We start from the raw sequence: 57671 nt of genomic DNA, 5'->3' as shown, positions 1-57671 counted from the left end.
GTATCGCATTGGGGGCAAACATTAGCTTTATTAAACGATTATCAAAGTGCATTTGATATAACTGCCGTAAAGCACAGCAGAGGCCTCTTAATCCCGCATTTACTAAGCAATAATACCCCTGCATTGTCTCAATTAAAAAATATGGATTTATCGGGTTACGCGCCTTTTAAATTGTGTATTTTTCCGGATAAATTATCGCTAAATAATGGGCACATCGCTTTTGTTCGGTGGGACACAAAAAAATTAATCGATTGCCAAGTTGAATCGCTTGCAACGTCGTCTGGCGTTGAGCTAGAAACAGTTACACAAAAGCGTAAACAACAATTTAAGCAATTTATTGACTTAAGATATCCTGCAAGTGAGCAGTTTTTAGCATTTCATTACAGCAAAGCTGATCAAGGCCAATATGCTGTAAATATGCAAAGAGAAGATGCAATGACAGTCAGTATTAGTCATATTAAAGTTGGTAACACTATACGCTTTAATTATTTTGATAAGCAGTCTCAGCTCATTAGCAGCATTAGTTGTTTAAAAGTGGCTGCAGCTTAACTAAATATTTTTATAGCTGTTACATAACTAAAAAAGTCGACGCAATTAATTGCGTCGACTTTTTTGTTGCTCTATTTTCATCTGCAGTATTAATACAGCAGGTGAAAATTATGAGTGATTTATATAATCATCTTTTTTATCACCAAGGTAGAGCTTAAGTAGCTTTTCAGGCGCACTTGGTAGGTGCACACTTAAAAGTAATCCTGGGGTGTGATTAAAGTTACTGTCAATTCCCATACAATGAAATTGAGCGCCTAGCTTATGATATTGCTTTAATAAAATTGGTATGTCTTTTTTGTCTTCTTCTATTCCCATAACCAATGTTGATACATGATCTATGTTTAACGTGTGATCACTAATGAAGTCTTCAAACTCTGGATGAATTTTATTATTAAAAGGCGTATTGGCGCTAACACCTTGTTTATTATTAACCATTGCATGGTCAATAATTGCGACAGAACGAGGGTCGTAAAGCTTACTTAATGAAACAGTGCCATATAAAGTCCTATAACGTGGGTTTTGCGCCATAAACGCACCGATCCCTTTAAATAGCAGTAATAAGCCATGGTAACTGCCTTGATGTTTTTGAACTATAAACGAGCGACCCATTTCCAAGCACGGCTGTTGTTGATTAATAAAAGAGGGTTCAAAATTAAACATTTGCGATAAATAAAGGGCGCTCACGTCGCTATTTTTTTGTAATAAATCAGTTTGTCCAATTCGATAAGCTCCAATGATCTCTTCATTTTTATGATCAAAAATAAATAAATGCATGTAGGTTGCGTCAAACTTATCGGTATCACATGGCTCGCCGCTTCCTTCGTTTAATGTACGAAAGGTTATTTCTCTAAGGCGTGTTATTTCAGCAACACAATTAGGTATTTGATCTTGATAACCGTAATAAACGGAGTAACTTTTAAAGTCTAATAAGTGCTGCTCGCTTGGTAAGCTAGCAAGTTCACTCGTCATTTTTGTTTTATCAACATCCTGCATAATCGCTTTTAGTTGCATTGACTGGGCATCGTCTTGCCAAGGTGTTACAAAGCGTTCATCGTTTAAATAGCAAAGCAGGCGTGCAATATCGTTAATGTCGTCAGTTTTCTCAAATTTATTTAATAACTTGGGTGTAAGTAAATTACCAGCACCTAAATTAATGGACCTTTTTTGAATTTTAAGTAATTCACGTATTAGCATTAATAATCTAAATCGGTAGTAAATACGTCCCAAATTGTAAAACATAGGGCTATTTTGACCACTAATAAACACAGGTAATAAAGGGGCTTGTGTTTTTAAGGCTAGTTGAGCCGCTAAGCGATTCCATTGACCGTCGGTTACACGTTGTTTTTTTGATTGAAAAAACGAAACCCTGCCAGCAGGAAAAACCACAAGTAGGCCATCATTTTTAACATGACTAAAACACTGTTTAATTGCGCTGGTATTAATGGCTGCTTTTGGTTTTAGTGGATTAGCAAAAATAAAATAATCTTTAATTTCTGTAAATATTTTTAAACCAACGTTAGCCATTACTTTAGTATCGCTACGATAATGGGTGAGTAATTTGGCAATTATTACGCCCTCAATCATGCCATAAGGATGGTTACATACTACTATGCAAGGGCCTTGCTTAGGTATTTTGTTAATAACACTTTGTGCGCCAAGTACATTAATACCCAATACATTTAAAAGCTTTTCACTAAACTCCTGCTTATCTAAACCCGATAAATTATTAGAGAGGTATATATCACGCAGTTTATTTATACCTAATAAGCTATCGAGCAGTGGAGCGGCTGCTTTTAATATATGACCCAAAGGCGAGGCTGTGTTTATTGCAGCCACACTTAGGTTTGATACGGGGTGGTTTAGTTTTGTCATATATTAGTACTCTTAAGAATTTAAAGCAGTTGTTATTAAGTGCTGTGTATATTGAGACCGAGGCAAAACAATATTATGTTCAAGAAAGGTTAATAAAGTTCGCTTTTTTATAATGATTAGATAAATTTTATAGCTAAATCACCTGCTTTTTAGTGATAAGCAATTTAGTGTAGTTGAGATGAAAGCGTTTAATTATTAAAAAGTAAAATAATCAGAATTACAATGCAGCTCAAATAGGGCTGTAAATAATGCTTTTAGTTATATATAACTACTTACAACTCAAAAACTAGACTTTTAGGCTTAATTAATGCTATTTAAGGTACATATTCCTTAATAGAAAAATCCCGCCTTTATGCTAATTACTTTGCCCGTATCTGAGCTTACTCCTGGTATGTATGTTGATAGCGTTACTAAGCAACATGAAGGGATCAATAGCATAAAAATTAAGACCAGTGGCTTAGTGCGCGATAGATCTATTATTAAGCGTTTAGTCTCTGAAGGGGTGCTTGAGCTGCTTATAGATTTTGCTAAAGGTGATGCCCCAGTTCCTGCCAAATATAAGCCTCAAAGCAAACCTAAAACATCTAATAGCCAGCAAAAAGCCGAAAAAACACCTATAGCAATCTCAATTGAACAAGAATTTGCTAAAGCGAGTGTCAATTACGATCAGCATGGCCGAAAGCTACAGTCGTTATACGGTGACTTAACATCTGGCCTGAGTGTTAATATAAAAGTGCTTGATGAAATAGCCAGCGAAATAGTCAGCTCAGTTTTTCGTAACGCCAACGCCATGACTATTCTTACTCGTATAAAAGATAAACACAGCTATAACTGGCGGCATATGATCAACTGCGCCATTTTTACCGCTGTATTTACTAAATACTTAGGGTACAAAATGGCTGTTGTGCAAGAGCTTGCCATGGGCGCGTTACTTCATGATTTAGGCCAAGCTAAATTACCGCAGGGTATATTTTCAAAGCCAACTAAGGTTACTAATAATGAGCTCTTAGCGATTAAAAAGCATGTAGCTCAAGGTTTGGGTTTAGTTAAAGGCGAGAAGGGTATAACACCCCTTATGCTTGATATGATAGTGAATCATCATGAGCGCTTAGATGGCTCTGGTTATCCGCGAGGCCTACAGGCAGAGAAGTTAAGTCGTCCAGCGCGTATAATGGCAATTGTAGATGTGTACGATGCAATGACTGCCGATAGAATGCATCAAGATGGTGATGAACCAATCAACGCATTGCGGTACTTATTAGCCAATAAGCAATTGTTTGATGGTGAGTTAGTACAGCGTTTTATAAAGTGTTTAGGGGTTCATCCGGTAGGAACTATTGTAAAATTAACGAATGAACGTTTAGCCTTAGTGCTTGAAGGGAACGTATTAAATCCTATTAAACCTAAAATTAAGCTATTTTATAATGCTAAGCACAATCATCATGTTACACCGAAAGACATCGATTTAAGTGAGCACACCCAAGAGCTTAAAATACTATCAAGTGTTAAGCCCTTAGATTATCAGATTAATTTGTCTCGCCTGCTAAAAGAGCATTTGTTGAACTAGTTTTACTGCATTGCCTTTTTTTAGTTTGTTTTGCAGAAATAAACGCACCCAAAAAGCAATTTCCCATCAGTGTTAACCATAACAAAGTGCCTAGCTCTACGTGCAATGCAAAACAACACAGCGCTAAAGAGATCAACGCATTTAACATTGCCCCTAACCAATAATGGTTTACGGGGTTATCGCATTGTCCTGCTTGGGTACATGCGCAGTAGTTTGCTTTGTAAAAGCAAAACACACTCGCCCCACAAAATATTAGCCCTGTAATAATAAATAAAATGATCACAGTTTTACTTCCATTGCGATTTTATAATGAGTGTAAGTTGCTACTAATTTTAAGTCAATCTAAATGATAATTAATTACATTTAGAGTGTTTACTCTAATACCACACTTCTCATCCGATGAGTTTTAAATAGTTGTTAAAATGTCGTTAAAAAACATGTTTTTTACTGTCTTTTGACGTATTCATAGAGTTTTTTACAAAAAATTAAGGTAGTGTAATCACGTTTTAAATCCTAATAACAACACACATAGTACCCAGACAGTCAGTTTGGTTAAGGACTCAACAATGAAATTTTCTAAAACCCTTATTGCAGCTTCGCTTGCATTTGTTTCAGCTGATAGCTTTGCAGCTGCGTTTCAATTATCAGAGCAAAATGCATCGGGTTTAGGCCGCGCATACGCTGGTGAAGCTTCTATCGCAGACGACGCGTCTGTAGTTGCACGTAACCCTGCACTAATGACTTTATTTAAAGAAAAGCAACTAAGTGTTGCTGCTATTGGCGTAATCCCAGATGTAAGCTTAGAAGGTGAAGGCGCGCCAACTGGTATTGATCAATCTTCATTAGATGACGATAGCATTGCACCAAGTGCAGTGGTACCAGCAGCTTACTTTACTATGCCTTACAACGATAAAGTATCGCTTGGTTTTGGTGCATTTTCTAACTTTGGTTTATCAACAGACTTTGACGATGACTACTCAGCAGGACAGATTGCTGGTAAAACAGAAATCTTCACCGTTAACTTAAATGCAAGCGTTGCTTATAAAGTTACTGAAAAGTTTAGCTATGGTATTGGCTTAAACGTAATTTACGCTGATGCAACTATTGTGCGTCATGCTGGCTCTGGTTTACCATTTGCTTCAAGCACTGAAGTTGTGAACTTGGAAGGTGATGATACAGGTTACGCTTTAAATGTTGGTTTAATGTATCAGCTAGATGATAACAGCCGTTTTGGTTTTAATTATCGTACAGAAACAGATATTACATTCGAAGGTGATTACTCGAATCAAATACCAACAGCTTTTGGTGGATTAAATGGAACTGAATTACCTGGTTCTGTTGAAATAACACTTCCTGCAATAGCTGAATTTTCAGGTTCTCATCAGTTAGATGAAAAACTTGGTCTTCATTACAGTATTTTATGGACAGGTTGGAGTAGCTTTGATTCATTAGAAGCACAAGTTACAGCTCCAACTGGCGATAAATTTAGCGCATTTAATAAAGATGAAAGCTTCTCTGATTCATACCGTTTCGCTGTTGGTTCAGATTACCAATATAACGAAGATTTATTACTTCGTGCTGGTGTAGCATTTGATCAGTCTCCAGTATCACAAGATCACCTGTCGATCTCTATCCCAGATACAGATCGTTTTTGGTTCTCATTCGGTGGTAACTACACAATTGATCAAAGCTCTAACGTTGATCTTGGTGTAAGTATTATCCGTGGTAAAACTCAGAACTTTGAAGAAGATGGATTTGAGTTTGAGTCAGAAGGTAATGCAGTACTTATTGGCGCTCAGTACAACTACAAGTTTTAATGTAGAAGTGTCTTGTGGTTAATCACAGGGCACAAAAAAGCCGCTCACTTTAATTAAAGTGAGCGGCTTTTTTAATGCCTATTAAATAGTGTTAATAGGCATAATAACTAAAATTATAAGCTTTCTATTTTAGTTTTTTGCTCAAGTAGCTTAGTTTTAGCATCGCTAAATTCAGCCAGTTTTGCATTTTCTTTAGCAAGTACCGCTTCAGGTGCGTTGTTTACAAACTTTTCGTTAGCAAGTTTGTTTTGTACTTGTGCTAGGCCTTTTTCTGCTTTTTCGAGTTGCTTATTAATACGCGAAAGCTCGGCTTCCACATCAATTAAGCCCGCCATTGGGATCATTATCTCAAGGTTGCCAACATAAGACGTTGCACATGCTGGTGCATCGTCTTTGTTTTCAAGCATTGTAAACTCTTCAATTTTTGCAAGTGATGCTAAAAATGATTTGTTTTCTTCAATACGGCGCATGTCGTCACTTGATGCATTAGCAAGTAATACGCTAAGCGGTTTACTTGGACTAATATCCATTTCACCACGAATATTACGAATAGATAAAATGAATTGTTTAACCCACTCTAAATCTTCCATTGCTTTAGCATCAACGCTTGCTTCGTTGTATACAGGGAACGGCTGAACCATAATACTGGTGTTCTCTGTTTCAAGGCCTGCAAGTGGTGCAACACGTTGCCAAATAGTTTCAGTGATGTATGGCATCATTGGATGCATTAAACGCAGTAAACTTTCAAGTACCGTTATTAGCGTATGGCGTGTACCACGTTGCTGCGCTTCATTACCTTTAAACAGTACTGGCTTAGTTAGTTCTAAGTACCAATCACAAAATTGGTTCCATGTGAATTCGTAAAGCGTGTTAGCAGCTAAGTCAAAGCGGTAGTTATCTAGGTGTTCTGTGTAGGTTTTAACTGTTGCTTCATATTGACCTAAAATCCAACGGTCAGCTAATGAGAACTCTTTATCTGTTAATACAGTATCTACATTACTTCCTAGCCCAGTAAAACCACAATCTAGCTCTTCTGTGTTCATTAGTACGTAACGGCTCGCGTTCCATAATTTATTACAGAAGTTACGGTAACCTTCAAGGCGGTTCATATCCCAGTTTATATCACGACCGGTTGATGCCATTGCCGCAAGGGTAAAGCGAAGGGCGTCTGTACCGTGTGCTTCAATACCGCCAGCAAATACTTTACGCGTATCTTTTTCGATTTTAGCGGCAAGTTTTGGCTGCATCATGTTGCCAGTACGCTTTTGTACTAGGTCTTCAAGCTCAATGCCGTCAATCATGTCTAGTGGGTCAAGTACGTTACCTTTTGACTTAGACATTTTATCGCCGTTGTCATCACGTATTAAGCCGGTTACATACACGGTTTTAAACGGAACTTGTGGTTTGCCATTTTCGTCTTTTACAAAGTGCAGCGTCATCATAATCATGCGTGCAACCCAGAAGAAAATAATATCAAAACCAGTTACCAACACGTCAGACGGGTGGAAGGTTTTTAAATCATCAGTATTTTCAGGCCAACCTTGTGTAGAGAAAGTCCAAAGCGCTGATGAGAACCACGTATCAAGTACGTCTTCGTCTTGGCTTAGCGTTACGTTATCTGCAATGTTGTTTTCACGGCGTACTTCAGCTTCGTCGCGACCAACAAATACGTTACCTTCATTGTCGTACCAAGCTGGGATACGGTGACCCCACCAAAGCTGGCGTGAAATACACCAATCTTGTACGTCGTTCATCCACGAGAAGTACATGTTTTCATATTGCTTAGGTACAAATTGAATATCGCCGTTTTTAACAGCGTCTTTTGCAGGCTCAGCAAGTGGTGCAACACGTACATACCATTGGTCGGTAAGTAGTGGCTCGATTACAACACCAGAGCGATCGCCGTAAGGAACCGTTAAACCATGGTCTTCAATTTTTTCAAGTAGGCCAAGTTCTTCAAATTCAGCCACAATTGCTTTACGCGCTGCAAAACGATCAAGCCCGCGCAAGCGCTCAGGAATTGGCGCATCAAACTCAAGCTCTTTACCGTCAAAGGTGTATGTTTCACCTTGGGTAAGAATAGCGGCGTCTTTATCGAAAATGTTGATCATCGGCATTTGATGACGCTTGCCCACTTCGTTATCGTTAAAGTCGTGCGCTGGGGTTATTTTTACACAGCCCGTGCCTTTATCTTTATCGGCATGTTCGTCAGCAACAATTTTAATACGACGATTAACGATAGGTAATAAAATCTCTTTACCGATTAAATCTATGTAGCGTTCGTCATCAGGGTTTACTGCAACACCTGAGTCGCCAAGCATGGTTTCTGGACGAGTTGTAGCGACTACTATGTAGTCTTTTCCGTCTTGCGTTGTAACGCCATCAGCCAGTGGGTAACGTAAGTTCCACATGTGGCCTTTTTTGTCTTTGTTTTCAACTTCAAGATCAGAAATAGCCGTATGTAATTTAGGATCCCAGTTTACTAGGCGTTTACCACGGTAAATTAGGTTTTCTTTGTGAAGGCGTACAAACACTTCTTTAACAGCTTCAGATAAACCATCATCCATGGTAAAGCGTTCACGATCCCAATCAACCGATGCGCCAAGGCGACGAAGCTGCTTGGTAATAGTGCCGCCCGATTCTTTTTTCCATTCCCAGATTTTATTAATAAAATCTTCGCGGCCTAAATCGTGGCGTGTTTTGCCTTCTTCGGCATGCAGTTTACGCTCAACTAACATTTGCGTTGCAATACCTGCGTGGTCAGTACCTACTTGCCATAATGTGTTGTTACCTTGCATACGTTTAAAACGCGTTAGGGTATCCATTATTGTATCTTGGAAGGCGTGGCCCATGTGTAAGCTACCAGTGACATTTGGCGGCGGGATCATAATTGAATATGGTACGCCTTTGCCAGATGGCTTAAAGTAGCCTTTTTGTTCCCAGTCTTGATATAGAGACTGTTCAATATCTTGCGGATTGTAGGTTTTATCCATTACACAGAACCTTAAATAAGTACTTAAATTAGTTGGTTAGTTTGCCTGATTGGCTAGCTATTAATATCTTGCGTGGTGAGATTGGCACCGAGTTGGCGTAGCTTTTTAAAACGCTCGCGGGCTGCTTGTTTAGCCGCTGCTTCTACGGGTACAAAATCAAAAACTTGGTTAAACCGACGAATGTAATCCGGTAATTGAGTAGCCAAGTTAATTAAAACTTTACGATTGCCAACAGGTGGCGTAATACCAATTTCTACAGGTGCGCCGCCTTTAGGGCCTTCACCTTGTAAATTATGTGGCACAAAACTATCTGGATCGAATGCCCAAATTATTTCATCAATGGCACAGGCTGCTTCGTTATCGTTAACACAAATAAACACACGCTGCCCATTTCGATACTGATCGGCCGCAATTTGAGCAGCCAAAGCAAAATGATCGTCAGCCTTCGCTTTAGACTCATCTTGTTGCTTTAGAACGAAAAATTTAGCGTTCATGTTCATTGTATCGGGGTTTCCCATGACATTGAATGTATACCAAATTGATATACATAAATTAAGAGGCAGATTTTGCCATATAACGGGGTTTGCTTCAATTAATACACAAATAAATAAGGCGCCAAATGGCGCCTTATAAGTAGCTAAACAGTGTGTTTAATCTTGAGCGGCTTCACTTACGCCAGCTCTATTTAATAAATACTGAGTAAGCATTGGTACAGGACGACCCGTTGCGCCTTTTTTAGCGCCACTGCGCCACGCTGTACCGGCAACATCTAAATGCGCCCAATGATACTTTTTAGTAAATTTAGACAAGAAACATGCCGCAGTAATAGTACCCGCAGAGCGTCCACCTAAGTTTGTAAAGTCAGCAAATGGGCTTTCTAGCTGATCTTGATAGTCATCCCATAACGGTAACTGCCATGCACGGTCGCCACTTTGCTCAGACGCTTTTAATAAATCGTGTGCAAGTGGGTTATGGTTTGATAGTAAACCAGTCGCATGCGCGCCAAGGGCTACAATACAAGCGCCAGTAAGTGTTGCTACGTCAATAACGGTATCTGGATTAAAGCGTTCAACGTACGTTAGTGCGTCGCACAATACTAAACGACCTTCAGCGTCGGTGTTTAACACTTCAACTGTTTGCCCCGACATTGTTGTTAAAATATCACCCGGGCGATACGCGTTTGAGCCAGGCATATTTTCACAGCCAGCTAAAACACCAATAACGTTAATTGGCAATTGCATTTGTGCAAGTGCACGCATTGCGCCAATAACACCTGCAGCGCCGCCCATGTCGTATTTCATTTCGTCCATGCCTTCGCCTGGTTTTAATGAAATACCGCCTGAGTCAAACGTTAAGCCTTTACCAACAAGTACAATAGGGGCTTGGTCGTCAGCGGCGCCTTTGTAGTTAATAATCGACATAATCGATTCGTTATCACTACCTCGGCCAACAGCTAGGTAAGAATTCATACCTAGTTCTGCCATTTGCTTTTCGCCAATAATATCAACAGTGATGTTGTCAAAATTAGTTGCCAACTCTTGTGCTTGCTCGCCTAAGTACACTGGATTACAAATATTTGGTGGCATATTAGCCACGTCTTTACACAGCTTACTACCTGCAGCAATGGCTAAACCATGCTCAATGGCACTTTCGCCAATCGTTAGTTCGCGTCGTGTTGGTACGTTAAACACCATTTTACGAAGCGGACGACGAGGATCTACTTTTTTACTTTTTAATTGGTTAAACGTATATAAGCAATCTTGTGTTGTTTCTACTGCTTGACGAACTTTCCAGTAAGTGTCGCGACCTTTAACGTGTTGCTCTGTTAAAAAGCAGACTGCTTCCATAGAGCCTGTTTCGTTTAAGGTATTAATAGTTTTAGAAATAATTTGTTTATATTGCTTATCATCAAGCTCGCGCTCTTTACCACAACCAACAAGCAATATGCGCTCGCTTAATACATTGGGTACATGATGCAATAATAAAACTTGGCCTGGCTTACCTTCTAAGTCGCCACGGCGAAGTAAATTAGAGATATAGCCATCACTAATTTTATCGAGTTGTTCACCAATGGGGGATAACCTACGTGGCTCGTAAACGCCAACCACAATACATGCGCTGCGCTGTTTTTCTGGGCTACCACTTTTTACGTTAAATTCCATTGTCACTCCTGATTTTGAGTCATTTAAGTTAGTAAGTTGGGGCTAAAAAAGTATTTTCTAGTCTTATCTACGTAACTTATGTAAGGATAATTCTTATTTTAGCTGATTTTGCTAGACTCTTACTGTGTAATTGAACTTTATATGCTTAAGGGCTACTAATGCAACATTATATCGTGCACTTAGGTAGGATAATTAAATTTGATGGCTTATAATAATAGCCTATTTGCCGGTATTAATTGGGTAAAATAGCTATTTAACTATTCAATTCTCACTATCGTAGTGAAATTCCATGTTTAACAGGGGCGAGCATTGCTAATTTTCCGTTATTTGACCGCTGAGGTTTTAAAATCGCAGGTCGCCGTATTTTTAACTTTAATGACAATATTTTTGTCACAAAAGTTAGTTGGTATTTTAGGTGATGCCTCTGAGGGCAGCATTCCTGCTAAATTAGTGCTATCGATGATTGCACTAAAGCTTCCACAACTAGCCTCGCTAATACTTCCGCTGAGTATATTTTTAGGCATTATTTTGGCTTACAGCCGTATATATGCAGATAGCGAAATGACCGTACTTAAAGCCTGTGGCGTAAGTGAATGGTATGTTGTGCGCGTAACGCTTATATCAAGCGTTGGGCTTGCCATATTAGCCGCTGCATTGACTATGTATATAGCGCCGTGGGCAAGCGAGCAAGAGTATCAATTGAAAGAACAAGCCAAAGCCGATGCGGGGTTATCTGCGCTCAGAGCTGGGCGGTTCCAAGAAACCGGTAACGAAAAAGCCGTGGTGTTTATTCATAATATTGAAAAAGGCGGCAAAGAGCTCAATAAGGTATTTGTTGCACAGTTACCCGATAGCGAAAAAGGCAATCTAGCGCGCTTAGTATATGCAGAGCAAGGTGTTGTGGTTGAAGCCGTAAATGGTGAGCAACAGCTAGTACTAACAGACGGTAAACGTTACGAAACAGACGGCACAACGCCTGCACTTAATTTAACAGAATTTGATGGTTACAGCGTACAAATACGAGAGCAAGAAATAGAGCATCAACGCCGTAAATTAGAGGCTGTGCCAACTAACCAATTATTGGCTATAAACACTCCTGAATCTATTGCTCAATGGCAATGGCGACTCGCTATTCCGTTATCAATCCCGCTACTTACCTTACTGGCAGTACCGCTAAGTGTGGTTAATCCTCGCCAAGGTAAATTTGCAAAACTAGTGCCTGCTATTAGCTTGTACTTAGGCTACTTTATTTTACTAAATGCCGCTAAATTTGCAGTTGAAGATGGCAAAATCCCGCCTTCAATCGGCTTGTGGTGGATTCATCTAAGTGCCTTGTTTATAGGTGGGTTATTAATTATAAAAGGGCGACCACTGGGCGCTTGGCTTAAAGCCGTAGTAACTAAGCGGGAGTTAGGCTCATGATGAAAACGCTTGATTGGTATTTAGGCCGCAGTATTTTACAAACTACCGGCTTTGCATTGTTGGTACTTGTTGGTATTAGCACCTTAATTAAATTTATCGACCAGTTAAAGTCGGTAGGGCGCGGCAGTTACGACTTAATGACTGCAATGCTTTACACGCTTTACACAATACCTGGCGATTTAGTGGTGTTTTTTCCGATGGCTGCGCTAATTGGTGGCTTAACGGGTTTGGGGGCACTTGCCTCAAACAGTGAGCTTGTAGTGATGCAAGCCGCTGGTATGTCGCGCTTACAAATAATTGGCTCTGTGATGAAAACGGCCATATTTATGGCTATCTGTATGATGGCATTGGGCGAATGGGGCGCACCTGAAGCACAATTGCACGCTAAAGAAATGCGTAACCAAGCAATACATGGCGGCGATGTGTTTAATACACAAAAAGGTGTATGGGCTAAAGACGGCAATAATTTTATTAATATTGAAGATGTTGATGAAAACGGCAGGCTTAACGGGGTGCATATGTACCACTTTGATAAATCGTTAGAGCTTACCCAAATTACTAAAGCAAGAGATGCACTGAGCCGAAAAGATGGCTGGCTACTTCGTGACGTTAATAAAGTTATTATCACTAGCGAAAAAACCACAACAGAGCAATTACCAGAAGAGTTTTACCCTTCGCAACTCACAGCTGAAAAGTTAGGGGTTGTTTCGGTAAAACCGGAGTCACTTTCATTTACTGGGCTTTGGTCGTATTTAAGTTACTTAGAGCAAAACGAACAAGACACAAGTACCTACGAGCTTGCTCTATGGCGTAAGTTGATGCAGCCAGTATCTGTTGCGGTAATGCTGCTGGTGGCGCTCTCGTTTATATTTGGCCCGCTGCGTACCGTTACTATGGGCGCACGTATTATTATGGGAGTTGTTACAGGGATTGTGTTTCACTTAACTAATGAAATATTTGGCCCTGTCGTTATGGTTTACCAAATACCTGCCATTATAGGGGCGGTATTACCCAGTATTATATTTATAGGCTTTGCGACATATTTGATGAATAAACGGGTATAGATTTACCTATTCAAAGCATGAAAAAGGGTGACCACTGGTCACCCTTTTTGCTTTTTAACTACTGCTTAATTACCGCTTAACTCACGATTTGAAAAGTTGGTATTAATCAAGCTCACTATAAATACGTCTGTTTTCTTCTTTAGTAAGTGCAATAACTTCTGTTTTAGAGATGTAATCTTGCAGTGCTTTTTTGTTTTTAAAATCTACTAACACCACCAAATTACCTAAACCGAGTAAAGCGCTAACGCTGCGGATAATTGATTGCGGCCAGCTAATTAAATTACCCTCAAGAGTTTGTACTTTTAAACGCCATGCACGCATGCCAATGGTTTGCCCGCTTTTAGTCCAAAAGTAGCCAAAAAATACTAAGGTAACAATAATTAAAAGAGCGGTACGAATACCCGAAAGAAGATTTGAATTTTGAATAAAGGCAGATACATCCTCTGCGCCATTTAAACTAATTACATCGAGAGAAATAAGCCCTTGAACGGCAAATAAATACAGCACTACAGTTAACATCGCAAACGCAATAATGGCTAACGTATCGTAAACTAACGACGCAAAACGGCGCCAAAAACCAGCACGTGGAAACTCACCCGACATAAATACACTCTCACTATTAATATGCGAGCTAGTTTAGCAAAAAAGCTTACAAATACTAAGACATGTTAATGTTTAGAGAGGGAATTGATTTTATTGCTTTAAGTTATTACCTACAGGGGAAATGAAAAAGACCCTGCTATTGGTAGCAAGGTCTTTTAATTTATAGCGGATTTAACCTAGCTTGATAGCAAGGTATTTTATGTCGTCACCACTTATTTGCGGTAAAAAATAAATATCGCCGTATTTAAAATACTGCTGCGAGTTAATTATTACGGCCTGTGCTGCCTGAGGCAATGAATCGTAAGTTTGGCCCAAGCTATAATCATTCACATTCCCCACTTTTATTGCCTGATTAAGACGGGTTGGTGGCTCATCAACCACTGTATAACCGTCATTATTTGCGACGTAATACACGTTTTGATATGTGTAGTAGGTGGTATTGTGATGCTTAAAATGCCTGTAATTTCTTGGTAGCGTATTTATACGCAGGCCTCTAGGTGGCGTAACTACATGGTAGCCTCTTTTAGCTTTACGGTAGTAAAGGCCGTCGTTAAACGTAAACGAAATACCATTAAATCTAATCGATGCGCTATTGCGTGGTAAATGGTTCATAAATCGATTTTGTCTGTAAGCGACTGAATTATTATGGCTTGTTAAGTAGTTATATTTGCGCTGGTTGTAGCGGTATTGTTCACGCTTTTCCTGCTTGTACTTAGCAAGTTTACGTTTTTCTTGCTTACGGTCTTCTCGTTTTTCTTTTTTATGCTCAATACGCTGCTTTTTTTCATGGCGGCGTTCATCGCGTTTATATTCAACACGTTTGTCGTGGTCACGTTTAAAGCTTTTATCATTCTCTCGCTCGTTTTGTGCTCCAAGCGCAGAGCCTGATACTGCGCCAATGGCGAGCAGTGCAGGTAGTAAAAAAGTAAGTTTCATAGTATTGCCTCGTTTATGTTTTTACATAACTGGGTTCAATACTAGCGGTTCAAACTGAATGTTAACTGACATACAACAGCAAACGGAGCTATGCTTACAGCTTTTTACATTTTACTGACGGTTCTTGACATAATATCTAGTTTTTGACGATTTTTAAGGGTAATTCTGTTCTTTTTAAGGGGGGTTATTACGAGAGATATTTTAATAATACTGCTATTAAATTATATATTTGGACTTTTTTGTTGTGCTTAGAAAACGTTATTTCCGTGCATTTTTAGATGGGAAAATACCAATAATAGAGTTTAAATGGTGTAAAAAGCTAAGTTTGCGGCGCGTTGTTTATTGCCGCAAACATGACTTTATATTTTAAAGGGCGCATCTATCTTTTAATAAATTTAAGGCTAGGGTGATACGTTATGACATTAACTTTAATAAATGCTGTGTTATTAACGTTTCTTTTAACAACTTTAACTGGAACATACTTGATTACCTTAGTTTGGTTAATTTTTTTCAGTTCTCGTTTTAGCTGAACCTTTTTATATTCTTGCTTTGTATATCTATCATGTGGTGCTGCAAATGCAGAATTAGATAAAGTGCCAATAACTAATAGTGCAGGTAGTATAAATGTAAGTTTCATAATATTGCCTCGTTTGTGGTTAACATGGCTAGTATTGACGTTTGAAACTGAATGCCAACTGCATGTAAGAGCAATGCAGGGAGGCTTTACACCCTTTTACTTATCTTTACTATTCTTGACGCTAATACCAATCCGCAGTAATACTTAATCAATTTGAGAGATTAAATCTAACGTTAACTCTATTAAAAAATGACTGCTATACGACTGCATAAATGCAGAAGGTAGAGCAAAGTAGAGTAAAGTAGAGCAATTGCCGAGAACAACTAATAACAAATTCAGCAGTGTTATCAACACCGTTTTCTTACCTCAAAACAGGTAGCTTAATTAAGCTACTTGGTATAAAACCGTATTGGTTCTATACCATTTCCAGATATTGTTTAGAGTTTAGGTTGGCTACTTTTGATAAAACGGGTAATCGCTATAACCCACTTCGGTGCCGCCATACATAGTCGCTGCATCGGCTTCGTTAAACGTCCAATTATTCGCTATACGCTCTGGTAAATCAGGATTAGCTATAAATGGGCGACCAAATGCAAATAAGTCACCGTAACCTTCACCTAAAATACGAATTGCCTTTTCTACTGTATATTTACCAGCATAAATAATGCGACCAGAGAATTCAGCTCTTACCGCTTTGTAAAACTGTTCTGGTAAATCAGGGGCGTTATCCCAATCAGCTTCCGCAATTGATAGATAAGCAATACCTGCTTTTTCAAGTATTTTTACCGCTTCTACATAAGTGTGGTGAGGGTCTGATTCTACAAGCCCTAAATACACTCTTGTTTCATCTGTACTTGCAAACAAAGGAGCAAAACGTACACCTAAACGATCGGCACCCACTACGCCACTCACAGCATCCACTATCTCTTTTAAAAAGCGCAGGCGATTAGTAAGTGTTCCACCGTATTGATCGTCACGATTATTAGTGTGCTCAGAAATAAACTGATTAACTAAATAGCCGTTAGCACAATGAAGCTCCACACCATCAAAGCCTGCTTCTAAAGCATTGCGTGCAGCTTGAGCATACATACTTACTAGTTCACCAACCTCAGCAGTTCTTAGGGCTCGGGGTTCACTTGGGTTAGCTAGCGCGCCCTCAGTAGGTGCGGTTTCAATAAATACTTTTACATTGTCAGCAACAATATCTGAAGGGCCAACCGGTTTATCTGCATTTGGTTGTAACGACGTGTGCGATACACGGCCTACATGCCAAAGCTGAGCAAAAATAACACCGCCTTTAGCGTGTACGGCTTTTGTTACTTTTTTCCAGCCTTCAATTTGTGCTTGCGAGTGAATACCAGGGGTCCAAGCGTAGCCTTGACCTCGAGGTTCTATTTGCGTGCCTTCGGTAACCATAAAGCCAGCCGACGTGCGCTGCGCATAATATTCAGCCATTAATTCATTAGGGATATTACCTGGCTGAGTGCTGCGAGAGCGTGTTAGTGGTGGCATTACAATACGGTTTTTAAGCGTGAAAGGACCAAGTTCTACAGATGAAAATAACGTGCTGGTATCTGAAATAGGGTGGTTCATTAAAACTCTCTCTTAAAGCAAACTTAGTGGCTTATTACCTCGTATTTAACGAGGTGAAATATTGTGATGGGCTTAATCAGCAATTTGCTGCTTAAGCAATGTTGGTAAGGGTAGAGTTTTAAAGATACAATTTGAAACAACAGTTTTTTGTTTTAGATACAATTATGAATGGTATTAATGGGCTCGATATTAAACAGCTCAGAGTGCTTAACGCATTACTTGATTTAAAAAACCTTTCGCAAGTGGCTCGTAAAATGGGTTTAACTCAACAAGCAATTAGTGAGCAGTTACGAAAACTGCGCGATTTATTTGATGATCGTTTATTTATACGCCAAGGTAATAGTATGGTGCCGACCCCTAAAGCCCTCGCTATGCAGCAGCCTATTATTCATATATTAAAACAACTAGAAACCTTGCTAGAGCCAGAGTTATTTACACCACAAAGCTACAAAGGTGTATTTACTATTAGTGCGACCGATTATGCAACGCAGGCGTTATTGCCTCAGCTTTTTAATATAACCCGCCGCGAAGCACCAGGTTTAAAGTTGATTGTGCGCGACTTTGCATCCGACAACGTTAATCAACTTATAACCGCAGGCGAACTTGATTTACTTATAAGTTTTCCTGAGTTTATTCCTGACAACTTAGCGTATGTCACTTTGCTAGAAGAGCAGCACTTGTGTATTACAGGCTGTAAAAATGAGTTTGAAAATGAGCCCTTAACACTCTCGCAAATTGCAGCGCACCCACAGCTGGTAGTGTCGCCTTCGCGCGCTAATTTACGTGGATCACACGATCAATGGTTTGCAAATAAGGGTTTAAAGCGAAATATTGTTATGTCGGTACCGAGCTTTTCAGCAGTGCCCGACATTTTACATACAACCGATATGTTGGCGTTTTACCCATCAAGATTATTACCAAACAGCAAAGTTAAACAGCTTAAAACGCAGGCGCTACCACCTACATTTAAAGTAATAGCCGCATGGCATCCTCGTACTAATAACAGTCCAATTCATAAATGGTTGATAGAACAACTGCAAAATTTATAAAATCCTTAGAAATGCAACAAGATCTAAACGCTCTTGCTTAGTTAATTTTAATGGCTTTAGCAGTTTCGTCGTTTTAGGAAAATGAGGATCGTTTAATTGGTTTTTCCTAGGTTTAGGTCTTGCTCCACCATGGTTGTACATGTTTACTATACCCAGTAGATCATCAAAAAGTCCATTGTGCATCCAAGGAAATGTTTGTGTTAAACCAAGTAGAGAAGGGGTTCTAAATAACCCTATATCACTTGGATTATTTGTAATATTAAACCGGCCTTTATCTTCAAAACTACGGCCGTAGTAATGAAGGCCAGTGCCATGAAATTGGTTGTCACTTAATAGCGCGCCATTATGGCAAGTCATACATTTTGCTTTGGTTCTAAATAAATGTAATCCGTTTAATTCACTATCTGATAAGCGTCTAACCGCTTTTTTTGGATTACTCTGAACCTCATTAATAAATGATTTAAAACGAGTATTAGGTGCAATGAGTGTTCGCTCAAATGCAACGAGGGCTTCTGCCATTTGTGCCATGGAGAGCGTATTTGAATTAAAAGCACTTTTATTAAATGCCGTATAGCTTTTATCTTTATTGACCCGCATTAAAGCTTTTTGTGGATCTAAGTCCATTTCAATTGGGTTGCTAATGGGCATAAGTGCTTGTTGCTCAGCTGTTTTAGCGCGACCATCCCAAAAAAAACTTTGCCACTGATCTATACCAAAAATTGCAGGGGTATTGCGGGTGCCCACTTGATCATTTATACCGATTGCAGTGGCACGACCATCATGAAAACCCTTATCTCGTTCATGACAACTTGCGCAGCTTACGGTTTTATCGCGTGAAAGCTGTGTATCATGAAAAAGCTTATTGCCAAGTGCAACGTGCTCTGCCCGTGGAGTGGCTATTGGCAATAGCGAAAGAGGCTCAACTATACGCTCATCACTGGTTTGAATGGCAGGCCAATTTACTTGGCTCTTACTATACAAACCACGTAGCTCTGTGTTGCTGTATTGTTGAGCGTGCATACTAAGGGGGAGTAATAATGTTATTAAACCAAGTAGCTTAATCATATTTATAAGTTACTCCAAGCCAAAACATTCGACCAGGTTCAATGCCAGCGGCTCCTTCGTTTACATTGTAAGTACGGGCGTTTAAAAGGTTAGATACATCAGCGCGTATTTCTACGTTGTGTTTTTCACTAATTTTAGGATTATATCGTAAGCTTAAGCCGACCATAGTGCGGGCACGAATAACACGTTGCTCATAAACATCAACCAAAGTAGATGTAATAGGGCAACTAATACAGCTCTTGTCTAGCTCAACGCTTTCACTCGCGCCTGTGCTAACAGCTGTATCAAAGCTACCACTATAGGTAATGTTTAAGCCTGTACTAAGTGAATCAAGCCAGTCAACATTCCAACCCATAGCGCCGGTTACGGGAGTTCCAAAATTGGTGCGAATTTGAGATAACTGGTTAAGTGTAACAAGTTCACCTTCTTCTTTAGCATTAACGTAATAAACTAGCTCATCAAGAGGGGTGTTATTTGCGGTTGCATTGTAGCTGTCGTTTGACACTTTATTTTGCGCATATGAAGCATTTGCCCAGAATGAATGTGCTTTAAATTGTGCACTCCATGCAATCGAGTAACGCTCAGAGCTACCTGTACCGCTGTTTGTTATTTCAATATATTTGAAGCCATCTTCACTTGGCGTATCAGCAGTTGAGCGAGACAATTGTTGATGCTTTTTCCGTTTTACATACTTAAGTGAAAAGTTACCAATTTTTTCAAATGAGTGAGCTATACCAAAAGCTAACTCGTCATCAAAAGGTGTTTGCACATCGTTAAAACGATATTTAAATGCGCCAGTGTAATTAGAGGGTAACCAGCCTTGTAAGTAGCCGTTTTCGATAGGGCGGTATTCGTTATACGAAAAGTTTTGTTGCTCTTTTATTTTATAACCAATAATTCCTGAATCATAATAACGGTTTACGCCTGCGCTTATTATTGTACGTCCATCATTAAACACATCGTAACCAAGCGAAATACGCGGGGCTAAGTTATGATTTTTTAAAAAATCATCATAGTTATAGCGCATTCCTAAGTTAATATTTACATGACCAAGCGTTAAATGATCGGTGATATATAAAGCGCCACGGTTAAGTCCTACATTTATATATTCAGCAGGTGTAACTTTACGACCATTAAAATACTGTGCAGTACTTACAATGTTATCGCTATAAGCTGCAATATGTTCAGGGTTATTAAAATCAATACTCCCTCCCAATTGCTCGGTAAGTTGCTCTATAGAAATAGCAGATTCAAGCGATTGGCAATCAAGCGTGTAACCGCTGCAATTAAGTGGTGCACTGGCGCTTGACCAAATAATAGGAGAGTCGTATGTGTAACTATTTTGAAAACGTTCACGTTTCACTTCTTGGTGTATAAGCTCTATACCAGCTTTAATATTGTGCTCTACACTCAAAAATTTAAACGTATTAAAATCGAGAGTGTTTTTCCAACTCGTGGTCAATTGTGTGTTATCGAGCGCCCCATACCCACCTTGCTTGGAATAACGCGTATTAGATAATCCTTGGTCCGCAAATTCTCCCCATTGCTTTCCTTTTGCCTGCAACCAATTATAAAAGTGATCTTGGGACTCTCGACTGCTATCGCTTAAATTTACATTAAGGTTACTGTGCCATGTAGCAAAGCTTAAATTTTCTGTTAGCGATATTACGCCGCCCACTGCTCCACCTTCTAAGTGAAAGTTACTGTCTTTGGTATCAACAATAAAGTTATCAACTTCGTAAGGGGCGTACATTAAACTAATATCAAGCTGATCGACCCAGCCATTTTTGTATCCATATTTAACTAATGCATTAATATTTCGGCGACTTTGCGTTTTTGGTTGACCCAGTGAAAAATCACTAATGTCGCTGGTAAGGTAATTAACGCTTACCATAAGTCCGTGGCGTTCATTGAGTTGTTTATTGGCGCTCAATGAGTAACTTATTTTTTTAAACTCTGGGGCTTCTAGCGCTTCATCATCAACATTTCGTTGTCCAGACTCTTCATCAGCTTTAAGAAAATGGTATTCTCCCCAGCTACTTTGATTCCCACGCACACCAAAGCTAAAGCTGTCTTTTGCAAAAGCACTTTTGGTTTTAGCATCAACAATTCCACCTGAAAAACCACCAAATTCGGCTGGAATGTTATGGTCGTACACGGTTATTGATTCAACAATATCTGAATTTACATTCATGCTTTGCACACCGCCCGACACATCATTGCTGGTAGCTGTAACTCGTGTAGCACTGGCGGGATCAATACGGTTGTTGTAGTTCATGCCATCAATCGAAAACCCTGTTTGCCAAGGTTGCGCGCCAGAAATAGATATTTCGGGTGCGCTAATTTCAGCCAAGCTTTCAATACTAAAAGCGTCGTTACTGAGTTGTACTCCAGGGAGGAGGGCAATTAACTCATTTATATCCCCATTACCTTTAGCGGTCGAGGTTATAAAGTTACGGTCGAGGTATGAGCGACCAATTACTTCAGGCACTTCAATACCTATGTACTGACCTTTTACTTCTATGTGTTCTAAGGCTTCACAACGTTTTTTTTCTTCATTTTGTAAAGTACTGCATATGGGTTTTGACTGGTCGGTCTGCTCTTGCTCGTTCGCTGCATAAGCGTTTTGGGTAAGCAAAAGCAGACACGCTAAGGTGCTAGGTGTCTGCATTTAAATCTCTTAATTAATTACCAAGTGGAGTACTGTCTTCGCTATCAATAATGCCGTCATTGTCGGCATCTTGATCGGCTATTAAACCTGAGGCTGTTATGTCGTCTTCGCTTACATTTGGTAGGAAAAAGTTAGGAAGTCCGTCGTGATCGGTATCTACACTGGCAACTGCTTTTTCTCTAAAGTCATCACGGGCAGCTATTAAACTTGCCATTTCAGTATAAAGGTTGAGTTTATCTGCTGAGCCATTTACGCTATTTTCAATTAACGAAATTGCTTTAGCATTATCACCAAGAAGCACATGAGCAGAAACTAAGTCCATCATATTACTTTGTAATGCGGTGTCTGAAAGCGCAGTAATGCGTTCCTCTAAAGTATTAATTAACGTAGACGTTGGTGCTTTAAATCCTTGGTATTTAGCTTCATAGTCATTAATGTTTTGAGCATTAGCCCCCATAGATGACAACGCACTGTAAATAGTGAAATACCCAGTTTTAGGCGCTTCAATATCTAAAATATACTCTTTTAAAAGCTCAACTAGATCGGTTAATTGGTTGCTATCAAACTCTGAAATTAAAGGCGTAATTTCTTCAACCGATAAAGTAAATGTGTCTAATGCTTGTGTTGAATAACCCGCATCAATCATAAAACCAAGTGTTTCTAAGCGGTTCTCAAAGCGATCTTCAGGGGTTTCTAGTTCTGATATATGGTTAAGTAATTGCGTATATATAGCTGGGATACCATCTGTTGAGCCAGATCGAGTTAGCGTCATTATTACATTGCTATGAACTGAAATTTGGCTGCTAGATGAGAGTGTTTGTAGCTCACCGCTTTGTAGTTTTTCGAGCATAGTAATGCACTTTTCAGCTTGAACTTTTTCATCCATACCAACGCGACCGCTTATTTCAACAAAAGCAGAGCAGCCTCTAAAACCAGTAAGATACGTTGCATAACTCTCGGCTTGTATGTACTCATCTGAAATAAGTAAGTCACCGGCATAATTCATTACTTGTTGAGCTAAATCATTTCGATTAAATTGGCTCAAAATAAGTGCAGTACCAGGTAAGTTTGTAGTATCGGTTAACCCCTGAAATAGCACGTTATATTCATCTTTATCTTTAAAAGGTTGAGCAACTTCATCGAGTACTGTTGTTGCATCTTCGCCTGCTAATAAACGCTGCGCCACAATAAATGAAACCATTGAGCGTTGTGCAAATGATTGCTCCCACTCAGATGTAATTAGTTCATATGCAGGGTTTTGAGTTGTGTCGTACAGCGCCTCGATAAGTGTAGCCAAATTACTTAGTGCATACGGGTAGTAGCTAAGAGTTGCTTGTGAATAAGGTGAGGCAGCATAATTATAATTACTATCGAAATTAGTAATACCATAAAGAGCGAGTGCTTTATTAGTATATTCACGTGCAAGTTCTAACTGATTAGTTTGTAATAAAAACTCTGCCGACCATGCTAAATATAATATACGAGAGCGGTGAGTTGGCTCTCCTTTATAATCACCATTTTTTGCTATTACGTAGCCTGTTTTATTACTTAATTGAGCGAACGATTTAGCGAATAACTTTGCAGTTTCTAAGTTTTCAGCAGTGGGTGTCGCTGCATATGATTCAAGAGTTGAGCTTGCAGCACTTGAAAATGCAGTAATAAAGTACCCAAATGTAGTTGTAAACTCATCCTGTGCTGCGTTTAATGCATAGCCTTCAATTTGTTCAATTAAGCTAGTTGCTTGCGACAGTTGTAATGCATCTAAATAGTCTCGTGTAATAGTTAACAACCAAGATGCATCATTTCTGTCTATATTATCCAATCCTTTTTCAGCAAGGTATTGGTTATAAGATGTTAAAGCTAGCTCTCTATATTCTATAGCTTGCTCAGAGCGATTAATCGTATCCAGTGCACTGGCTACTTTTAAAAGCCCATCGGCATAGGCTGTTTGTTCATTAATCAGCGCTAAATACTCTTGTGCGGTAGTTAAAAAACCAGCGCGCGCATAAGCTGTAGCTTGAGTTTGATAAATACTATAACGAGATAGTTCATCGTTAATATTTTCTGTTATTAAATCGGCTTGTTTTAAATGAGACTTATCTGAGCTGTAGTAGTAGTTACGTTTGTCTTCATTTGTTACATAAGAGGGGCTAAGTGAAATAGTCGCAGTTAATGGCTCACTTATAATGCCGTCGGTATAACTAACGGTAAATTCATCATTTTGCGTAGTGAGTGTTTGTGCCTCATAGCTAAATTCACCAGTTTCACTATTTATAGATATTACACCACTACTTGGCGGTGTAAGTAGCGTAATGCTCACTGCATCACCATCAACATCACTAGTATTTATTTTACCTACACTTGTTGTTGAGGTAGTAAATGTAACATTAGTTGTTGAAATAGTAGGTTCATCATTAATGTTTTCAATAATAAAACGTACAACAACATCAGCGCTTAAACTGCCGTCACTTGCTGAAATAGTCGTGCTATCTTCACCAAAAAAATCAGCGTGTGGTGTGTAAGTAAATTCACCGTTAGCCTCTAATGTAATAATGCCGTTACTTGGCGATTGCGCCAAAGTATAACTAAGCGGGTCGTCGTCAGTGGCTGAAACCTGTCCTGAAAAAGCGGTATCTTCGTTAAGCGTAAAACTTAAATTTGATTGGGTAAATAATGGTGCACTGTTGCCCGAGCCGCTTCCACAACCTGCTAAAGCGAGTGCGCATAAAATAGGGGTAAATTTAATAAGTCTGTTCATTATTGTTAATATTAGAAGTTAATAATGTTGCGAATGATAACGCATATCAATTGTGTTTCACAGTTCGAAGTCGGTATTTATGTTAAAAATAAGAATGTTACCTTTAACTAATCAAGGGTTTAAAAAACAAAGAGACGTTAAAGTAGAAAGGTGTATAGCTAATGTAAATATTTTAAGTTCAGCTAAAAAGTACTCATATACTTAACTAATGAAAGCTTTTCTCATTATTAAATGTAGGAGCTGAACAAAATTACCACCTATAAAATAGCTTAAAATATGAGTTTGCATCGACTTAGTATTTTTAATAAATTTATTAATCAAAATTAAATAGGTTAATGCCATTTAACCTCTCCTTAACCCTCGACCGAATAAGCTATGTGCAATGGTATGAATTAGGCATAGTTAAATGGTTTATTTTAAAAAGCACTCAACCGGTTTGTTACTTGCACTTAGTTGCACGCTTGCTGCATGCAGTAGTCAGCCAAGCTATCAAGGTAATAGTACTGAGCAGTCGCTAAAGCAACATGCAAACTGGCAGTACACACAAAGTAACGCACAGCAAGTAAATTACATTACCGATTTGGTGGATATTGAAGGGCTTGATTCGCTTATTGAGCAAGCTGTTACTAATAATCCATCGTTTAATCAAGTGCATGTTGCATTAAAACTAGCTTATGCGCAGCGTGATGTAACCGCTGCAAGTCAGTGGTTTAGTGTAGATGCAGGATTTGACGCGCAGCGCAGTAAAACCGAAGGCACGCAATATAGCTCATCAGTAGGTATAAGTTGGGAAGCCGATATATGGCAAAAAATTGCTGACAACGTAGCCGCGCAAGATATGACTATTGCCAGTAACCAAGCTACTTATCAAGGTGCTAAAGACACATTAGTAGCGAGTGTTATTCGTACTTATTTAAATATTATTTTGCAGCAAAATTTACTCGATATAGAGCAACAACGTTTAGTTGTTTTACAAAATAATGAGCAAAGTATTGTAGAGCGCTACCAATATGGGTTAGGTGATTTAGAAGCGCTTGATACCGCCCGTACTAGCACGGCATCTACTCGCGCAACCATTGCCGATTACGAAGAAAAAATAGCAAAAGCAAAGCGTGCTTTAATGCTAATTGTAGGCACTGATAAACTTCAAAACCTGCCAAGTACATTAACACTGCCAAGCGTTATTGAGCCATTAAGTACATTACCAGAGCAAGATTTGGCACGCCGACCTGACTTACAAAGTGCCTATTACAACATTCAGGCAAAGCATTACTTGGTTGATGTATCGTACAAAGAGCTACTACCGAGTATTTCGCTTTCGGCATCACTGAGTGATTTAGCAAGCACGCCAAGCCAAGCATTATTAACTAGCCCTGTGTGGAGTTTATTGGGTAGTTTAAGTGCCCCTTTATTTGAAGGTGGAGCACTGCGTGCGCAAGTTGATATTGCAAAATTAAATGCCGAGCAAGCGTTTTGGGAATACCAAGATACGCTACTAAGTGCGGTAAACGAAGTTGAAAATGCACTCGGGCAGGAGCAATCATTAACTGAGCAACAACTGCAAATTAGCAATGCACTTGCCAGCGCTCAACGCAGCTTTAGTAACTATCAAAGTAAGTATCAACAAGGTTTGGTTGATATTTTAGATTTGCTAACAGTGCAACAAAAAGTATACGACCTGCAAGCTCAGCTTAGCCAAATAAACTACACCATTTTAACTAACCGCATAGATTTAGGCCTCGCTTTGGGCCTTGGAGTATCGTCATGAAAATTTCGCCAACACCGGTTGTTGTAATGCTTGTTGCTATTGTTTGTATAGGACTTGCTATTATGTATAACGGTCAAAAAATGGCTGAACAAGCAAATAGCCCACAACCTGCCGCTATTAAAGCTATTGCCCCAAATGTATCGGTAATTAATGCAGCTCCGAGCACTTATCAGGCTTATGTTAGTGGGCATGGTGAAGCTAAAGCGCATTGGTCACTTAGCTTAAAAGCGCAAGTTAAAGGCGAAGTAACCAGTATGAGCGAGCAATTTGCGACCGGTAACTTAATAACTAAAGGGCCAGTGCTTGCAAAAATTGATGACACCGAATACTTACAGGCCCTAGCTAGCGCAAAAGCAACATTGGCTGATGCAAAACTAGCACTGCAAGAAGAACAAGATTTAGGTGAGCAGGCAAAACGTGAATGGGATCGCTCAGGCGTTACGCAAGCACCAAGCTCGCCGCTTGTATTTAGAACGCTGCAATTAGAAGCCGCGCAAGCTACGCTCGATAAAGCACAATATGCACTTAAAACCGCACTGCGTGATGTAAATAACACCCAGTTAAGTGCACCATTTGACGCTGTTATTTTATCGCGCGATATAGATTTAGGTACTTATGTAGGTATTGGCGATACGCTTGCCACGCTAAACAGTACCGACAAAATAGAAATAACCGTGCCGCTTTCATTAAGCCAGTGGCAAAACCTAGCAAATAATAAATCAGGCGAGGTTATTTTAACTGATGTAACCACCAATACTAAATGGAATGGTTACATTGCACGTTTTGAGCAACACCTTGATGACAGTTCGCGTCAACGCAGTGTAATTGTTGCCTTAGATAAACCGTTTGAGCAAGCAACGCCGTTACTGCCTGGCACATTTTTAGCGGTAGAAATTGCCGGTAAGCAGTTAAGTAACGTAATAAAACTACCTGCTTCTGCGGTATCTCAAGATGGTTCAATTTGGTACGTAAATGATCAAAACAACTTAGTAAGCATACAAGCCAATAAAGTATTTGAGCGTGGTGATTACGTATATATTTCGCCAGTTGCAGAGCAAAGTGCTTTAAAAGTAGTAACGCGCCCATTAGTAAGTTACCTAAGCGATATGAAAGTAAATCCAATTGTTGAGGAGATACAATAATGAGCCCTTATCAAGCACCTCAATCACCCAGTAATAATAACCCGCTGCACGGTATTATTAACTGGTTTGCAAATAACTCTGTTGCCGCTAACTTATTGTTAGTTAGTGTGATTGTAATGGGGGTTATGTCGCTTTCGACTTTACGTAAAGAGGCATTTCCGAGTTTAGAGCCGGATATTATTTCGGTGTCGGTGGTTTACGACAGTGGCGATGCATTGCAAGCCGAAGAAGGAATAGCGTTAAAAATTGAAGAAGCGCTCGAAACCGTATCAGGTATTAAACGTATTACCTCTACATCCGATGCTAGCGGCAGCCATGTAAGCATTGAAAAAAGTACTGATTACTCACTCGATGAGTTACTTGTTGACGTTAAAAACCAAGTTGACGCTATTAATAACTTTCCGGCAGATGCTGAGCAACCTGTTATTGATAAAGCCCGTAGGCAAGATCATGCATTAACGCTGCAACTTTTTGGGGATGCCGATCGCCATACATTACAAAACCTGGGCGAAAAACTTAAAGCCGATTTATTAGCGCAATCAGGTATTAGCGACGTAGCGCAGTCGGGTGTTCTCGATCCGATGATGTCAGTAGAAATCGATGAAGGTAAATTACAAGCCTATGGGTTAACCATTAGTGACATAAGTGAGGTGATTAATAACGAGTCATCAAGCCCACTATCAACTAGTTTACGCGATAGCAGTAAAATTATACGTCTGAAAGCGGCTGACCAAGCTTACTGGCAGCGCGATTTTGCCAATATCGTTTTACTCACTACCGCATCTGGCGCACAAATCAAATTAGGTGATGTTGCTATTGTTAGCGACAGTTTTTCTGAAGATAACAACTCACTAAGTCGTTATAACCAACAAAATGCAGTCGGCGTTGAAATTCTGATGGGTGATACCAGCGACATAATCACCATTGTTGAGCAGGCTAATAATGTAATAAAAACGTGGCACGAAAGTGGTTTATTACCTCAAAATGTAGAGCTAGAAAGCTGGAATGACAAAAGCACCATGATCACCGAACGTTTATCGCTACTGACTAAAAACGCGGTGACCGGTATTATTATGGTGTTTGTAATACTAGCCATATTTTTAAATGTACGTGTGGCTTTATGGGTTGCTGGTGGCTTGCCGTTTGTATTTTTTGGTACGCTTTATTTTATGACCGATGGCTACACCGCACTGACCATAAACGAAATGACCACCTTTGGCTTTATTATGGCGCTGGGTATAGTGGTAGACGATGCCGTTGTTGTAGGCGAGAGTATTTACACCACACGTAAAAAACATGGCGATACATTAAATAATACAGTTTTAGGCACCATGAAGGTTGCTGTGCCAACAATATTTGGGGTGTTAACCACGGTGGCTGCGTTTGTGGCGCTTTCGAATGTATCAGGTAACTTAGGTAAAATTTACTCTCAATTTGCTACCGTAGTAACTATTTGTTTACTGCTTTCAGTTGTTGAATCAAAACTTATTTTACCATCGCATTTAGCCCACATTAGTACTAAACGCCAAGTTAAAAAAGGCTTAGGGGGTCTGTGGTCAAAAATACAACATGGTGCTGATAGTGGCTTAAGCTGGTTTAGCAAAAACATTTACTGCAAGGTTATTGAATTTTCACTGCGCTTTAGATACGCCGTAGTGGCTGCGTTTATCGCCTTTTTTATACTGGTTATTGGCATGCCAATGACAGGCACAGTTAAAGTTGGTTTTTTCCCAAGTATTGCAGGCGACACCGTAACAGCCAATTTAGTTATGCAAAACGACGCAGCCTATGGGCAAACAAACACAAATTTACTAACGCTAGAGCAAAGTGCATTACAAGCTGAGCAAAACTTAATGACTAAGTTGAGCTCTGACAAAAGCGAAATAACCAGCCTTCAAGTTGTTAGCAGTAGCGACACCAGCGGTGAAGTAAGTGTTGAGCTATTAAACGAAGGCGCTTTTACAGCAAGCGAATTTGCTCAAGAGTGGCAGCGCGTAGCAGGTAGCCTTGAGGGCAGTAAAAAATTACAAATATTAGCCACGCGTAAAATGGTCGATAACTTTAAAGTTGAGCTTAAAGCGTGGGACGACGAAACCGTAATGGCGGCGGGCGCACTATTTAAGGAGCGCTTACAAAATACCGCAGGCGTTAACGGAATAGACGACAACTTAAACCCAGGTCAGCCACAGCTTAAATTTACCCTAAATGCACAAGGGCGTGCACTTGGAATGGATACAGCCAGTTTATCAAAGCAAGTACTGCAAGCCTTTGGTGGTGCAGTTGTACAACGCTACCAACGTAATAAAGACGAAGTTAAAGTACGTGTACGCTACCCAGAAGATGCTCGTAAAACACCTGCCGATATAATGCAGTCGCGTATTCGCCTGCCTGATGGCACCGTTGTACCGCTAGTTAACGTAGCCACAATTAGCAGTGAATATCAGCAAGATGAAATAACCCGCATTGATGGACTACGTGCAATTTATTTAAGCGCCCAAGTAGATAAAAACGTGATTGCTCCAAACGAGTTAGTTGCTAATTTAAAGCGCGACTTAATTCCAGAGTTAACACAGCAATTTCCTAATTTAAGTGTGTATTTTGCAGGAGAGGCAGAACAACAAAGCGAAACCACCAGTTCAATGAGCACTATGTTTGTAGCTGCTTTATTAGTGATTTACGTGCTGCTGGCTATTCCGCTTAAATCGTACATTCAACCTGTACTAATCATGGTGGCAATTCCGTTTGGTATTGTGGGCGCTATTTTAGGGCATTGGTGGAACGACTTAACCATTAGTATATTGTCGTTAAATGGTATTTTGGCGCTCAGTGGGGTAGTTGTAAACGACAGCCTATTACTTGTTTCGCGCTTTAACGAACTAGTAAAAGAGGAGGGCATGAGCACGCACGATGCCATAGTTGAGTCGTGTACGAGTCGTTTGCGTGCGGTATTACTTACCTCAATTACAACTTACGCAGGCTTAGTGCCGCTACTTAGCGAAACCTCAATGCAGGCACAGTTTTTAATCCCTGCTGCGGCATCACTTGGCTACGGTATTTTGTTTGCCACGGTTATTACCTTAATACTTATACCGGCATTATTGATGATTCAAACCGATGCTAAACGCGGTATTGATGCTGTGCTAAAATCGCTAGGTGCTAAAAATAAAACGCAGGAAACAGCCTCTTAATGATAAACGTACTACTGGTTGAAGACGACATAGACTTGGCAACCACCATTGTTGATTATCTCGAAATTGAGTCAATAGAGTGTGACCATGCAAGCAATGGTGTAATGGGTTTAAATTTAATAGAACGTAATCAATATCAAATGATTATATTAGATGTAAACATGCCCAAAATGGACGGTTTAACCATGTGTAAAACATTGCGTGAGCAAGGCATTGATATACCAGTATTAATGCTGACAGCGCGCGATAGCCTCGACAATAAGCTTGAGGGGTTTGCAGCCGGTAGTGACGACTATTTAGTAAAACCATTTGCTATGAAAGAGCTAGTAGCGCGCGTTAAAGTATTAGCAAAACGCAAAAGTGGTGAAGCAAAACGCCTTACATTTGCTAATTTAACACTTGATTTAACCGCGCATACGGCAACAGTCGAAGCAGGTAACTTAAAGCTATCTCCTATTACTTTTAAGTTATTAGAATTACTTATTAGGGAGCAACAAAAGCCAGTTACCCGACACGCAATTATGCAAGCCATTTGGGGAGAAGAGCAGCCCGACAGTAACAGCCTAAAAGTACATATTTACCATTTACGAAAACAGTTAGAGCAAGCTAATTGCCAAGCGGTACTTGAGACAATTCCCAGTGTAGGGTTTGTATTAAAACTAAAAAATGAGACACATGCATGAAAATAAGACCTAGTTTAAGGTTGTACTTTTTTGTCAGCATGGTGCTTTTAAGTTCGTTAATGGCTATTGGTTTTTCGTTTTTAAGTGTTAGCTATTTTACCGATGGTTTAGACAAAGGCTTGAATGGCGTAATGCATGCACTTTCGCAATCGGCTGAGGTTAAAAACGGGCAACCGAAAGAAATGATTGGCTTTAATATAGCAAGTCGTTGGGAGGATGTGCCAAATGAGATTAAGAAACGTTTTATAAAGCCTACAGAGCGAGGTATATTGCAAAAAAGCCAAGAAAAAACAGCGTTTTTTTCTATGCCAAAAGACTTATATTTTGTTGTATATTTTGAAAACCCTGCTGGTGAAGCTCGTTATGTATCACGTATTATGCTTGAGGAAAACCGCCTTCCAAAAAAAGGAACACCCGAAAAACCAATACAAAGGTTATTATGGATAGCGTTAACGGGGATAACAGCAATAGCACTGTTTACCTTCTTTTTGTTTATGGTAATGAAAAAGATAGCAAAACCGGTAGAGTCCCTGCGGGGTTGGGCAAAGTCGTTAAATCAAACAAACTTACAACACACACCGCCCGATTTTACCTATAACGAACTAAATACCTTGGCAACGTTAATACGCAGCAGCTTGCTTTCGGTATACGAAAGTGTAGAGCGTGAACAACGCTTTTTAAGTTATGCGAGCCACGAGTTACGTACGCCAATTTCGGTTATTCGCAGCAATGTTGAATTACTTAACCGCTTAAGCGAAAAAGCCCCTTTAAGTGACAAACAGCAACTTACACTGCAGCGAATTGAGCGCGCCGGTTTAACCATGAGCGATTTAACTGAGACGTTATTGTGGCTTAGCAGAAATGACGACCAGCAAAGTTCACCAGAGCCTGTAAACCTAGCCGTTAAAATAACAACCTTGGGTAACGAACTCGATTACTTACTCAATTCAAAACAAGTTGATGTACTTATAAATACCGATAACCACAGTACGACTATTAGTACCGAAGCTACCGCATGCCACATAGTACTTACAAATTTAATACGTAATGCGTATCAGCATACGCAACAAGGGCAAGTGCGAATTACTCAGCAGGGTAGCCGTGTGATTATAGTAAATAGCAGCGAACAAACTGATACGTCACACGTTACTAATAGCGCAAATAAGACTACCAATATTGGCTACGGTTTAGGATTAGAGTTAAGCGAAAAAATAATAAAACGACACGGTTGGGTATACGAGGTAAACGACATGCCTGGGAGTTATGAAGTGGTGGTCGATTTTAGTTAATACGCTTTTTTTAATACTTAACCTGAACTCTGGTTAAGAGATTTACTAACATATTGAATCATAGTGATATTTAAATTTATTTTCTCTAGCTAGAGATTTTCAGTGAAAACAAGGCGAATTTACGCGTCAACAGTTGGGTAATGTGGGTTTATTATTCATCTTTTAAGGTTTTTAGGGGTAAAGTTTGCGGTTGGCGTTGGTGGGAAGGGTAAATTAACCAAAGTTAAGATTAAACTAAATAGAATTATTTAAAATTCGATTTATAAATATTTGTTAAAACTATATAGTAGATAAATGAGCGTTGGATCGTCAGTAATTTTCGGGGTTAACGCACTATTAATTGTTAGCTTTTCAAGGAGATTTTTGTGTCTAAAAATATAAAGAGAACAGAAGTAGACAATACCAGAACAGCGGGAAGTGCTGTTGGTGGCGCTATCCTAGGAGCTTCTTTAGGAGGACCTTTTGGGGCGCTGATAGGTGGAGTTGTCGGCGCATACCTGGGAGAGTCTGTTAATGACTCTAAGAAAGGGGGATCGCAGGTGAAAACGCCTCCACATCGAAGCATACCACCTAACAATAAAGGTGATAGCCGTGGATAAAGTTGTATTAATACCTTCTGCTGCTCTCGGACTAATTTTAATTATATGGTACTCGATACGCTGTTGGCGTTCTGGGTCAGACTTTAATCATGCAGTAATGATTAATATTGTATTCCAATCAAGCGGAATCGTATGCGGAGCATTTTTGATTACAAGCATTTTTATTCCTGAGATCAAGGAACTCATGTCTGGAATCGATATTTATATTTTTGTAAGTGGACTTGCCGTATTTGCGGTCTCATTACAAGGCTATCATCGTGATGCTATTTGCCCATCAACAAATGATTCTGAGGAAGTTAAGGCGAACGATTCTTCAAATGAGCCCGGATCGGCAACATTGGGATAACCAGCGATTGACGTTCTCCCAACGTCCGCATCTGGCACCGAACAGTCCGTCGGCTCTATAGCGATTTTGTTTTGCTAATTATCTATTTATTTGTCTGTGCCCCATACCTGTTTTCGCTCACATATACATCACTTCAAGTAAACTAGCTATTGACTGCAATTCAACTTTCTCTAACTATGAGTATAGTTAATTATTTTATGGGGTTTTTTGCTAAAAAAACGCCTTTCAAACTGGTTGTGATATGAACAGTACACCAGTAATTGTTTTTGGGAGATATTCATGAATGTTGAAGATTTAGTAAGTATTTTAAGTCAAGTTCAGTATAAACAATCCCTTGATTGGTATGTTTATCTATTAGTAGTTATATCATCAGGATTAGGAGCATTCTTCATTTCCTATTTTAAGGAAAAAGGAAAAAATTATGCTACTAAAGATGACTTCAAAAAATTACAAGAATCACTTAGTGAAAGTACAAAGTTAGTTGAGAGTATTAAATCTGAATTTAGTGAAAAAACATGGATTAAGCAGCAGTTATTTCCAACCAAACAAGAAATTACTAGATTAACCACCAAGGTTATCTATGAATTTCAAGAGTTAATGCAATCACGAGTACAAAAACAAATTGCATACCATTACATTGAATATGAGCACTGCGGACTTTCTGGGGGGGGGTATAATATACCCTATAATGCTGACCCCAAATACCATGAAGAAGCGGAGAGGTTAGAAAATGAATATTGGGAATCTGCAACCAAAGAAATTGAGTTAGAAAGAGAAAGATACAATAAAAAGTACATGTCAGGTGAGTATAAAGAAAAAGAAAAATCGCTGTCTAAATCGATTTTAATTTCTATTGATGCAGTTTTGAATCTAATAAGTATAAATAAAGCAATCTTAAGTGAGGGTACAATTAATTTAAGTGTGTTTTTAAATAGAATGAAAACAATACTTACCGATAATCCTATGATGGGTGACACATATAAATATGAGCTTCAAGAGATGTCAAGTGACGAACGTTCAGAATACTACATAGACGAAAGCAAAAAGTTGCTCTCTGAAATTAATGACCAATATACCAATATTATCCAGTTAACAAAGGATGAGTTAGACCTAACGTAAAACTAATTATAGTCAAAGTACTCTAAATTAGTTACACCCTCATTTTTGTCCAAAAGAGTGTTAGCGTGGCCATCCGCTGATAGCACATAGCAGTGAACTAAACTTGGCAGTATTTTATGAGATTGGCTTTTTAAAGTCTGTATTTAATAACTTTATACCATTATAAGCTTCAATATTATGCCAAGTTACACTTCACTTGTGTCGTTGTAGCTCAGTGAAATCGAATGTGGCTTTGCCAACTTATGCTTCAAACAATAATATTGCCTCAAGAGGGGGGATATTCCAGAAAACTGATTGATTTAGAATAAAAAGCCATTATAAAAATGGCTTTAGTTAGGTTGGTTGGGTTTATCTTTGTGTTAGTTGTTGGTTTATTTCTTCAAAGATACTCGCGTCGTCTATAGTTGAAGGTATTTGTAGCTCTTCGCCATCAACTAGTTGACGTAAATTTTTACGCAGTATTTTACCCGAGCGTGTTTTGGGCAACCTATCTACGCTAACTATATTTTTAAGGCACGCAATAGCGCCAATCTGATTACGAACACTTAAAACAAGCGCTTGTTCTACGTCGGTACTTGAGCCCATAAAATCATTTTTAAGCACGATCATTCCCATAGGAAGCTGCCCTTTTAGAGGATCGTTCACACCAAAAACAGCGCATTCGGCAACAGCAGGGTGCGCGGCTACTATCTCTTCCATTTCGCCGGTAGAAAGCCTATGTCCTGCTACATTTATAACGTCGTCGGTTCTGCCCATAATAAATAGGTAGCCGTCTTCATCAATATAACCGCCATCTCCAGATAAATAATAACCCTCGTATTCATTTAGGTAGCTTGCTTTAAAGCGCGCTTTATCTTGCCAAATTGTTGGTAGGCAACCCGGTGGAAGTGGCAGTTTAATTACCACGGCGCCTTGCTCGTTAGCTGCGCATTCATTGCCATCCATATCTAATATTCGCACGTCAAAACCTGGAGTAGGCACGGTAGAGCTGCCAGGTTTTGTTGCTAAGTACTCAAGCCCTACAGGGTTACACGCAATAGCCCAGCCAGTTTCGGTTTGCCACCAATGATCGAGCACTGGCAGTTTGGTTTTTTCTTTAAGCCACTCGTAAGTGGGAGGGTCTAACCGCTCGCCGGCTAAAAACAAACGTTTTAAGCTAGAGGTATCGTATTGATTAAAACCATCGGCATTTGGGTCTTCTTTTTTAATTGCTCTAAAGGCGGTGGGGGCACTAAATAATGCATTTACTTTATACTCTTCAACCACGCGCCAAAATGCACTAGCGTCGGGTGTTTTAACCGGTTTACCTTCATATAATACGGTCGCGCAGCGATACATTAGCGGCGCGTAAACTATATAAGAGTGCCCAACTACCCAGCCAATGTCAGACGCTGCCCAAAATACGTCGCCGGGCTTCATACCATAAACGGTTGCCATGCTGTATTGCATTGCCACTGCGTGACCGCCATTTTCGCGCACTACGCCTTTGGGTGTGCCTGTCGTGCCTGAGGTATATAAAATATAAAGCGGATCGTTACCATTTACAGGCACCGGATCTGCGATTGCAGCTGTTTGCATTGCCTGAGTCCAATCTATGTCTCGTTTAGGCTTAAGACTGGCGGTTACTTGTGGGCGCTGATAAATAACGCAGTGTTCTACTTTGTGCGAAGCTAAGTCTATTGCGTTATCAATAAGTGGTTTGTATTCAATAACGCTGTTTACTTCAACACCACATGAGGCGCTAAGTATAAGTTTGGGCTTGGCATCATCAATGCGTACAGCCAATTCGTGTGCAGCAAACCCACCAAATACCACAGAATGAATAGCACCAAGGCGAGCGCACGCCAACATACCAATAACAGCTTGTGGGATCATTGGCATATAAATAACAACGCGGTCGCCTTTTTTAACACCTAACGATTGTATTACGCCTGCAAATTTAGCCACTTCTTGTTGTAGTTGTGAGTAGCTATAGGTTTGCTTGGTGTTAGTGACAGGGGAGTCGTAAATTAGTGCCGTTTGTTCGCCAAATCCGGCAATAACGTGTTGGTCTAGCGCTAAAAAACTAGTATTTAATTGCCCGTCGCTAAACCAATGGTAAAGCCCGTCGTCATCTTGTGTGTATGCTTTTGAAGGGCTTTTATACCATGGAATATTGTTACTTTGTTTAAGCCAAAACTCGGCTGGGTTTTGCTTGAATTCATTATATTGCTGTTGATATTTGCCTGACATGTAAGGCTCCTAAAACTAGATATGTGTGAGAGACCTTACAAAATGTAGGCTTTTTTTAGCAAGCAAGCTATTCGACCTTGGTCGGCTAAAAGTTGAACAACACACTGGTTTTAAAAATACAAAATTGACAATACAAAGCGTGTGGTTCAGCATGGCGGGCAGTAAAAATAAGAGAAAACACGATATGAGTAACTTAGTAAGAGTAGGGGTTGCGGTTATCATAAAGCATCAAAACACAATTTTACTAGGTGAGCGTATTGGCGCGCACGGTGCTAATACATGGGCAACACCTGGTGGGCATTTAGAGTTTGGTGAAAGTGTTGAGCAATGTGCAATACGAGAAGTGTTTGAAGAAACAGGTTTAAAGGTAAGTAAAATTACTAAGCTTGATTTTACCAATGATATTTTTACAGCTGAAAACAAACACTATATTACGCTGTATGTAAAAGCTGATTTTGAAGGCGGAGAGCCTGAGCTTAAAGAGCCTAATAAATGTTTAAAGTGGCGCTGGTGCGATATTAATAATCTACCAACGCCATTGTTTACATCACTAAAAAATTACTTATCTGAAGCTGTTTAGCCTAATAAGTTATTTTGTTGGCGGTGTCGCTGGGCTTAACTCCAGTTTACTAAAGCTTACTTGAGCGTAATCGCCATTTTGTTTATCTGTAGTCCAATCGCCAGTACCTAAACAACCTGGGTACCAAATACCTTTGGCGCTTTTAGTACTACATTGGTTATAAGCGCCGGCTTTAAAGTAATGCCAATCTGCAGCGTAACCATGTGGATGATCTTTTTCGTCCACTTTGCCATAAGCATCTACGTTATTACCTAAGTTAATAGAGTAGTTAACGTCTTCTTTGCCTTGTGCGCTAAATGTAAGGTGCATAACGTTTTTATACACATTTACCGTGTAGCTAAATTCTTCACCTAGTGCAATACCGGCACTGCCTGGCTCGTTAGGATTTTCCCATGTATTACCCCAAACTGGGTAAGTAATGTCTGTACGATCAGGATTGGTTTTAGGTAAATTACGTTCGTAGTTCCAAAAAACTGAGCCTGTTTTGTGCCCTGGCCATTTTTTGTAATATATTTTAAGTGGCTCATTACCCCAACCAAATCCAAGTTTAGTATCAATAAGTGCCTGATCTTTACCTGCGTGAATTTGCCCTACAACAACCGAGTAAGCGGCTTTTTTATCAGGGTCGGTAGCGCGTAGCGCAACATGATCTACTTTTAACGTTGCCTCCATTTTTCCACCAACAGAACCAAATCGGTCAGATAGCGGGTGAACAGCTAAAGCAAAATTGTTTTTAGAATGTTTAGTTTTAATTTTAGTATTTGATCCACGGATCATCTGTCTAAGTTCACTACGGGTATTAGTAGAGTTAGCACTTGTAAGCGCTTTATTAGGGGAGGTAAATACCATGTAGCCTTTTTCATCAAGGTAGAAAAAATCAGGGTGTGCGTAAGTCTGAATTTCTTCTACATCTATTTCATCAATTTTACCGTCGTTGTTTAAATCGACTGGTACATTTATTTTCCAGTGAGATAAATCAAACTTTGTTGCAGGTACCGGCGCATCGCTTTGCTGATTAGTGCTTTGGGTACTTGAACAAGCGGTAAAAAGTAAAGGGGTGATGACGGCTAAAGCCGTAAGTTTAAATGTGGATGTATTTTTTATCATTATTGTCTCTGTGTGATGAAGTAAAAATTGTGCGGTACAGGCATCGCTTAATCTCAATCTAGCATACCAATTTAACAATTAAAACTTACCAATTAGTAAAATTAAATATTTTTTAAATGATTTTTTTGTTATACCAATTTGGTTTGGGTGTTTTTTAACGGCTTTTATGGAAGTGTTTGCGGTATGTGTTTTTTATGTGCTTGGCTATTCATTTAGTGATGTATAACGTAGATTTTGGCGCTAAGGCGCAGTCTATTTTTTGGGGGGAGAGGAGATTTTTAACTTTGTAGTTTGCTTTGCAGCGTTTAGCAAATAACTAAATAACCACTGCCAATAACTAATGTCGGGCTTTAACTATGGTTAGTGCTGCATGTTAGTCGTGTTTGGTAATAAAAGTTGCCACTTGTTTAAAATGGCATGGTATTCACCATTTTCTTTAATGTTACTTAATGCGTCAGAGAGTGCTTTAGCTGTTTTAGGATTAAGTTGATTACTTGCTGCAAAATTAAGTGAAGAGGGAAGATCGCTTAAATGAATTCGTTTTGTTATTAGGCTAGGATCGAGTCCTAGGCTTTTTAGCTCGTTATTAAGTGTAAGTGTATTAGTTACTACAAAGTCGATCCGGTTTTTATAAAGCATTTGCCAAAGTTGATTATAGTAACTGACCAGTATTAAATTGTTATTTTCGGTAAAGCCTTTTTGCTTTAAGTAGGCTTCGCTCAGGTAGCCACGAATGGTTGCTACTTTATACTCTTTAGCAAAATTTAAGTGAACAACTTCATCTACATGGCTTTTTAAGCTAATTAAATAAGCATCTGCAAAATACACTTCGCCTAACCACGTATATTTATTAATCCGCTCTGGGGTTTTTAACAAAGACAACATTATGGCGTTGGTATTTGTTTGATGCTCCTTAAAAACGCGGGCCATAGGCATTATTTCAAAATTAGCGGTTAAGTTTGTTTGCTTCACAACTGCTTTGGCAATGTCGACTAAAGCGCCGCTTACTTCACCTTGCTGATTTTTAAAGTGATAAGGAGGAAGGTCTTCAGCTATAAAAGTAACCGAATCGGCGTTACACAGGGGGCTATATAAAATAAATACAAAAGCACTTAATAAAACACGCAAAAACATAAAAAATCTTTTAAAGCAATAATACACCTAGTGTAGAGAGTATTAACTAAAACATATATATATTATGTTTATATAACGTAAATAATTTGCACTTACTTGGCTGTTCTTGCTGTTTTGTATTTTATAAATTGTAATGGCGAGCATTTATGCCAGCGTAAAAAAGCTCGATTAAAAGAGCTTTGATCTTTAAATCCTAAAATATTAGATAAATCAGCAAGTGGCATGCTGGCTATTAATGTATCTGCACGTTTTTTACGTTCTTTTTCAAGTAGCTGAGCAAAGGTTAAGTCTTGTTGTTTTAAGCGTCGTTGTAGCGTTCGGGGTGTTAAATTAAGCGCATCAGCTATGCCTATTAGGTTGCAGTTTTGCAAGGTAGTTTTAGCTGTAAGTAACTGATTAACTTTATCGTCAATACACTGCTGGCTTTTAAAGTTAGAGAGTTGCTGCTCTGACAATTGCTTGAAAGTAGAATTAATAATGGCATTATCGGTTTTAAAGGGCAGCGTTAAATAATGGCTCGGAAAGCTAATTTGATTATATTCAGCACTGCTTTTTACAGGGCATTTAAACCATGATTCAAGGGCGCGCCTTTGCGATGGCAACCAATTATAAGTGAAACTAATACTACTTGGCGAAAGCGTTAAATTTATTAACTGGCGAATCACACTTACCCACGCGGTCATGTTTCGTAAAACAACATGCTCATTACAACTTTGGTGAGCAATCCAACGAATAGTTGCTGTATCAGTATTTAGTTCAAACTTGGCTTTACCAATATCAGCCACCAAGCTGTCGTAGCTTAACAATGCTTTAATGGCACTGCTTAAGTTATCGCTTGATTCAATTAAGTAACCTAAAACGCCGTAGTCAGCAGTGCGAATTTGCTGACCTAGGGTAAAACCAAAAAGAGGATCGTTAAGTGTTTTCTTGCCATAAACTAATAAAGCATTGTAACTATTTAAACTAATACGCGGCGCTAATTGATGGGTACGTTGATTACTAAATTCGTCAAAGCTAATAGCGTGCAAAGCCGTTTTAGTACTAATGCCTTGCGCTTGTAAGTAATCAAGAATACTTGAAAAGTAATGATCAGCCAATGTGTGCATTTGTCATCTAAAGCTAAAAAATAGTCGTGTATTAGCAAGTTTGCCACGTTAAATTTTTATATGCTAGTTGAATGCCTAATAACCTCTTGCTGTAAAAATGATACTTATAACAATAAAACAAACGCTTAATGCACAGCCAAAACAAATAATAAGCACACTGTTGGATCATCAACAGTTGCATCGATTTTTTAATGCCAAATTTACGCTGCTACAAGCACAAGACGAAGGGCAAATAGAAGGCGGAAAAGGATCTGTTAGGCAAGTGAAAATAGGTAAAATAACGTTTTCAGAGCAAATAATCAGTGCCGATCAAAATCTGATCAGTTACCAAATAGTAGGCGATAAACCAGTAGCTAATCATCGAGGCGATATATACCTCACTGCAAATAAAGACATCAATACTTTAGTTACCGAACTTAACTATTGCATAAGCTGCTCAGCTCCATGGTGGATGCCAAATGCATTACTTAAATATGTTATTACAAAAGATATAACCCAAGCGTTAAACAATTTAAATAATTATTTTTTGGCGGGTAAAGCATGAACTCAGAAATTATTTTACTCGCTCTGAGCCCATTATTTTTGATATTTGTTTGCTCTGAGTTTATTAAGTTTAAGCGCTATTACGACATAAAAGATAGCCTAGCAAATACAGTGTTAGCGCTATTACACCAAGGCGCAGATGCTATTGCGTTACTGCTGTTAATGCCTTTATTTAATTGGTTGTATGACTATAGATTGTTTGATATTGAAGTGAGTGTATTAAGTATTGCATTTGCATTTTTACTGCAAGATTTTTTGTATTATTGGTTTCATAAAGCATCGCATCATATTCATTGGTTGTGGGCTGCACATGTGGTGCACCATAGCTCAACTAAAATGAATTTCACCACCGCATTTAGGCAAAGCTTAATGTACCCCGTAGCCGGTATGTGGGTGTTTTGGCTACCTATGATTTTAATTGGATTTGAACCGCTAACAGTATTTAGCGTGGTTGCATTAAATTTGGCGTATCAATTTTTTGTACATACTCAAATAGTAGGTAAGTTAGGCTGGTTTGAAAAAGTATTTAATACGCCTTCGCATCACCGAGTTCATCACGCAATAAATGCAGGTTACCTTGATAAAAACTTTGCAGGTGTACTTATTATTTGGGATAAGTTATTTGGCACCTTTGTAGAAGAAGATAAATCAAAGCCTTGTAAATACGGCATTATAGGGCAGCTTAATAGCAATAACCCAGTCGTTATTACGTTTCATCAGTGGGAGCACTTATTGAAAAGTGTTTATAAGGCATCGGGAATAAAAGCTAAATGTAGAGTACTATTTGGCTACCCTACAAGTAGCATTAAATATAAATAATATTGAAAAAGTTAAAAGTTAAAAGTAAAACTGCATAGCTAAACTCATTGATGAATTATGGCTATGCCATTGAGCATGCTGTACTTTGCTGCGCAGCGATACATTGCGAGAAACAGCGTAATTCCATGTTATAGCTATTTCGCTGTGCTTACTTGCTGCGTTATCAGTTAGCCATAATATATTGCCAGTCAAAGCGAGTTTATGCTTATTGTTTATTTGCCAAATTACACCGGCTTCGCTGCCTATTCCAGTACTAAGTCGGTCGGTTATATCGCCTGTATTTAGCTCAAATTGACCAAGAATATAGCCGTGCAGATTATTAGGATCGCCATAAGATTTACCATAACCTCCTTTTGTAAAAAAGCGGCCTAAACGTTTATTGTCACTTGGTTGTCGGTCAAAGCCCATTTTAAAGTTCCACGACCAGCTATCAAATACGCGGTTATCGGGTGCAAGCGACATAGCATCTAATAAGTAAAAATGTTCGATATCTGCATTTCCTTCGTCAGTAATAGCGGCTTCCAAATCAAAAAAACTAATTTGTGCACCCGCTATAAAACCTTCAGGCCTATCTAGTAAGTCATGATACGCAAGCCTATAACCAAAATTTGTAAGGTTTGCTTGGTTATTATTTTGTACCCTACCTAGCGATACTTTAGAAGAACCATGACCTTGCTCTGGGGAAGCAATAGGGCGGTTTGGCTTAGTAAATGGCGAAGCTACATTATATTTGCTGCGCATTAGGAGTAGCTTAGTTAGTCGCGGGGCAATTTCTTTACGATTTAATGCTTTATCGTAAAATTCAAAATTTAACCATTCATACGCCATTTCTAATATAGCGACTAATTGCGACTGTGAGTAATTACGAGTATTGAGGGAGCCACCTTGCATTAACTCTCTTGCATCATCAAGTTGTTCGTCAGTCATTTGAGTAGAGTAATGGTAAAGTTTAGTTCCAAAAGCAGGGCGGTAATTAGGTGTTTGTAATAAGTTGTTATTTCTTAGTACTGCAACGGTATCTGATGGAATAGCTTGCATATTAAATGACGATGTTAAATCAAGGTCCTCTTGTGCAAGTTGTAATAATGCAAGTAATTGGTAAGAGCAGTTTTCATCAATAAAAAAGTAATCGAATGTAGCTAATTGTAGCTCCCACAAGTGCAATAAAATAAGCTCTACCTGTAGCTCTGATAAATTAAGTTTGTATTCCCAAATATCACGAGATTCTAAGTCATTATATTCGCGTACTTTTTTATAGTACGGCATAAGCGAAAACTTACCTGGGTAGCTGCCAATCAAGCCTTTTAGTGCATACATAGCTGCGTTATCTGAGCCGTCTGGCTCTGCTGCAAAATTAACGGCAAATGCGAGCAACTCTTTATGGCGAGTCTGATCTTTTGCATCAATACGAAGTAAAGTGTGGCCAAACATTGATGATGGGCTATTCATAAATGCAGTTGGAAAAACTAACGTAACCCCTTTAGGGTTTATTATTTTTTGCCACGCCTGTAGTTCTGGGCAATTAAGTTCGGGCCAGTTATTTTTAATTTTTGTTTTTAGCCATTTATAACGTGCAGGAAACTGACAACGATATTGTGTTGTTTTTGGGTCAGTATTTTTACCACTAAATGCAGCTATAGTGGCTTTAAGTTCGTCATATGGGCTTGTTTTACCTGTAGGAGATAAAAAAAACTCAGCACTGTCTACTTCACTTTTCCAATCACCTAATGTGGCCAAGCGGTAGTGACCTAATTTAAGCCAGTAAGGGTGTGTTGCTAATGTATTTGTTTCAATACTTTGAGCGTTTGAGTAAGTACTAAAAAGAGCGAGCAGTAAACCAAATAATATTTTTTTCATAATCACTAAATTACAAAAGCCGCTAGAGAAATACTCCAGCGGCTTTATTTATACGTATAAAACCGGCTAATTTAGCTGATTAAGAAAGAGTATAAGAAGCAAGTTGTGCGTTACTTGCAAGAACAGTGTTTAGGTTTTCTAAAACTGTTTGTGAAGTCACGTTTTCAGAAGTAAATACTGAAGAGAACTGTGCTTGAGCAAGCTTATTGAACGCTGCTTTATCTTGATCTGCAACACCCCAAGCTTCAGCTAGAGTAGCTAAAGTTTCGCCTTCACCTTTTGACATATCACGAGCAAGTTGCTCCATGTTACCGTCAATGAATAAAGCGATTTTTTCTGAAGAAGTTACTGTACCAGTACCATCACAACCAAGAGTACCAAAAGTGATACCAAAAGTTTGGTTACCAGATGTACCATTTGTTGTAGCGCCTAAAATTTTAACGCCTTTACCTTGCTGACCAGCAAATAACATAGAACCAAGACCACAACCAATATCTTGGTCAGCCATTGCGTTTGAGAAAGGAAGTAAAGATAGAGCTGCTACTGCGATTAGTTTTTTCATTTTCATAAATCCATATATGATTGTCTTTATTTAGGGTAAATAAAGTTCGCGGAAGATTCTAACAGACTTGCAGAAAAAAGGAACAGGCTAAAACATGAATATTTTACACTCTAATTTTTAAATATATTAAAGTTAATGTCAGGATAAAAATCAGCCTAGTTTCCACTTTTTATTGAACTGGTGGCGGTTTTTTACTTCTTGGGGCACCTAATAAAATACAAGTATGGCAAATACATACAGATAAAAATGCACTAATACCTAATGCACCGCCATAGCCGTCAAGTTTTGGTACAAGAAATTCAAATAAGATTGAAAATAAAATAGATGAGCTTGCTACAGTATAAATACCAAATCGATGTGGGGCGCTCATACCTATAAATGTGCCGCCAAAAAATACAATTGCGTATAAATCGGGGTTCAAATTTAAAGCGCTAAAAATTAAATAAGCAATAATAGAAAGTGAAGACGACGCTCTAACCCCGTCAAAGCGACTATGCTTAGCTAAATAAAATGTTAAAAAAGCCCCAAGCAGTACAAGTAATGGATATTCAATACTCATAATACAATTCCTTTGGCTAATACAAAAAGTGCCACGCTTGCAAAAGCTACGCTGCCAAGCTTGCCACCAAAACCTGTAAACATATTCATAGTAAGCACATACAAACTTGAGCCAATAAGCGAAATAATAGCAATTTCCCAGTAACTGGTAATTAAATGAGTTGAACACATACCTGCAAAGCTACCAGCATAAATTGCAGCATACGGATGGTTTTTATAAAGTGCAGGAAAAGGAATAAACGAGCCAATAAGCCCCGTTAGCGCAGCAGAAATCACTAAAGGTAATGCAAAAGTAGTGTGCATAGCAAAGCAAGCTACAAAGCCTAAAAAGAAAGTGATGAATTTTAAAAATAAGAATTTAATCATAGCGGCGCATTTTAAACTAATCCTTTTGCGCTTTCTAATACTCTCTAACAAATAAATGTTATAAGTAATTACAAACTTTAAAAACGTGTTTTTTAAACGGATTTTAGGTATTAAATATGCTTAATAGTGCCGCTGTTAATGTTCTATAAATCACAAGTTATGTATAATGGCGATAATTTAATGTATTAAAGTGTTAACCAAGGGTTATTTATGTCTAACTGTTTACATCTGGCTATTCCGGCTGGCGATTTAAAAGTGGCTAAAGCGTTTTATTGTGACGTACTAGGCTGTAAAACGGGTAACAGTGAAGAAGGTCGCTGGGTAGATATAGATTTTTGGGGTAATGAACTTACCTTGCACCAGAGTGTTGAGCGCTTACCAACAGTTCGCCATGATGTAGATATGGGAGCTGTAGCGGTACCTCACTTTGGGATTCACCTATCTGAAGATGAATTTAACGGGTTAAAAACACGTATTGAAGATGCGGGTATTGAATACTTAGATAAACCATACCGCCGATTTATTGGTGATGAGTTTGAGCAAGAAACGTTTTTTATTGAAGATCCAAATGGCAATGTGCTTGAAATGAAAACCATGGTAAACCCAGAGGTTTTATTTAAAAAAGTATAAATGCTGTTGTTTAAGTTAAGCTAAAAAACCACTTTAATAAGTGGTTTTTTTATAACTATTAATCAGTGTTTTGATAAATTGGTTAATATTTACAGGTGAAAAAAATTACGCTACATGCATGATTTTTATTCACTCTACAATGTAGGTATAGACACGTAGACTTAATTTCAATTCTCATACTTTATTGTTATTTATGCTGCTTAAACTCATAATTGCACCTTTGCTTATTTTACTAATAACATTCGCCCAAAAACGCTTTGGTAGTTTTGTTAGCGGCATAATTCCTGGCTTGCCTATTACCTCTGGGCCTATTTCTTATTTTATAGCATTAGAGCAAGGTAAATTATTTGCAGCTAACTCAGCGGTGGCCTCTCTTTATGGTATGAGCGGTATAGGCTTATTTTGTTTTAGTTACTTGGTTGTATCACGAAGATTTGGAATGCTTAAATCGCTTTTTACAGCGTTGAGTATTTGGTGCGTATTTAGCGTTATTACTTTATTTTTACCAGTGAATATTATTGTGGCGAGTGTGGTTTCGCTTTGTATTTTACTCGGTTTAACTATTATCTCTACAAAGCTAAATATATCAGTTGATGCAAAACCATTAAATGCCCGCTGGGAGCTTCCGGTAAAAATGATATTAGTGACGAGCTTTATCGTGCTTGTTACGTTTATATCGCAGCATATAGGGTCTGCATGGAGCGGGTTAATATCTACCTTTCCGGTTATTTTAGCGGTAATGGGCAGTGTTGCCCATTTTAGTGACAAACAAGCCTCAACGTTTAAAATTCTTAATGGCGGTATTATTGGTTCATTAGGTGGGTGTGTATTTTTTGCGGTGATTGCGTTTATGTTAAAACATAACTTTATGATTTGGCAGGTGTACGCAACAGCTGCCATTTTCTCAACGTTATTTACTATTATTTTTAGCCAACTTATTAATCGCCAATTTACTAAGCAAGCTTTGCTAAACACCAAAAAAAGCAGTGCTTAAGATTGACTCTCTCGGTTAATTTACATCTCTAAAACCATTACCTAGTTATGTAGTTGAATTAACATTTCACTGGGGGTTTTATTAAAGTGGCGTTTAAATTCGCGGCTAAATTGCGATGGACTGGTATAGCCAACCTTTAATGCGGCTTCGTTGGCTTTGCTTCCACTACTGGTTATAAGCTCTTTAGCCTTAGCTAAGCGTACTTTTTTTAAATACTGCAAAGGTGACTCAAATGTTACTTGCCTAAAAGCACGATGGAACGACGATACGCTCATGTTTACATCTTCAGCCAACCCCTCAACTGTAATTTGATTGGCATAACTACTGTGCATAGTTGAGAGCGTACGGGCGATACGCGCATAATGCCCATCATGCATAGCAAGCCCTATTAAAGTATGTCCTTGTGGACCACAAAGTACACGATATACCAATTCTTTTACTATATCTTCGCCAAAAACGTCAGCCTCAATGGGGTTATTAAGCACGCTAAGTAAACGGTGGGTTACTTGCTCCATTGCGCCATCTATTTTAGCCGATTGAACGCCACCCATTTGCCCTGAAGTGAATGGTTTATGTGTACCAATTTGGTTTACTAGTTTGTGTAACATTACCGGGTTTATATCTATAACTATGCCCATTACAGGCAGGTTGTTATCAGTAAAAGCTTCGCACTCAAGTGGCACGGGGATACCTAAAACAAGGTAGTCACCTTCACCATATTTTATTTGATGTTCAGGGAAATGAATTATTTTATGTCCTTGCCCAACAATAATAATACCTGAGTTATATATGAGTGGCTGGCGTGGTGAGCTTTTACTTGCGCGATGAAAATACACACCTGGAATAATGGTTTCCATGTTGCCTTCAAAGTTGAGTAAATGATTGTGCTCTGCAAATTTTTGCATCATGTTGGCTATTGAGGACATTAAAACATCTATTATCGTACGAATTTTGCGTAAAATATCAATATTGACAGTTTTAGGCAAGCTTTTGCGAGTTATTGGGCTTTTTTAATGTTTGTTTTGCCACTAATATGCACTCATTGAAGTTTGGCTTAGTTAGTAACTAAGCATTATATTTAGTATTTAACCGTCACCTAGGAGCAAAATAATGAAATTTAGCTACGTAAATCCAACACTTATCCAGTTCGGCCAAGAACAAATTGCCTCACTAACTGATTTGATCGCAAAGGATCAAAAAGTACTTGTAGTGTACGGCGGCGGTTCAATTAAAAAGAACGGCGTGTACGACCAAGTTGCAGCAGCACTTGAAGGCTTTGATTGGGTTGAGTTTTCGGGCGTTGGCGCTAACCCAACAATTGAAGTGTTAGACCAAGCAGTAAAAATTTGTAAAGAACAAGATATCGACTTTGTACTAGCTGTAGGCGGCGGTTCAGTAATCGACGGCGTTAAATACATTGCAGCATCTGCCGTTTACGATGGCGAAGGTTGGGATATTCCTACTGGTAAACATAAAGTAACTAGCGCATTACCTATTGGGGCAGTACTTACGCTTCCAGCTACAGGTTCTGAGTCTAACCAAGGTTCTGTTGTGAGCAAAGCTGCGACTAAACAAAAACTTCCGTTTATGTCTCCAGCGGTACAACCTAAGTTTGCAATTATGGACCCTGATGTAATGAAAACATTACCACAGCGCCAACTTGTAAATGGTTTAGTAGATGCATGGGTTCACACCTGTGAGCAGTACCTAACATTCCCTGAAACAGCATTGGTTCAAGAAGGTTACGCAGAGGCACTTTTAAGAACGCTTAAAACATTAGGCGATAACTTTGAAAACCAAGACGATGCATGGCGCGCAAACCTTATGTGGGCAGCAAACCAAGCACTTAATGGTTTAATTGGTTCTGGTGTATCGCAAGATTGGGCTACGCACATGATTGGCCACGAGCTTACAGCCGCTTACGGTGTTGACCATGCACGTTCACTTGCTATTGTTCAGCCTTCTTTACTGCGCAACCAATTTGCAGTTAAAAAAGCAAAACTAGAGCAAATGGGTAAAAACGTATTTGGTCTTGAGCAATCTGACGACTTAGCTGAGAAAACAATTGCAGCAATTGAAGCGTTTTACCACAGCCTTGACGTAGCAACTGTGCTTACTGAACATGGCGATGATAAAGCCGCTGCTATTGACAATATTATTGGTAAACTTGAAGCGCACGGCATGCTAGCTCTTGGCGAAAACCAAGCTATTACGCTTAAAGAAAGCCGCGAAATTTTAGAACAAGCTGTTGCTTAATCACTTTTAAGTAACTTAAAACTAAAAGCCGCTAACGTTTAAAGTTAGCGGCTTTTTTGTGCATAAAACACATTAAAAACACTGCATTGATAATTAACCAATAATACCGATATTAATGTTTCCAAATGATGATAGTAAACTGTGCTCAACGGTTAGGAAAAACCTAACGCTCAAATAAATTAAACGGGACTAAAACTCATGAAATTGTTAAACACATTATTAAGCTCAAAAGCAGGCGTAGCAGCATTAATTTTACGAGTACCAGTTGGCCTTATTTTAGCGGCGCATGGTGCACAAAAACTATTTGCTTGGTTTGGCGGTTATGGCCTTGAAGGCACAGGGCAATGGATGGCAAGCATTGGCTTAGAGCCTGGCTATTGGTTAGCAATGATGGCAGGTAGCGCTGAGTTTTTTGGTGGCATTGCATTAGCAATTGGTTTGTTAACTCGCCCAGCTGCTGTAGTTGCCGGCTTTACTATGCTGATTGCTATTTTTAGCGTACATATTAGTAATGGCTTATTTATGGCAAACAATGGCTATGAATACGCATTAACGTTACTTGTAGTAACTGTAGTTTTAGCAATTCAAGGAGCGGGAAGCTTTTCGCTTGATAACGTATTAGTTAAAAAGCTAGCTAAAAAATAGAGTTTATTAATTGAAGAATAGCGGCCAATTTGGCCGCTGTTTTTATAGGCTAACTACTAAATTATTTAGCTGAAAAAGTTAAAGAATAACTGTACTGCTTTTGCTCAAGTAAATACTCTTTATGAGTACTTGGGCTCCATGAATCATCGCCACCTACACCCATATGTTGATGATCAATGTGTACATGTACGCAATCATCAGCAATTAGTTCGTTAGTGTGTTTTGCTTGCGTTAGCGTACTTTGCGAATACTCGCTGGCTGCAAACAAAAACGCGCCAGTCACGGTTAAGTTATTAATACTCAGCAATTGGCAATCGCTACGCAGGCCATTATCAGTTGGGAATATATACGGTGTATGTAGCTCATTTAAGCTCAAGCTGTAATAACCTAAACGTGCTGCGGCTTTGCGATCTGGGTAGTTTTCAAAAGGCCCTAAACCTAGCCAGTTTATTTTTGTATCGCTTTGCTTGTTAAGCGTTGTACTTAGCCCTATACGCGGCATTGGTGGCAGAGTATCGTTTAAGTGCACTTCAACATTTAAGCTAATATTACCAGTATTATTGAGGGTATATAACCACTGTGTTTGAGCCTGTAGCACGCCATTAAACTCGTAATTAAATACACAAGTAATACGTATATCAACGCTTGATTGCACTGCGTGAATTGAGCTACATGTGCGCTGCCATTGCCCTATACCTGCACGCAACCAACGAGCTTCCCATGCATTAGGATCTAGGTTGTCTACTTCGCTTACACCAATGTCGTTATCAAGTGGGGCGCGATAAAAGTTATCAACCAATGGGCTATTAATAACCTGAGTATCGTTTTGTAACCACTGCTCTATAAGCCCTGATTGCTTGCTAAAAACAAGTTTAAATTTATCGTTTTCAATACTTAGTTGAGAGTCGGTTTCGCTAACACTTATAGCGTTTTGCTCAGATGATGATACAAATAACTTACTGCTTAAATTGTTACTATTTATAAGCTTAAACTGCTCTGAATCCATAACGTGATTAGCGTTTGCAAAGTGTGAGTCGTTAACTAATGCTACATCTAAATTAAGGTAATATTGCGCACCTTGCTCAAACGCTGTTTTAGTTTTAATAGTTAACGTGTGCGTACTTTGCGGAGCAATATTAAGTACATGCTCGCCTTGCTCAACACAGATGCCATTTTGCATTAACTGCCAAATAAGCTTTTCGTTATCGGTATGTCTAAATACGTAATCGCTAAATACATCAATGGTGTATTGGTTTTGATTTTGCTCACGCAGTGTAAATTGTAAATGTTGCTGGCTGTATTTAGCTTCAAACAGGCTAGGGTGCGGCGTGCGGTCTGGGAACAATAAGCCATTTATACAAAATTGACGGTCATTTAGTTCATCACCAAAGTCGCCGCCGTAAGCCCAATAATGCTTGCCGTTTTCGTCTGTTTTAGATAAACCTTGGTCTACCCAATCCCAAATAAAGCCGCCTTGTAGGCGTGGGTATTCTCTAAATGCTTGCCAGTAATCGTCAAAGCTACCTAGGCTGTTACCCATTGCATGGGCGTATTCACATAAAATAAGCGGGCGAGTTTCACCTGGTAGGCTTAGCCACTTTTTAATAGAGTATTTAGGTACCGCATCGTCTTTAATATCGGTATCTACACGGGCGTACATTGGGCAAATAATGTCGGTAGCCGTTGTGTTTGCGCCGCCGCCTTCGTATTGCACTGGGCGAGAAGGGTCAAAGCTTTTTGACCAGCCGTACATCGCATCATGATTTGCGCCGTGTCCGCATTCGTTGCCCAATGACCAAATAATAATTGAGGCGTGGTTTTTATCACGTTCAACCATTTGTGTATAACGCGACATAAATGCACCAGCCCACTGCGGGTCGCTTGCGAGCCTGCCCATAGGAAACATGCCATGGGTTTCTATATTTGCTTCATCAACTACGTATAAACCTAGCTGGTCACATAGCTCGTAAAAACGGGGATGATTAGGGTAGTGAGCAGTACGCACGGCGTTAAAGTTATTTTGCTTCATCAGCTTAATATCTTCAATCATATCGGCGGTACTTACTGTATGACCGTTTTCTGGGTGATGTTCGTGGCGGTTAACACCGCGAATAAGCAACGGTTTGCCATTTACACACAGTTGCCCGTTAAGCATTTCTACTTTTCTAAAACCAATGTTGTAGGCTTCAACATCTATAGTCTCGCCTTGCTCATCAAGTAGGCTTACTACGCAGCGGTATAAGTACGGGGTTTCAGCGGTCCATTTTTTAGGGCTTGTTATTGCTACGTTATGAAAAACAACATCAGCCCAGCTGCCTTTTTCATCAGCACGTTTATTATTAGTGCTTTGAATTTGCGGCTCACATAACGGTGTTTCGCCATCAAATACTTGTATGGCAACTTTATAGTTATTAGCTGTGTCATTACGATTGGGTATATCAATTGTAGTTTTAATTGCTAACGTGGCATCGCGGTAGCATGCGTCTAAATCCGGCGTTATAAATACATCGCTAATTTGACTTTGTGGTTTTGTAAGTAAGTTAACATCGCGAAAAATACCGCTTAGCCACCACATGTCCTGATCTTCTAAATAACTGCCATCGCTCCAACGAATAACCATAACGGCAATACGGTTAGTGCCTGCAACTAACAGTTCGCTTAAATCAAACTCGCTCGGTAAGCGGCTATCTTGTGAATAACCCACCCATTGTCCGTTACACCACAGGTGAAACGCCGAGTTAACGCCTTCAAAAATAATATGATTACGCTGAGTTAGCTGACTTTCGCTTATATTAAATTCAGTGCGGTAACAGCCTGTAGGGTTATCGCTTGGTACAAAAGGCGGGTTAACTGCAAATGGGTACTTAACATTACAGTAAATAGGTTTATCAAAGCCGTGTAATTGCCAGTTAGAAGGCACTGTAATACTTTGCCAGTTGCTGTTTAGTGTTTCACTTAGCAACGATTCATCAACCGCTTCGGGTTTATCAAATAATTTAAAGTCCCACTGACCGTTTAAACTTTGTTTTTGCGATTGCGTGTTAGTACGGGCATGGTCAACGCTTTTAAATCCATTGAGTGGGCTGTGCGCTTTTACTTGATTAACTTGTACTGAAATTGGGTTTTCCCAATCTCGGCGATTAATTATGTGCTGTAAAGAGGTCATGTTTATCCTATTGCATAAGCGGGCAATTATAATGCGCTAAATATAGCTAAAAATAATCGCAGGGGTTATGCTTAAAGCTCTCCTTTATTTGTCCAAAACTATCATTTTAATTATGCGCTATAACATTAAAGACATACTTGATATTGGTCCGCGTTGTATAGAACGCTTTATTGATTCACAAACGCTCGCGCAAATGCCAAACCTTGAAATAGCACTTGCGGGTTGCTCAAACCTATCGGGTCGTTATTGCGTAGCACGCTCAGCACCGCTAGAACATACACTTTTTTATACGCTTGCAGGGCAGGGTAAATTAACAACACAAAATGAGCAGTACACACTTAATGCCAATACACTTATTGTGCTACCAGCAAAGCAAAGCTTTGAAGTGAAAATTGATGCTGAACATTGGGATGTTATTTGGTTAAACCTTGCAAATACTAAACGTTGGCAGCATTTAAACTTAGCGCAAGCATTGGTATTAACCGAGCAAAAACTTGAACCGTTACACCTTGCTATGGAGCTTTTATACAGCGAGCCCAATGCTAATTTACGCGAAAGCGTAACGCCTATTTTAAGTCATTACTTAAATGCTACGCTGCAAAATAATTCACAGGGTGCGGCGCATAATCGTTTAATTAGTCTGTTTGAAGAGGTAGATAAGCGCTTGCAGTTTGATTGGACAATAGAGGTAATGTGCGAACATGTGCATTACTCATCGCCGCATTTGCATCGTTTATGCCAAGCGCAATTTGGTAAAAGTCCAATACAACAACTTATTTATTTACGCATTGAACGGGCTAAAAACTTATTGTTAAACACGGCTTGGCCAATTTCGCATGTGGCAAGTTATGTGGGGTACTCTAATATTTTTAATTTTTCCAAACGTTTTAAGAAGTCGGTAGGTGTGTCGCCAAGCGAATTTAGAAAATAACGTTAGCGGCTCTCTACATTTGAATAAATTTAAGGTATTGTGTGATTTCTTAAATTGCATTTTAGAGTTTTAGGTAGGTAATGCGCTCAAACCGTTTTTTAATAGTGATATTATTAGTGCTTGTACACAGCTTTATTAGCTGTGATGGTGCTGCGTATCATTTGCAAGAAGACGTTGATCACGTAACCAGTTCGTTATCGCAAGGCGACTCCACAGCCGATGATAACCAAAGCGATAAAACATCAACTACCGAGATTCATGCCCACCAACATTGCCATTGTGGCTACAACAGCACCTCTAGCCATTCAATAAGCCCAGAGCAAAGTAAAGCAACTTCGCCTGCGTGCTATAACGGGTTAAATTACCCGCCAGATGTACCGCCACCAAATTTTTATAGCTAGCTTTTAATTTTAAATACTTTGTAAAAACTGCCTGCGCTTGTGCGCTATTAGGCTAGTTATTTACATATTTAGGTTGCTTGATCGCGCTTGTTTTTAAAATAGGCGTAGTGATTAAGTTAACTCTGTTTGTTAAAAAACGGACACGCTATATGAATAAAAAACCAATTATGCTGGTGGCGCTAATGTGCGCGCTACCTGCTTTTAGTACTTTGGCGAATGTTAAAACATTAACCCTTAAGCAGGCACTGAGTAATACCGAACAACAAAATCTGGTATTAAAACGCTACCCTTATCATCAAAAAATATTGAGTGCGCTTAAATCTCAAGCTGCTCTTTCGCCTAATCCTGTATTGAATATTGAAGCTGAAAACTTACTGGGCACAAACAAGGCGCGTGGCATTCAAGGCGCTGAAATAACACTTGGGCTTAGCCAATTAATAGAGCTGGGCGATAAGCGCCAAAGCCGTATTAATTACGCAACCGCCAATATTAAAGCCCAAGCAATACAGTATCAAAATACCCGTTTAGCGTTATTGGCAACCACTGCTGAGCGATACTATCAAGGGCTTAAATTTCAAACATTATTAAGTTTAAATAGTGAACGTAAACAGGTAGTTACCCAGGCGCTTAAAGCGATTGAACAAAGAGCCAATGCGGGTGCTGCGTCGCAAGCTGATGTAACGCGCATGCGTTATGCACTTAGCCAAGTAGAGCTTGATAAAGCCATGCTTAATAGTGAATTTGAGCGAGCAAGTTTATCGCTTAACGAGCTGTGGAGTGAGGAGCAACCCTACGATACTTTTGCTGGCAATATTAATGTAATTACTGCGCTTAAATCAGCACAAGCACTTTTAGATGCGGTTAACCAAGCTCCTGAATTTGCATTATTACAGCAGCAATATTTACAGCAAACAGCCAACTTAACACTACAAAAAGCAAACGGACAAACCGATATTAACGTAGGGGGAGGCGTGCGCTATAACCAGCAAAATGACTCCAGCTCGTTAGTGTTTTCGTTTTCTATGCCACTGCAATTAAGCAATTCTAATAGCGGCAATATTGCAGCTGCAAATAGTCAGCTCATGCTTTTAAATGAGCAGCAAGGGCAATTGCGCATCCAGCTACGCCAGCAAGTACGTACTTTGTACGCTTATTATCAAGGTCGAGCTAATCAGGCAAAGCTATTATCTGATCAAATTATTCCTCAGGCACAAACATTGATTGAGCAAAGCTTAAAAAGTTATCAACGCGGACAAATTTCGGTGTTGCAATTGCTTGATGCTCAACAAGCACTTTTTGATTCTAAACGCACACTTATTACAACTCACGCAGAGCTGTACCAAGTGCTACTTACTCTTGAGCGTTTAACAGGCCAATCTTTAATTGAGACTCATCAATCATGAATAAAAATATAATCGCATTACTAGTATCACTTTCGTTTGCCAGCAGCTTTGTAAGCACAGGTGTATTTGCCTCTGCTGAGCATGGCGAGTCAGGTCATAAAGAAACAGAGCAACACGAGCAAAAGCAAGGTCCACACGGCGGCTTTTTATTAACTGATCCTAAATTAACCCTTGAGCTTAAATTGCAAGAATTTGCAGGTAATGTTGAGCTGCGCGTATACGGCTATAAGCAAAATCAGCCGATTAATATAAACGACTTAAACATAACAATGAGTTTAAAGCGCTTAGTTGAAGCCCCGCAAAATATACAGTTTACAGCTGAGGGCGACTATCTTGTGAGCACGCAATCAATTAACGAACCGCATTCGTTTGCACTTACCGTTACTGCTAATTACAACAGTGAGAGCATTAGCTATGAGTACGATCAACACGAAGGGCAAACCACGTTAACAGAGCGAGCTATTGAGCGCGCAGGCATTAAAACCGAGATAGCGCAAAGTGGTGAAGTAGATATTACCGATACGCTTTTTGGTGTTATTGCTCCAACACAACACGGCACGGTAGAAGTAATGGCGCCGTATGCCGGATTGATCAGTGATATTTTTGTAAGCATTGGTCAAAACGTTAAAAAAGGCGAAGTACTTGCCAATGTAACCAACCGCGAAACACTGCAAAATTACCCCATTAAAAGCCCAATTAGCGGCGTTGTAACCGAGCAATACTTAAAGCGTGGCGAGCTTGCAAGCACCAGCGCACTTATGCAGGTAGTTAACCTTGATAAAGTATGGGTTGAGTTATCGGCTTTTCCTGAAAACATTGAAAAACTCGCCATTGGTCAAAGCGCTAAAGTGTACGACTTGCATCACCATTTAAATACGCAAGGAAAAGTGTTTTTTATAGCCCCAATGATGACTGGCGGGCACATAGCGCGCGCCCGTATAGAGCTTAATAATCCAGACGGGCATTGGCGCCCAGGCATGCATATAAATAGCGATGTAAGTGTGGCTAAAATAAATGCCAGCGTGCGTGTAAAGCCACGAGCAATTCAAGAGTTTAACGGTCAACCCAGTGTGTTTGTTCGTAAAAACAATGTATTTGAAGTGCGCCCCGTTACCTTAGGTGCAAAAAATAGCGAGTGGGTAGAAGTACTTACAGGCTTAAACGCAGGTAGCGAATACGTAACAGACAATAGTTATGTCATTAAAGCCGATATTTTAAAAAGCGGCGCAAGCCACGCTCACTAGGAGGCACCATGATTAATTGGATAGTTTCTTTTGCGGTTAAACGCCGCATGCTGGTGCTTGCGCTTACATTTTTATTTGCTGGATTTGGTGTATACAACATTCAAAATTTAGCGGTAGACGCAGTACCCGATATAACTAACGTACAAGTGCAAATTAATACCAAAGCGCAGGGCTTTACGCCATTAGAGGTAGAGCAGCGCATTACCTATTTGGTAGAAACCGCCATGGCGGGCATACCTAAGCTTGACTACACCCGTTCGCTTTCGCGTTATGGGCTTTCACAAGTAACGGTTATTTTTAATGAA

48 protein-coding genes (2 of these 48 cut by a window edge) are annotated in these 57671 nt (G+C 39.3%); 26 read left to right on the top strand and 22 right to left on the bottom strand.

All coding sequences use genetic code 11. The features are described 5' to 3' along the window. A protein-coding gene (locus I6F48_RS08425; protein WP_197119240.1) for an NRDE family protein crosses the window boundary here: on the top strand, nucleotides 1–549 show its 3' portion. Its footprint begins 156 nt before the window's first position; the window shows 549 of its 705 coding nt (coding positions 157–705); its start codon lies off the left edge, out of view; it ends in the stop codon at nucleotides 547–549. A 108-nt stretch (nucleotides 550–657) separates the two neighbouring features. On the opposite strand, the gene I6F48_RS08420 is transcribed toward I6F48_RS08425, so the two are convergent. After that, on the bottom strand, nucleotides 658–2421 hold the full coding sequence (locus I6F48_RS08420) for a lysophospholipid acyltransferase family protein (protein WP_165727263.1): 1764 nt from the start codon (nucleotides 2419–2421) through the stop codon (nucleotides 658–660). 352 nt (nucleotides 2422–2773) lie between these two features. Between I6F48_RS08420 and I6F48_RS08415 the strand changes: the two genes are divergently transcribed. Next, nucleotides 2774–3988: an HD-GYP domain-containing protein gene (locus I6F48_RS08415; RefSeq protein ID WP_197119239.1), complete on the top strand. Its 1215-nt coding sequence runs from the start codon at nucleotides 2774–2776 to the stop codon at nucleotides 3986–3988. Here I6F48_RS08415 and I6F48_RS21315 read toward each other — a convergent pair. Beyond that, on the bottom strand, nucleotides 3948–4271 hold the full coding sequence (locus I6F48_RS21315) for a hypothetical protein (protein ID WP_024592106.1): 324 nt from the start codon (nucleotides 4269–4271) through the stop codon (nucleotides 3948–3950). The genes I6F48_RS08415 and I6F48_RS21315 overlap by 41 nt on opposite strands. Before the next feature lie 283 nt (nucleotides 4272–4554). Between I6F48_RS21315 and I6F48_RS08410 the strand changes: the two genes are divergently transcribed. Further along, nucleotides 4555–5805 (top strand): outer membrane protein transport protein, encoded by a 1251-nt coding sequence (locus I6F48_RS08410; RefSeq protein ID WP_024592249.1) that lies wholly within the window; start codon nucleotides 4555–4557, stop codon nucleotides 5803–5805. 113 nt (nucleotides 5806–5918) lie between these two features. Here the strand turns inward: I6F48_RS08410 and I6F48_RS08405 are convergent, their stop codons facing one another. The 3 genes from I6F48_RS08405 to pepA form a co-directional block, all read right to left on the bottom strand. Further along, nucleotides 5919–8798 (bottom strand): valine--tRNA ligase, encoded by a 2880-nt coding sequence (locus I6F48_RS08405; protein ID WP_197119238.1) that lies wholly within the window; start codon nucleotides 8796–8798, stop codon nucleotides 5919–5921. Nucleotides 8799–8851: 53 nt separating this feature from the next. Further along, a complete protein-coding gene (locus tag I6F48_RS08400) occupies nucleotides 8852–9298 on the bottom strand; it encodes a DNA polymerase III subunit chi (protein WP_007587285.1) in 447 nt (148 codons plus the stop codon). Between the two features lie 150 nt (nucleotides 9299–9448). After that, the gene (gene pepA, locus I6F48_RS08395) at nucleotides 9449–10960 is read right to left on the bottom strand and encodes a leucyl aminopeptidase (RefSeq protein WP_007587283.1); all 1512 of its coding nucleotides are present in this window, start codon (nucleotides 10958–10960) and stop codon (nucleotides 9449–9451) included. Between the two features lie 309 nt (nucleotides 10961–11269). Between pepA and lptF the strand changes: the two genes are divergently transcribed. Further along, complete coding sequence (gene lptF / locus I6F48_RS08390) at nucleotides 11270–12382, top strand: LPS export ABC transporter permease LptF (RefSeq protein WP_002962016.1); 1113 nt, start codon at nucleotides 11270–11272, stop codon at nucleotides 12380–12382. Then, a complete protein-coding gene (lptG, locus tag I6F48_RS08385; RefSeq protein ID WP_165727265.1) occupies nucleotides 12379–13446 on the top strand; it encodes an LPS export ABC transporter permease LptG in 1068 nt (355 codons plus the stop codon). The genes lptF and lptG overlap by 4 nt, the downstream gene beginning before the upstream one ends. A gap of 102 nt (nucleotides 13447–13548) precedes the next feature. On the opposite strand, the gene I6F48_RS08380 is transcribed toward lptG, so the two are convergent. The 4 genes from I6F48_RS08380 to I6F48_RS08365 form a co-directional block, all read right to left on the bottom strand. Next, nucleotides 13549–14049 carry an RDD family protein gene (locus tag I6F48_RS08380; RefSeq protein ID WP_007587274.1) on the bottom strand — a complete coding sequence of 167 codons (501 nt, stop codon included), beginning with the start codon at nucleotides 14047–14049 and terminating at the stop codon, nucleotides 13549–13551. 171 nt (nucleotides 14050–14220) lie between these two features. Beyond that, the gene (locus tag I6F48_RS08375) at nucleotides 14221–14985 is read right to left on the bottom strand and encodes a DUF6515 family protein (RefSeq protein WP_165727266.1); all 765 of its coding nucleotides are present in this window, start codon (nucleotides 14983–14985) and stop codon (nucleotides 14221–14223) included. 379 nt (nucleotides 14986–15364) lie between these two features. Next, the gene (locus tag I6F48_RS08370) at nucleotides 15365–15622 is read right to left on the bottom strand and encodes a hypothetical protein (protein ID WP_165727267.1); all 258 of its coding nucleotides are present in this window, start codon (nucleotides 15620–15622) and stop codon (nucleotides 15365–15367) included. 393 nt (nucleotides 15623–16015) lie between these two features. Continuing rightward, nucleotides 16016–17155, bottom strand: a complete 1140-nt coding sequence (locus I6F48_RS08365) for an alkene reductase (protein ID WP_197119237.1) — start codon at nucleotides 17153–17155, stop codon at nucleotides 16016–16018. 131 nt (nucleotides 17156–17286) lie between these two features. Here I6F48_RS08365 and I6F48_RS08360 point away from each other — a divergent pair, with 131 nt between their 5' ends. After that, nucleotides 17287–18204 (top strand): LysR family transcriptional regulator, encoded by a 918-nt coding sequence (locus I6F48_RS08360; RefSeq protein ID WP_197119236.1) that lies wholly within the window; start codon nucleotides 17287–17289, stop codon nucleotides 18202–18204. Here the strand turns inward: I6F48_RS08360 and I6F48_RS08355 are convergent. The 3 genes from I6F48_RS08355 to I6F48_RS08345 are packed head-to-tail and all read right to left on the bottom strand — an operon-like array spanning nucleotide 18199 to nucleotide 24698. Then, nucleotides 18199–19269 (bottom strand): cytochrome-c peroxidase, encoded by a 1071-nt coding sequence (locus tag I6F48_RS08355; protein ID WP_165739953.1) that lies wholly within the window; start codon nucleotides 19267–19269, stop codon nucleotides 18199–18201. The two genes, I6F48_RS08360 and I6F48_RS08355, sit on opposite strands and share 6 nt — an antisense overlap. Further along, the gene (locus I6F48_RS08350) at nucleotides 19262–21940 is read right to left on the bottom strand and encodes a TonB-dependent receptor plug domain-containing protein (protein WP_165739955.1); all 2679 of its coding nucleotides are present in this window, start codon (nucleotides 21938–21940) and stop codon (nucleotides 19262–19264) included. The genes I6F48_RS08355 and I6F48_RS08350 overlap by 8 nt, the downstream gene beginning before the upstream one ends. A 13-nt stretch (nucleotides 21941–21953) precedes the next feature. After that, entirely contained in the window at nucleotides 21954–24698 is a 2745-nt protein-coding gene (locus I6F48_RS08345) for an Ig-like domain-containing protein (RefSeq protein ID WP_197119235.1), read from the bottom strand. A 406-nt stretch (nucleotides 24699–25104) separates the two neighbouring features. On the opposite strand from I6F48_RS08345, the gene I6F48_RS08340 reads away from it, so the two are divergent. The 8 genes from I6F48_RS08340 to I6F48_RS08305 all read left to right on the top strand — a co-directional run bounded on the left by I6F48_RS08340 (nucleotide 25105) and on the right by I6F48_RS08305 (nucleotide 34832). Next, a complete protein-coding gene (locus I6F48_RS08340) occupies nucleotides 25105–26466 on the top strand; it encodes a TolC family protein (RefSeq protein WP_197119234.1) in 1362 nt (453 codons plus the stop codon). After that, entirely contained in the window at nucleotides 26463–27608 is a 1146-nt protein-coding gene (locus I6F48_RS08335) for an efflux RND transporter periplasmic adaptor subunit (RefSeq protein ID WP_197119233.1), read from the top strand. Before I6F48_RS08340 ends, I6F48_RS08335 begins: the two co-directional genes overlap by 4 nt. Next, nucleotides 27608–30796, top strand: a complete 3189-nt coding sequence (locus I6F48_RS08330) for an efflux RND transporter permease subunit (RefSeq protein WP_197119232.1) — start codon at nucleotides 27608–27610, stop codon at nucleotides 30794–30796. Before I6F48_RS08335 ends, I6F48_RS08330 begins: the two co-directional genes overlap by 1 nt. Further along, complete coding sequence (locus I6F48_RS08325) at nucleotides 30796–31479, top strand: response regulator transcription factor (RefSeq protein WP_197119231.1); 684 nt, start codon at nucleotides 30796–30798, stop codon at nucleotides 31477–31479. Before I6F48_RS08330 ends, I6F48_RS08325 begins: the two co-directional genes overlap by 1 nt. Further along, nucleotides 31476–32768 (top strand): sensor histidine kinase, encoded by a 1293-nt coding sequence (locus tag I6F48_RS08320; RefSeq protein WP_197119230.1) that lies wholly within the window; start codon nucleotides 31476–31478, stop codon nucleotides 32766–32768. The genes I6F48_RS08325 and I6F48_RS08320 overlap by 4 nt, the downstream gene beginning before the upstream one ends. 365 nt (nucleotides 32769–33133) lie before the next feature. Further along, nucleotides 33134–33367, top strand: a complete 234-nt coding sequence (locus tag I6F48_RS21535) for a DUF456 domain-containing protein (protein ID WP_197119229.1) — start codon at nucleotides 33134–33136, stop codon at nucleotides 33365–33367. Further along, nucleotides 33360–33713, top strand: a complete 354-nt coding sequence (locus I6F48_RS08310) for a threonyl-tRNA synthetase (RefSeq protein ID WP_197119228.1) — start codon at nucleotides 33360–33362, stop codon at nucleotides 33711–33713. Before I6F48_RS21535 ends, I6F48_RS08310 begins: the two co-directional genes overlap by 8 nt. Nucleotides 33714–33992: 279 nt before the next feature. Next, nucleotides 33993–34832, top strand: a complete 840-nt coding sequence (locus tag I6F48_RS08305) for a hypothetical protein (protein ID WP_197119227.1) — start codon at nucleotides 33993–33995, stop codon at nucleotides 34830–34832. Between the two features lie 348 nt (nucleotides 34833–35180). On the opposite strand, the gene I6F48_RS08300 is transcribed toward I6F48_RS08305, so the two are convergent. Then, nucleotides 35181–37064, bottom strand: a complete 1884-nt coding sequence (locus I6F48_RS08300; protein WP_197119226.1) for a propionyl-CoA synthetase — start codon at nucleotides 37062–37064, stop codon at nucleotides 35181–35183. Nucleotides 37065–37248: 184 nt separating this feature from the next. Here I6F48_RS08300 and I6F48_RS08295 point away from each other — a divergent pair, with 184 nt between their 5' ends. Next, on the top strand, nucleotides 37249–37644 hold the full coding sequence (locus I6F48_RS08295) for a nucleotide triphosphate diphosphatase NUDT15 (RefSeq protein ID WP_166111582.1): 396 nt from the start codon (nucleotides 37249–37251) through the stop codon (nucleotides 37642–37644). Nucleotides 37645–37653: 9 nt separating this feature from the next. On the opposite strand, the gene I6F48_RS08290 is transcribed toward I6F48_RS08295, so the two are convergent. The 3 genes from I6F48_RS08290 to I6F48_RS08280 all read right to left on the bottom strand — a co-directional run bounded on the left by I6F48_RS08290 (nucleotide 37654) and on the right by I6F48_RS08280 (nucleotide 40991). Then, a complete protein-coding gene (locus tag I6F48_RS08290; protein ID WP_197119225.1) occupies nucleotides 37654–38751 on the bottom strand; it encodes a polysaccharide lyase family 7 protein in 1098 nt (365 codons plus the stop codon). 360 nt (nucleotides 38752–39111) lie between these two features. Then, complete coding sequence (locus tag I6F48_RS08285; RefSeq protein ID WP_165741394.1) at nucleotides 39112–39885, bottom strand: substrate-binding periplasmic protein; 774 nt, start codon at nucleotides 39883–39885, stop codon at nucleotides 39112–39114. Between the two features lie 92 nt (nucleotides 39886–39977). Then, a complete protein-coding gene (locus I6F48_RS08280; RefSeq protein ID WP_197119224.1) occupies nucleotides 39978–40991 on the bottom strand; it encodes an AraC family transcriptional regulator in 1014 nt (337 codons plus the stop codon). A 97-nt stretch (nucleotides 40992–41088) separates the two neighbouring features. On the opposite strand from I6F48_RS08280, the gene I6F48_RS08275 reads away from it, so the two are divergent. Together I6F48_RS08275 and I6F48_RS08270 are read left to right on the top strand one after the other, a co-directional pair. Then, a complete protein-coding gene (locus I6F48_RS08275; protein WP_197119223.1) occupies nucleotides 41089–41535 on the top strand; it encodes an SRPBCC family protein in 447 nt (148 codons plus the stop codon). Beyond that, on the top strand, nucleotides 41532–42353 hold the full coding sequence (locus tag I6F48_RS08270) for a sterol desaturase family protein (RefSeq protein ID WP_165727284.1): 822 nt from the start codon (nucleotides 41532–41534) through the stop codon (nucleotides 42351–42353). The genes I6F48_RS08275 and I6F48_RS08270 overlap by 4 nt, the downstream gene beginning before the upstream one ends. Nucleotides 42354–42371: 18 nt before the next feature. On the opposite strand, the gene I6F48_RS08265 is transcribed toward I6F48_RS08270, so the two are convergent. The 4 genes from I6F48_RS08265 to I6F48_RS08250 all read right to left on the bottom strand — a co-directional run bounded on the left by I6F48_RS08265 (nucleotide 42372) and on the right by I6F48_RS08250 (nucleotide 45633). Then, nucleotides 42372–44210 (bottom strand): Lnb N-terminal periplasmic domain-containing protein, encoded by a 1839-nt coding sequence (locus tag I6F48_RS08265; RefSeq protein ID WP_165741397.1) that lies wholly within the window; start codon nucleotides 44208–44210, stop codon nucleotides 42372–42374. 79 nt (nucleotides 44211–44289) lie between these two features. Beyond that, the gene (locus I6F48_RS08260; RefSeq protein ID WP_024589733.1) at nucleotides 44290–44772 is read right to left on the bottom strand and encodes a DUF3015 domain-containing protein; all 483 of its coding nucleotides are present in this window, start codon (nucleotides 44770–44772) and stop codon (nucleotides 44290–44292) included. 169 nt (nucleotides 44773–44941) lie between these two features. Continuing rightward, complete coding sequence (locus I6F48_RS08255) at nucleotides 44942–45331, bottom strand: hypothetical protein (protein WP_007587227.1); 390 nt, start codon at nucleotides 45329–45331, stop codon at nucleotides 44942–44944. Further along, on the bottom strand, nucleotides 45328–45633 hold the full coding sequence (locus tag I6F48_RS08250; RefSeq protein ID WP_024594103.1) for a hypothetical protein: 306 nt from the start codon (nucleotides 45631–45633) through the stop codon (nucleotides 45328–45330). The genes I6F48_RS08255 and I6F48_RS08250 overlap by 4 nt, the downstream gene beginning before the upstream one ends. A gap of 273 nt (nucleotides 45634–45906) precedes the next feature. Here I6F48_RS08250 and I6F48_RS08245 point away from each other — a divergent pair, with 273 nt between their 5' ends. Next, nucleotides 45907–46326, top strand: a complete 420-nt coding sequence (locus tag I6F48_RS08245) for a VOC family protein (protein ID WP_010554617.1) — start codon at nucleotides 45907–45909, stop codon at nucleotides 46324–46326. Between the two features lie 193 nt (nucleotides 46327–46519). After that, nucleotides 46520–47320, top strand: a complete 801-nt coding sequence (locus I6F48_RS08240; protein ID WP_231615199.1) for a hypothetical protein — start codon at nucleotides 46520–46522, stop codon at nucleotides 47318–47320. 41 nt (nucleotides 47321–47361) lie between these two features. Here the strand turns inward: I6F48_RS08240 and I6F48_RS08235 are convergent, their stop codons facing one another. Continuing rightward, nucleotides 47362–48246, bottom strand: coding sequence for an AraC family transcriptional regulator (locus tag I6F48_RS08235; protein ID WP_197119222.1), 885 nt, complete (start codon nucleotides 48244–48246; stop codon nucleotides 47362–47364). A gap of 184 nt (nucleotides 48247–48430) precedes the next feature. Here I6F48_RS08235 and I6F48_RS08230 point away from each other — a divergent pair, with 184 nt between their 5' ends. Further along, entirely contained in the window at nucleotides 48431–49576 is a 1146-nt protein-coding gene (locus I6F48_RS08230; protein WP_197119221.1) for an iron-containing alcohol dehydrogenase, read from the top strand. Between the two features lie 198 nt (nucleotides 49577–49774). Further along, nucleotides 49775–50221: a DoxX family protein gene (locus tag I6F48_RS08225; protein ID WP_197119220.1), complete on the top strand. Its 447-nt coding sequence runs from the start codon at nucleotides 49775–49777 to the stop codon at nucleotides 50219–50221. A 61-nt stretch (nucleotides 50222–50282) separates the two neighbouring features. Here I6F48_RS08225 and I6F48_RS08220 read toward each other — a convergent pair whose 3' ends face one another. After that, the gene (locus tag I6F48_RS08220) at nucleotides 50283–53387 is read right to left on the bottom strand and encodes a beta-galactosidase (RefSeq protein WP_197119219.1); all 3105 of its coding nucleotides are present in this window, start codon (nucleotides 53385–53387) and stop codon (nucleotides 50283–50285) included. A gap of 112 nt (nucleotides 53388–53499) precedes the next feature. Between I6F48_RS08220 and I6F48_RS08215 the strand changes: the two genes are divergently transcribed. From I6F48_RS08215 to I6F48_RS08195, 5 genes are all read left to right on the top strand, one after another. Further along, a complete protein-coding gene (locus I6F48_RS08215) occupies nucleotides 53500–54318 on the top strand; it encodes an AraC family transcriptional regulator (protein ID WP_007378231.1) in 819 nt (272 codons plus the stop codon). 80 nt (nucleotides 54319–54398) lie between these two features. Continuing rightward, complete coding sequence (locus I6F48_RS08210; protein WP_008135125.1) at nucleotides 54399–54719, top strand: hypothetical protein; 321 nt, start codon at nucleotides 54399–54401, stop codon at nucleotides 54717–54719. Nucleotides 54720–54868: 149 nt separating this feature from the next. After that, entirely contained in the window at nucleotides 54869–56122 is a 1254-nt protein-coding gene (locus tag I6F48_RS08205; protein WP_166419260.1) for a TolC family protein, read from the top strand. Then, the gene (locus I6F48_RS08200; protein WP_197119218.1) at nucleotides 56119–57366 is read left to right on the top strand and encodes an efflux RND transporter periplasmic adaptor subunit; all 1248 of its coding nucleotides are present in this window, start codon (nucleotides 56119–56121) and stop codon (nucleotides 57364–57366) included. The genes I6F48_RS08205 and I6F48_RS08200 overlap by 4 nt, the downstream gene beginning before the upstream one ends. An 8-nt stretch (nucleotides 57367–57374) precedes the next feature. Beyond that, nucleotides 57375–57671, top strand: the beginning of a protein-coding gene (locus I6F48_RS08195) for an efflux RND transporter permease subunit (protein ID WP_197119217.1). The gene runs 2850 nt beyond the window's last position; the window shows 297 of its 3147 coding nt (coding positions 1–297); its start codon is at nucleotides 57375–57377; its stop codon lies beyond the right edge, outside the window.

Source organism: Pseudoalteromonas sp. SWYJ118, assembly GCF_015864505.1.
Lineage (GTDB): Bacteria > Pseudomonadota > Gammaproteobacteria > Enterobacterales > Alteromonadaceae > Pseudoalteromonas > Pseudoalteromonas arctica.
This window is presented reverse-complemented; position numbering and strand designations above follow the sequence as displayed.

What these genes read in the sequence shown, in the direction of transcription:
- I6F48_RS08320 (WP_197119230.1), top strand. Translation starts at nt 31,476, where the DNA reads ATGAAAATAAGACCTAGTTTAAGGTTGTACTTTTTTGTCAGCATGGTG.
- I6F48_RS08335 (WP_197119233.1), top strand. Translation starts at nt 26,463, where the DNA reads ATGAAAATTTCGCCAACACCGGTTGTTGTAATGCTTGTTGCTATTGTT.
- I6F48_RS08325 (WP_197119231.1), top strand. Translation starts at nt 30,796, where the DNA reads ATGATAAACGTACTACTGGTTGAAGACGACATAGACTTGGCAACCACC.
- I6F48_RS08285 (WP_165741394.1), bottom strand. Translation starts at nt 39,885, where the DNA reads ATGTTTTTGCGTGTTTTATTAAGTGCTTTTGTATTTATTTTATATAGC.
- I6F48_RS08340 (WP_197119234.1), top strand. Translation starts at nt 25,105, where the DNA reads ATGGTTTATTTTAAAAAGCACTCAACCGGTTTGTTACTTGCACTTAGT.
- I6F48_RS08365 (WP_197119237.1), bottom strand. Translation starts at nt 17,155, where the DNA reads ATGAACCACCCTATTTCAGATACCAGCACGTTATTTTCATCTGTAGAA.
- I6F48_RS08245 (WP_010554617.1), top strand. Translation starts at nt 45,907, where the DNA reads ATGTCTAACTGTTTACATCTGGCTATTCCGGCTGGCGATTTAAAAGTG.
- I6F48_RS08205 (WP_166419260.1), top strand. Translation starts at nt 54,869, where the DNA reads ATGAATAAAAAACCAATTATGCTGGTGGCGCTAATGTGCGCGCTACCT.
- I6F48_RS08280 (WP_197119224.1), bottom strand. Translation starts at nt 40,991, where the DNA reads ATGCACACATTGGCTGATCATTACTTTTCAAGTATTCTTGATTACTTA.
- I6F48_RS08345 (WP_197119235.1), bottom strand. Translation starts at nt 24,698, where the DNA reads ATGAACAGACTTATTAAATTTACCCCTATTTTATGCGCACTCGCTTTA.
- lptG (WP_165727265.1), top strand. Translation starts at nt 12,379, where the DNA reads ATGATGAAAACGCTTGATTGGTATTTAGGCCGCAGTATTTTACAAACT.
- I6F48_RS08330 (WP_197119232.1), top strand. Translation starts at nt 27,608, where the DNA reads ATGAGCCCTTATCAAGCACCTCAATCACCCAGTAATAATAACCCGCTG.
- I6F48_RS08275 (WP_197119223.1), top strand. Translation starts at nt 41,089, where the DNA reads ATGATACTTATAACAATAAAACAAACGCTTAATGCACAGCCAAAACAA.
- I6F48_RS08265 (WP_165741397.1), bottom strand. Translation starts at nt 44,210, where the DNA reads ATGAAAAAAATATTATTTGGTTTACTGCTCGCTCTTTTTAGTACTTAC.
- I6F48_RS08295 (WP_166111582.1), top strand. Translation starts at nt 37,249, where the DNA reads ATGAGTAACTTAGTAAGAGTAGGGGTTGCGGTTATCATAAAGCATCAA.
- I6F48_RS08250 (WP_024594103.1), bottom strand. Translation starts at nt 45,633, where the DNA reads ATGCACACTACTTTTGCATTACCTTTAGTGATTTCTGCTGCGCTAACG.
- pepA (WP_007587283.1), bottom strand. Translation starts at nt 10,960, where the DNA reads ATGGAATTTAACGTAAAAAGTGGTAGCCCAGAAAAACAGCGCAGCGCA.
- I6F48_RS08200 (WP_197119218.1), top strand. Translation starts at nt 56,119, where the DNA reads ATGAATAAAAATATAATCGCATTACTAGTATCACTTTCGTTTGCCAGC.
- I6F48_RS08405 (WP_197119238.1), bottom strand. Translation starts at nt 8,798, where the DNA reads ATGGATAAAACCTACAATCCGCAAGATATTGAACAGTCTCTATATCAA.
- I6F48_RS08260 (WP_024589733.1), bottom strand. Translation starts at nt 44,772, where the DNA reads ATGAAAAAACTAATCGCAGTAGCAGCTCTATCTTTACTTCCTTTCTCA.
- I6F48_RS08300 (WP_197119226.1), bottom strand. Translation starts at nt 37,064, where the DNA reads ATGTCAGGCAAATATCAACAGCAATATAATGAATTCAAGCAAAACCCA.
- I6F48_RS08415 (WP_197119239.1), top strand. Translation starts at nt 2,774, where the DNA reads ATGCTAATTACTTTGCCCGTATCTGAGCTTACTCCTGGTATGTATGTT.
- I6F48_RS08355 (WP_165739953.1), bottom strand. Translation starts at nt 19,269, where the DNA reads ATGATTAAGCTACTTGGTTTAATAACATTATTACTCCCCCTTAGTATG.
- I6F48_RS08235 (WP_197119222.1), bottom strand. Translation starts at nt 48,246, where the DNA reads ATGTCCTCAATAGCCAACATGATGCAAAAATTTGCAGAGCACAATCAT.
- I6F48_RS08240 (WP_231615199.1), top strand. Translation starts at nt 46,520, where the DNA reads ATGCTGCTTAAACTCATAATTGCACCTTTGCTTATTTTACTAATAACA.
- I6F48_RS08410 (WP_024592249.1), top strand. Translation starts at nt 4,555, where the DNA reads ATGAAATTTTCTAAAACCCTTATTGCAGCTTCGCTTGCATTTGTTTCA.
- I6F48_RS08225 (WP_197119220.1), top strand. Translation starts at nt 49,775, where the DNA reads ATGAAATTGTTAAACACATTATTAAGCTCAAAAGCAGGCGTAGCAGCA.
- I6F48_RS08255 (WP_007587227.1), bottom strand. Translation starts at nt 45,331, where the DNA reads ATGAGTATTGAATATCCATTACTTGTACTGCTTGGGGCTTTTTTAACA.
- I6F48_RS08370 (WP_165727267.1), bottom strand. Translation starts at nt 15,622, where the DNA reads ATGAAACTTACATTTATACTACCTGCACTATTAGTTATTGGCACTTTA.
- I6F48_RS08420 (WP_165727263.1), bottom strand. Translation starts at nt 2,421, where the DNA reads ATGACAAAACTAAACCACCCCGTATCAAACCTAAGTGTGGCTGCAATA.
- I6F48_RS08270 (WP_165727284.1), top strand. Translation starts at nt 41,532, where the DNA reads ATGAACTCAGAAATTATTTTACTCGCTCTGAGCCCATTATTTTTGATA.
- I6F48_RS08220 (WP_197119219.1), bottom strand. Translation starts at nt 53,387, where the DNA reads ATGACCTCTTTACAGCACATAATTAATCGCCGAGATTGGGAAAACCCA.
- I6F48_RS08215 (WP_007378231.1), top strand. Translation starts at nt 53,500, where the DNA reads ATGCGCTATAACATTAAAGACATACTTGATATTGGTCCGCGTTGTATA.
- I6F48_RS08375 (WP_165727266.1), bottom strand. Translation starts at nt 14,985, where the DNA reads ATGAAACTTACTTTTTTACTACCTGCACTGCTCGCCATTGGCGCAGTA.
- I6F48_RS08380 (WP_007587274.1), bottom strand. Translation starts at nt 14,049, where the DNA reads ATGTCGGGTGAGTTTCCACGTGCTGGTTTTTGGCGCCGTTTTGCGTCG.
- I6F48_RS08230 (WP_197119221.1), top strand. Translation starts at nt 48,431, where the DNA reads ATGAAATTTAGCTACGTAAATCCAACACTTATCCAGTTCGGCCAAGAA.
- I6F48_RS08210 (WP_008135125.1), top strand. Translation starts at nt 54,399, where the DNA reads ATGCGCTCAAACCGTTTTTTAATAGTGATATTATTAGTGCTTGTACAC.
- I6F48_RS08350 (WP_165739955.1), bottom strand. Translation starts at nt 21,940, where the DNA reads ATGCAGACACCTAGCACCTTAGCGTGTCTGCTTTTGCTTACCCAAAAC.
- I6F48_RS08305 (WP_197119227.1), top strand. Translation starts at nt 33,993, where the DNA reads ATGAATGTTGAAGATTTAGTAAGTATTTTAAGTCAAGTTCAGTATAAA.
- I6F48_RS08290 (WP_197119225.1), bottom strand. Translation starts at nt 38,751, where the DNA reads ATGATAAAAAATACATCCACATTTAAACTTACGGCTTTAGCCGTCATC.
- I6F48_RS08400 (WP_007587285.1), bottom strand. Translation starts at nt 9,298, where the DNA reads ATGAACATGAACGCTAAATTTTTCGTTCTAAAGCAACAAGATGAGTCT.